The organism is Bradyrhizobium sp. JHI2711, assembly GCF_056156565.1.
Map to the genome: position 1 here is coordinate 387827 of NZ_JBPZPT010000005.1, position 55677 is coordinate 443503.

The 55677-nt window shown below is 64.8% G+C and carries 56 protein-coding genes and 1 tRNA gene (2 of these 57 only partly in view); 25 read left to right on the top strand and 32 right to left on the bottom strand.

Annotated features, from left to right (window positions below; all coding sequences use genetic code 11):
- The 4 genes from ACTEK7_RS32530 to ACTEK7_RS32545 all read right to left on the bottom strand — a co-directional run.
- Positions 1-383 carry the beginning of an ABC transporter ATP-binding protein gene (locus tag ACTEK7_RS32530; protein WP_057029706.1) on the bottom strand. It extends 1267 nt beyond the left edge of the window, so the window shows 383 of its 1650 coding nt (coding positions 1-383); the start codon lies at positions 381-383; its stop codon lies beyond the left edge, outside the window.
- 129 nt (positions 384-512) lie between these two features.
- On the bottom strand, positions 513-1400 hold the full coding sequence (locus ACTEK7_RS32535) for an ABC transporter permease (RefSeq protein WP_036029754.1): 888 nt from the start codon (positions 1398-1400) through the stop codon (positions 513-515).
- Between the two features lie 18 nt (positions 1401-1418).
- Positions 1419-2360 (bottom strand): ABC transporter permease, encoded by a 942-nt coding sequence (locus ACTEK7_RS32540; protein ID WP_036029753.1) that lies wholly within the window; start codon positions 2358-2360, stop codon positions 1419-1421.
- 221 nt (positions 2361-2581) lie between these two features.
- Positions 2582-3712: a M20/M25/M40 family metallo-hydrolase gene (locus ACTEK7_RS32545; RefSeq protein ID WP_036015323.1), complete on the bottom strand. Its 1131-nt coding sequence runs from the start codon at positions 3710-3712 to the stop codon at positions 2582-2584.
- A 267-nt stretch (positions 3713-3979) separates the two neighbouring features.
- Between ACTEK7_RS32545 and ACTEK7_RS32550 the strand changes: the two genes are divergently transcribed.
- Positions 3980-5587 carry an ABC transporter substrate-binding protein gene (locus ACTEK7_RS32550; RefSeq protein ID WP_036015319.1) on the top strand — a complete coding sequence of 536 codons (1608 nt, stop codon included), beginning with the start codon at positions 3980-3982 and terminating at the stop codon, positions 5585-5587.
- Positions 5588-5968: 381 nt separating this feature from the next.
- Here ACTEK7_RS32550 and ACTEK7_RS32555 read toward each other — a convergent pair whose 3' ends face one another.
- Complete coding sequence (locus ACTEK7_RS32555; protein WP_225147523.1) at positions 5969-7219, bottom strand: multidrug effflux MFS transporter; 1251 nt, start codon at positions 7217-7219, stop codon at positions 5969-5971.
- A 326-nt stretch (positions 7220-7545) separates the two neighbouring features.
- On the opposite strand from ACTEK7_RS32555, the gene ACTEK7_RS32560 reads away from it, so the two are divergent.
- A complete protein-coding gene (locus ACTEK7_RS32560; protein ID WP_225147522.1) occupies positions 7546-8856 on the top strand; it encodes a hypothetical protein in 1311 nt (436 codons plus the stop codon).
- A 10-nt stretch (positions 8857-8866) separates the two neighbouring features.
- Here ACTEK7_RS32560 and ACTEK7_RS32565 read toward each other — a convergent pair.
- Positions 8867-8955: transfer RNA gene (locus tag ACTEK7_RS32565), tRNA-Leu, on the bottom strand.
- Between the two features lie 173 nt (positions 8956-9128).
- On the opposite strand from ACTEK7_RS32565, the gene ACTEK7_RS32570 reads away from it, so the two are divergent.
- Entirely contained in the window at positions 9129-9551 is a 423-nt protein-coding gene (locus ACTEK7_RS32570) for a twin-arginine translocation pathway signal (protein ID WP_225139812.1), read from the top strand.
- A 25-nt stretch (positions 9552-9576) separates the two neighbouring features.
- On the opposite strand, the gene ACTEK7_RS32575 is transcribed toward ACTEK7_RS32570, so the two are convergent.
- Together ACTEK7_RS32575 and ACTEK7_RS32580 are read right to left on the bottom strand one after the other, a co-directional pair.
- A complete protein-coding gene (locus ACTEK7_RS32575; RefSeq protein ID WP_225147521.1) occupies positions 9577-10779 on the bottom strand; it encodes an FAD-dependent monooxygenase in 1203 nt (400 codons plus the stop codon).
- A gap of 20 nt (positions 10780-10799) precedes the next feature.
- A complete protein-coding gene (locus ACTEK7_RS32580; RefSeq protein ID WP_008562814.1) occupies positions 10800-11045 on the bottom strand; it encodes a zinc-finger domain-containing protein in 246 nt (81 codons plus the stop codon).
- Between the two features lie 308 nt (positions 11046-11353).
- Between ACTEK7_RS32580 and ACTEK7_RS32585 the strand changes: the two genes are divergently transcribed.
- Both ACTEK7_RS32585 and ACTEK7_RS32590 read left to right on the top strand, forming a co-directional pair.
- On the top strand, positions 11354-12490 hold the full coding sequence (locus ACTEK7_RS32585; RefSeq protein ID WP_225124824.1) for a hypothetical protein: 1137 nt from the start codon (positions 11354-11356) through the stop codon (positions 12488-12490).
- 117 nt (positions 12491-12607) lie between these two features.
- Complete coding sequence (locus ACTEK7_RS32590) at positions 12608-13363, top strand: alpha/beta fold hydrolase (RefSeq protein WP_036015305.1); 756 nt, start codon at positions 12608-12610, stop codon at positions 13361-13363.
- A 16-nt stretch (positions 13364-13379) separates the two neighbouring features.
- On the opposite strand, the gene ACTEK7_RS32595 is transcribed toward ACTEK7_RS32590, so the two are convergent.
- On the bottom strand, positions 13380-13874 hold the full coding sequence (locus tag ACTEK7_RS32595; protein ID WP_474810605.1) for a protein-tyrosine phosphatase family protein: 495 nt from the start codon (positions 13872-13874) through the stop codon (positions 13380-13382).
- Between the two features lie 126 nt (positions 13875-14000).
- Positions 14001-14936, bottom strand: a complete 936-nt coding sequence (locus tag ACTEK7_RS32600) for a LysR family transcriptional regulator (RefSeq protein ID WP_225139951.1) — start codon at positions 14934-14936, stop codon at positions 14001-14003.
- Between the two features lie 182 nt (positions 14937-15118).
- Between ACTEK7_RS32600 and ACTEK7_RS32605 the strand changes: the two genes are divergently transcribed.
- Complete coding sequence (locus ACTEK7_RS32605; protein ID WP_225142679.1) at positions 15119-15457, top strand: hypothetical protein; 339 nt, start codon at positions 15119-15121, stop codon at positions 15455-15457.
- 55 nt (positions 15458-15512) lie between these two features.
- Here ACTEK7_RS32605 and ACTEK7_RS32610 read toward each other — a convergent pair whose 3' ends face one another.
- From ACTEK7_RS32610 to ACTEK7_RS32620, 3 genes are all read right to left on the bottom strand, one after another.
- On the bottom strand, positions 15513-15740 hold the full coding sequence (locus tag ACTEK7_RS32610) for a hypothetical protein (RefSeq protein ID WP_146207712.1): 228 nt from the start codon (positions 15738-15740) through the stop codon (positions 15513-15515).
- A gap of 148 nt (positions 15741-15888) precedes the next feature.
- The gene (locus tag ACTEK7_RS32615; protein WP_156447197.1) at positions 15889-16044 is read right to left on the bottom strand and encodes a hypothetical protein; all 156 of its coding nucleotides are present in this window, start codon (positions 16042-16044) and stop codon (positions 15889-15891) included.
- A gap of 106 nt (positions 16045-16150) precedes the next feature.
- Positions 16151-17509 (bottom strand): hypothetical protein, encoded by a 1359-nt coding sequence (locus ACTEK7_RS32620; RefSeq protein WP_225147519.1) that lies wholly within the window; start codon positions 17507-17509, stop codon positions 16151-16153.
- 274 nt (positions 17510-17783) lie between these two features.
- On the opposite strand from ACTEK7_RS32620, the gene cysE reads away from it, so the two are divergent.
- The gene (gene cysE, locus ACTEK7_RS32625; protein ID WP_036029708.1) at positions 17784-18608 is read left to right on the top strand and encodes a serine O-acetyltransferase; all 825 of its coding nucleotides are present in this window, start codon (positions 17784-17786) and stop codon (positions 18606-18608) included.
- A 121-nt stretch (positions 18609-18729) separates the two neighbouring features.
- Entirely contained in the window at positions 18730-18948 is a 219-nt protein-coding gene (locus ACTEK7_RS32630) for a DUF3126 family protein (RefSeq protein WP_007602550.1), read from the top strand.
- Positions 18949-19737: 789 nt separating this feature from the next.
- Here ACTEK7_RS32630 and ACTEK7_RS32635 read toward each other — a convergent pair.
- Both ACTEK7_RS32635 and ACTEK7_RS32640 read right to left on the bottom strand, forming a co-directional pair.
- Positions 19738-21564, bottom strand: coding sequence for a caspase family protein (locus tag ACTEK7_RS32635; protein ID WP_225147518.1), 1827 nt, complete (start codon positions 21562-21564; stop codon positions 19738-19740).
- A 266-nt stretch (positions 21565-21830) separates the two neighbouring features.
- A complete protein-coding gene (locus ACTEK7_RS32640; protein ID WP_225147517.1) occupies positions 21831-22538 on the bottom strand; it encodes a hypothetical protein in 708 nt (235 codons plus the stop codon).
- A 222-nt stretch (positions 22539-22760) separates the two neighbouring features.
- Here ACTEK7_RS32640 and ACTEK7_RS32645 point away from each other — a divergent pair, with 222 nt between their 5' ends.
- From ACTEK7_RS32645 to ACTEK7_RS32660, 4 genes are all read left to right on the top strand, one after another.
- Complete coding sequence (locus ACTEK7_RS32645) at positions 22761-23090, top strand: DUF6949 family protein (RefSeq protein ID WP_109143294.1); 330 nt, start codon at positions 22761-22763, stop codon at positions 23088-23090.
- Positions 23091-23175: 85 nt separating this feature from the next.
- Entirely contained in the window at positions 23176-23706 is a 531-nt protein-coding gene (locus ACTEK7_RS32650) for a gamma carbonic anhydrase family protein (protein WP_225124829.1), read from the top strand.
- A 133-nt stretch (positions 23707-23839) separates the two neighbouring features.
- Complete coding sequence (locus ACTEK7_RS32655) at positions 23840-25534, top strand: PAS-domain containing protein (RefSeq protein WP_225147516.1); 1695 nt, start codon at positions 23840-23842, stop codon at positions 25532-25534.
- A gap of 141 nt (positions 25535-25675) precedes the next feature.
- Entirely contained in the window at positions 25676-26050 is a 375-nt protein-coding gene (locus tag ACTEK7_RS32660; RefSeq protein ID WP_225147515.1) for a hypothetical protein, read from the top strand.
- Positions 26051-26230: 180 nt separating this feature from the next.
- On the opposite strand, the gene ACTEK7_RS32665 is transcribed toward ACTEK7_RS32660, so the two are convergent.
- The 6 genes from ACTEK7_RS32665 to ACTEK7_RS32690 form a co-directional block, all read right to left on the bottom strand.
- Positions 26231-26722 (bottom strand): hypothetical protein, encoded by a 492-nt coding sequence (locus ACTEK7_RS32665; protein ID WP_036015282.1) that lies wholly within the window; start codon positions 26720-26722, stop codon positions 26231-26233.
- A gap of 180 nt (positions 26723-26902) precedes the next feature.
- On the bottom strand, positions 26903-27634 hold the full coding sequence (locus ACTEK7_RS32670) for an aspartate/glutamate racemase family protein (RefSeq protein WP_225147514.1): 732 nt from the start codon (positions 27632-27634) through the stop codon (positions 26903-26905).
- Positions 27635-27655: 21 nt separating this feature from the next.
- A complete protein-coding gene (locus tag ACTEK7_RS32675) occupies positions 27656-28534 on the bottom strand; it encodes an ABC transporter permease (RefSeq protein WP_025037151.1) in 879 nt (292 codons plus the stop codon).
- 3 nt (positions 28535-28537) lie between these two features.
- Positions 28538-29491: an ABC transporter permease gene (locus ACTEK7_RS32680; RefSeq protein ID WP_225147513.1), complete on the bottom strand. Its 954-nt coding sequence runs from the start codon at positions 29489-29491 to the stop codon at positions 28538-28540.
- A 5-nt stretch (positions 29492-29496) separates the two neighbouring features.
- Positions 29497-30786, bottom strand: a complete 1290-nt coding sequence (locus ACTEK7_RS32685) for an ABC transporter substrate-binding protein (RefSeq protein ID WP_036029687.1) — start codon at positions 30784-30786, stop codon at positions 29497-29499.
- Positions 30787-30829: 43 nt separating this feature from the next.
- Positions 30830-31816: an ABC transporter ATP-binding protein gene (locus tag ACTEK7_RS32690; RefSeq protein ID WP_225147512.1), complete on the bottom strand. Its 987-nt coding sequence runs from the start codon at positions 31814-31816 to the stop codon at positions 30830-30832.
- 255 nt (positions 31817-32071) lie between these two features.
- Here ACTEK7_RS32690 and ACTEK7_RS32695 point away from each other — a divergent pair, with 255 nt between their 5' ends.
- Positions 32072-32779, top strand: a complete 708-nt coding sequence (locus tag ACTEK7_RS32695; RefSeq protein ID WP_036029681.1) for a GntR family transcriptional regulator — start codon at positions 32072-32074, stop codon at positions 32777-32779.
- 40 nt (positions 32780-32819) lie between these two features.
- Here the strand turns inward: ACTEK7_RS32695 and ACTEK7_RS32700 are convergent, their stop codons facing one another.
- The 3 genes from ACTEK7_RS32700 to ACTEK7_RS32710 all read right to left on the bottom strand — a co-directional run bounded on the left by ACTEK7_RS32700 (position 32820) and on the right by ACTEK7_RS32710 (position 35051).
- Positions 32820-33797 (bottom strand): Bug family tripartite tricarboxylate transporter substrate binding protein, encoded by a 978-nt coding sequence (locus ACTEK7_RS32700; RefSeq protein ID WP_036029677.1) that lies wholly within the window; start codon positions 33795-33797, stop codon positions 32820-32822.
- A gap of 104 nt (positions 33798-33901) precedes the next feature.
- Entirely contained in the window at positions 33902-34717 is an 816-nt protein-coding gene (locus ACTEK7_RS32705; RefSeq protein ID WP_036015272.1) for a helix-turn-helix domain-containing protein, read from the bottom strand.
- 106 nt (positions 34718-34823) lie between these two features.
- Positions 34824-35051, bottom strand: a complete 228-nt coding sequence (locus ACTEK7_RS32710) for a hypothetical protein (RefSeq protein WP_036044010.1) — start codon at positions 35049-35051, stop codon at positions 34824-34826.
- 118 nt (positions 35052-35169) lie between these two features.
- On the opposite strand from ACTEK7_RS32710, the gene ACTEK7_RS32715 reads away from it, so the two are divergent.
- Both ACTEK7_RS32715 and ACTEK7_RS32720 read left to right on the top strand, forming a co-directional pair.
- Positions 35170-36717 (top strand): FAD-dependent oxidoreductase, encoded by a 1548-nt coding sequence (locus ACTEK7_RS32715; protein ID WP_225147511.1) that lies wholly within the window; start codon positions 35170-35172, stop codon positions 36715-36717.
- A gap of 177 nt (positions 36718-36894) precedes the next feature.
- On the top strand, positions 36895-38655 hold the full coding sequence (locus ACTEK7_RS32720) for a CYTH and CHAD domain-containing protein (RefSeq protein WP_225147510.1): 1761 nt from the start codon (positions 36895-36897) through the stop codon (positions 38653-38655).
- Between the two features lie 120 nt (positions 38656-38775).
- Here the strand turns inward: ACTEK7_RS32720 and ACTEK7_RS32725 are convergent, their stop codons facing one another.
- The 3 genes from ACTEK7_RS32725 to ACTEK7_RS32735 all read right to left on the bottom strand — a co-directional run bounded on the left by ACTEK7_RS32725 (position 38776) and on the right by ACTEK7_RS32735 (position 41716).
- Positions 38776-39399, bottom strand: a complete 624-nt coding sequence (locus tag ACTEK7_RS32725) for a transglutaminase-like cysteine peptidase (protein ID WP_036029667.1) — start codon at positions 39397-39399, stop codon at positions 38776-38778.
- Between the two features lie 330 nt (positions 39400-39729).
- Positions 39730-40341, bottom strand: coding sequence for a PilZ domain-containing protein (locus tag ACTEK7_RS32730; protein ID WP_025037137.1), 612 nt, complete (start codon positions 40339-40341; stop codon positions 39730-39732).
- 124 nt (positions 40342-40465) lie between these two features.
- The gene (locus tag ACTEK7_RS32735) at positions 40466-41716 is read right to left on the bottom strand and encodes an MFS transporter (protein WP_345944093.1); all 1251 of its coding nucleotides are present in this window, start codon (positions 41714-41716) and stop codon (positions 40466-40468) included.
- Positions 41717-41981: 265 nt separating this feature from the next.
- On the opposite strand from ACTEK7_RS32735, the gene ACTEK7_RS32740 reads away from it, so the two are divergent.
- From ACTEK7_RS32740 to ACTEK7_RS32755, 4 genes are all read left to right on the top strand, one after another.
- A complete protein-coding gene (locus tag ACTEK7_RS32740; protein WP_346347575.1) occupies positions 41982-42671 on the top strand; it encodes a class I SAM-dependent methyltransferase in 690 nt (229 codons plus the stop codon).
- Between the two features lie 183 nt (positions 42672-42854).
- Positions 42855-44006, top strand: a complete 1152-nt coding sequence (locus tag ACTEK7_RS32745; protein WP_225115092.1) for a zinc-binding dehydrogenase — start codon at positions 42855-42857, stop codon at positions 44004-44006.
- Between the two features lie 3 nt (positions 44007-44009).
- Complete coding sequence (locus ACTEK7_RS32750) at positions 44010-44492, top strand: DUF5680 domain-containing protein (RefSeq protein ID WP_225132652.1); 483 nt, start codon at positions 44010-44012, stop codon at positions 44490-44492.
- Positions 44493-44599: 107 nt separating this feature from the next.
- Positions 44600-45022 carry a VOC family protein gene (locus ACTEK7_RS32755; protein ID WP_225147507.1) on the top strand — a complete coding sequence of 141 codons (423 nt, stop codon included), beginning with the start codon at positions 44600-44602 and terminating at the stop codon, positions 45020-45022.
- Between the two features lie 6 nt (positions 45023-45028).
- Here ACTEK7_RS32755 and ACTEK7_RS32760 read toward each other — a convergent pair whose 3' ends face one another.
- Complete coding sequence (locus tag ACTEK7_RS32760) at positions 45029-45769, bottom strand: metallophosphoesterase family protein (RefSeq protein ID WP_225147506.1); 741 nt, start codon at positions 45767-45769, stop codon at positions 45029-45031.
- Between the two features lie 271 nt (positions 45770-46040).
- Between ACTEK7_RS32760 and ACTEK7_RS32765 the strand changes: the two genes are divergently transcribed.
- From ACTEK7_RS32765 to ACTEK7_RS32775, 3 genes are all read left to right on the top strand, one after another.
- Positions 46041-47966 carry a DEAD/DEAH box helicase gene (locus ACTEK7_RS32765; RefSeq protein ID WP_225147505.1) on the top strand — a complete coding sequence of 642 codons (1926 nt, stop codon included), beginning with the start codon at positions 46041-46043 and terminating at the stop codon, positions 47964-47966.
- Positions 47967-48359: 393 nt separating this feature from the next.
- Positions 48360-48845: a phasin gene (locus ACTEK7_RS32770; RefSeq protein WP_225132648.1), complete on the top strand. Its 486-nt coding sequence runs from the start codon at positions 48360-48362 to the stop codon at positions 48843-48845.
- Positions 48846-48960: 115 nt separating this feature from the next.
- Positions 48961-49188, top strand: coding sequence for a hypothetical protein (locus ACTEK7_RS32775; RefSeq protein ID WP_225115087.1), 228 nt, complete (start codon positions 48961-48963; stop codon positions 49186-49188).
- 45 nt (positions 49189-49233) lie between these two features.
- Here ACTEK7_RS32775 and ACTEK7_RS32780 read toward each other — a convergent pair whose 3' ends face one another.
- From ACTEK7_RS32780 to ACTEK7_RS32790, 3 genes are all read right to left on the bottom strand, one after another.
- Positions 49234-49740 (bottom strand): GNAT family N-acetyltransferase, encoded by a 507-nt coding sequence (locus tag ACTEK7_RS32780; protein ID WP_036015246.1) that lies wholly within the window; start codon positions 49738-49740, stop codon positions 49234-49236.
- Positions 49741-49819: 79 nt separating this feature from the next.
- On the bottom strand, positions 49820-50953 hold the full coding sequence (locus ACTEK7_RS32785) for a DJ-1/PfpI family protein (RefSeq protein WP_225147603.1): 1134 nt from the start codon (positions 50951-50953) through the stop codon (positions 49820-49822).
- A gap of 135 nt (positions 50954-51088) precedes the next feature.
- Positions 51089-51643, bottom strand: a complete 555-nt coding sequence (locus tag ACTEK7_RS32790; protein ID WP_036015243.1) for a PAS domain-containing protein — start codon at positions 51641-51643, stop codon at positions 51089-51091.
- A gap of 449 nt (positions 51644-52092) precedes the next feature.
- On the opposite strand from ACTEK7_RS32790, the gene ACTEK7_RS32795 reads away from it, so the two are divergent.
- Both ACTEK7_RS32795 and ACTEK7_RS32800 read left to right on the top strand, forming a co-directional pair.
- Positions 52093-52911: a rhomboid family intramembrane serine protease gene (locus ACTEK7_RS32795; protein WP_036015285.1), complete on the top strand. Its 819-nt coding sequence runs from the start codon at positions 52093-52095 to the stop codon at positions 52909-52911.
- Between the two features lie 188 nt (positions 52912-53099).
- Positions 53100-53528, top strand: a complete 429-nt coding sequence (locus tag ACTEK7_RS32800; protein ID WP_036015240.1) for a CBS domain-containing protein — start codon at positions 53100-53102, stop codon at positions 53526-53528.
- On the opposite strand, the gene ACTEK7_RS32805 is transcribed toward ACTEK7_RS32800, so the two are convergent.
- The gene (locus ACTEK7_RS32805; RefSeq protein ID WP_036015237.1) at positions 53529-54602 is read right to left on the bottom strand and encodes a patatin-like phospholipase family protein; all 1074 of its coding nucleotides are present in this window, start codon (positions 54600-54602) and stop codon (positions 53529-53531) included.
- Between the two features lie 247 nt (positions 54603-54849).
- Here ACTEK7_RS32805 and ACTEK7_RS32810 point away from each other — a divergent pair, with 247 nt between their 5' ends.
- Positions 54850-55677 carry the 5' portion of a hypothetical protein gene (locus ACTEK7_RS32810; protein WP_225147504.1) on the top strand. It continues 246 nt past the right edge of the window, so 828 of the gene's 1074 nt are visible here — the first part of the coding sequence; its start codon is at positions 54850-54852; its stop codon lies beyond the right edge, outside the window.

Below are 55677 nucleotides of genomic sequence, written 5' to 3' on the forward strand. Positions count from 1 at the left end.
TTGGCATCGAGTTTGGTGTGGGCGCGGAGCACCTCGTCGATCTGGCGGCCGACCGGAACCACCGGATTGAGCGCGGTCATCGGCTCCTGGAAGATCATCGCCATCTTGGTCGCGCGCAGCTGGCGCAGGCGGCGGTCGGTGGCGGTGAGCAGCTCCTCGCCGACCAGCTTCACGCTGCCGCCGGTTGGCACCAGGGTGCCCTTCGGCAACAGGCCCATCGTGGTGAGCGAGGTCACCGACTTGCCCGAGCCGCTCTCGCCGACGAGGCACAGCGTCTCGCGCTCGCGCACCTGGATCGAGATGCCGTCGATGATGTTGGCGCCTTTCGGCTGCTTGCCGATGGAGACGACGAGATTGTTGATGTCGAGGATGGTGTCGGTCACGTCAATTCTCTCCGTCATTCCGGGGCGCGACAAAGTCGCGAGCCCGGAATCCATCGGGCCGCAGCACGCGTGGTGAAATGGATTCCGGGCTCGCGCTACGCGCGCCCCGGAATGACAACGCTACTTGTTTCACTTCCCCTCCCGCTGCTTCATGCGCGGATCGAGGGCGTCGCGGGCGGCGTCGCCGATCAGGTTGATGCTGAGGATGGCGATGGAGAGCAGCAGGCCCGGCCAGAAGATCAGCGACGGCTTGATCTGGAAGTACTGGCGGCCCTCGGCCATGATGTTGCCCCAGGTCGGCGTCTCCGGCGAGATGCCGGCGCCGAGGAAGGAGAGGATCGCCTCGGTCAGGATGGCGCTGGCGCAGATATAGGTGCCCTGGACGATCAGCGGCGCGATCGTGTTCGGCATCAGGTGGCGCCACATGATCTTCGGCAGGCTCGAGCCGACCGAGATCGCGGCCTCGACGTAAGGCTCCTCGCGCGCCGACAGCACGACCGAGCGGACCAGGCGTGCAACGCGCGGAATCTCGGGGATCGTGATCGCGATCAGCACGGTCCAGAGGCTGGCGCCGGACAGCGACACCACGGCGATCGCGAGCAGGATGCTCGGCATTGCCATCAGGCCGTCCATGACGCGCATCATCACGGAATCGACCAGCTTGAAGAAGCCGGAGACGAGGCCGATCGCCAGCCCGATGGCGATCGACAGGATCGCCGCACCGATGCCGATCAGAAGCGAGATGCGGCCGCCATAGATCACGCGCGACAACACGTCGCGGCCGTAGGCGTCGGTGCCGAGCAGGAACTGTGCGGAAGATGGCTTGAGCCGCTGCGACGGGGCGAGCTGGATCGGATCATGCGGCGCGATCAGCGGCGCGAGGATCGAGACCACCACGATCAGCGCGAGCAGGCACGTCGCGGTGGCGATGATCGGGGTCGAGGTGAGGAATCCGAATCGCGGCCGCAGCGGCGACGTGATCGGAATGGAGGACTGGGGAAGGGTATCGACCGACATTTTGTTCTTGTCCTTGCCTCAGTACCGGATCCGGGGATCGAGCAGGGTGTAGGCGACGTCGATGAGAAGATTGACGACGACGTAGATCAGCGAGGTCAGCAGGATCATCGCCTGGATCACCGGATAGTCGCGCGCCAGCACCGCATCGACGGTGAGACGCCCGATGCCGGGGATGTTGAACACGCTCTCGGTGACGACGACGCCGGAGATCAAGAGCGCAAAGCCGGTGCCGATCACGGTGATCACGGGCACGGCGGCGTTGCGCAGAGCATGGCGCATCATCACCGCAACCTCGTTGATGCCCTTCGCGCGCGCCGTTCGCACGTAGTCTTCGCCGAGCACGTCGAGCATCGCCGCACGCGTCATGCGCGCGATCAGTGCGACGTAGATGAAGGACAGCGCGCAGGTCGGCAGGATCATGCGCTCGAAGAACGGACCGAAGCCGTTGAAGATGCTACGGAAGCCCTGCACCGGCACCCAGCGCAGCTCGATCGCGAAGACCTGGATGAGGACATAGCCGACCACGAAAACCGGCACCGAGAAGCCGAGCACGGACAGACCCATCACGAAACGGTCGATCCAGGTGCCGTGCTTCCACGCCGCGATCACCCCCAAGGGAACTGCGACGATGACGGCGAGGATGATGGTGCACAGCGCGATCGAGATCGACGGCTCGACGCGCTGGCCGATCATCTTCATCACCGGCAAATTGGAGATCAGCGACGTCCCGAGGTCGCCGTGCAGCAGCTTGTTCACCCAGGTGACGAACTGCACGATCAGCGGCTCGTTGAGGCCGAGCGATTCGCGGATGCGCTCCAGCCGTTCCGGGGTCGCGTTGTCGCCGGCGAGGATCGCGGCGGGATCGCCGGGGGTGAGGCGGAGCAGGAGGAAAACGAACAGCGCGACCACGCCCATCACGGGCACGGCGGCGAGAATTCGGCGAAGGAGATATCCGAGCAAGTTGGATCCGTCAGTTTAGAGTCAAATTGGGCAGGGCTCTTCGGCCAGCCTGCCATCAGCCTAACATTTCAGCAATTCCCGTGCCACGAGGGCCACAGTTTTTGCGCTGCAGCCAATCTTCGTAGGGTGGGCAAAGCGGAGCGTGCCCACCTGCTTTCGGTCGGGAAAACGGTGGGCACGGCGCTTTGCGCCTTTTGCCCACCTACGGGATCGCTTCGCGATCACTCCAGCGTCGCCAGCAGCCCCGCCATCAGCCGTCCTCGCTCAGCGAGACTCTCGACTTCGATATACTCTTCGAGCGTGTGGACATTGCCGCCGCGCACACCGAGGCCGTCGAGCGTGGGGATTCCCATCGCGCCGGTGAAGTTGCCGTCCGAGCCGCCGCCGGAGCTTGCATGCGGTAATTCCATGCCGAGAGATTTGGCAATGCCGCGGGCCTTCTCGTACAGCGCCATGGTGCCGGCATTGGGCTCCCAGACCGGCCGCGTCACGCCGCGCGTGACCTTGAAGCTGACGTCGTTGCTGGTGCCGGACAACGCCAGCATCCGCTCGACGCCGCGGTCGAGATCGGCCTGGCGCTTGGCCATGGAGAGCGCCTCGCCCGTCGCCGTGGTAGCAACGCAATTGACCCATTGGCCGCCATGCACGACGCCGACCGAGAAGGTGCAGTCCTCCGTCGTCATGGCGTCGATCGCGAGGATCTGTCGCGCCATCTCGCGGATCGCCGAGCGTCCCGAGGACAGCGTCGCGCCGGCGTGGCTCGGCCGGCCCGTCGCTTCGAGGTTGAAGCGTGCGATGGCGTAACGTCCGGTGGTGACGCCGTTGTCGGCGCGGCCGGGCTCCGGCACCAGCACGTATTTGTTGCGCGCGGCTTCCGCCTCGATGATGTCGCGCGTGGAGGGCGTGCCGACTTCCTCATCCGGCGTGAACAGCACGGTGATCGGCAATGGGGTCGTGAACGAGGCGCGTGCCAGCTGGCGGATGGCTTCCAGCGAGAGGTAGTTGCCGCCCTTCATGTCGTAGATGCCGGGGCCATAGCACTTGTTGCCCTCGCGCCGCCATTTCAGCTTCTCGATGGTGCCGACCGGGTGGACGGTATCCATGTGCCCGGCGATCAGGATGCCGGGCTCGCCCTGCTTCGGATGGGGGAAACGCGCGCGGATGACCCCGCCGAAGCCCTGGCGGCCGGCGATGCGCTCGATCGTCGCACCCATGATCGCCATATCTCGCGCTGCGATATCGAGCATGCGGTCCACGGCACCGGCATCCCAGGTGGGGCTTTCGCATTCGATCCAGCCGCGCAGGCCTTCGAGCATGGCCTCGGAATCAAAGGGAAGATTGGCAGGATTCATCTCAATGTCTCTCAAGCTTGGAAAGATGGAACGCGCATTGCATTGGCGCGGACGGGACAAGCGGAGGGTGTTGTAGAGCCAAACCGATCTTTGTGGAGCCCGTGCGCGCGCCGCAAGGGCTTGCACCGAAACCGGATTGACGCGCTTCACCCTGTCTGCAAGTCTCGAAAGACGAAGGCATTGCATGAGGTTAGTTCGCCCAACGAACGAACCTCATGCTCAACCAATAACCTGCCTTTGAACAGTTTCACGTCAGGAGAACTTTCTATGTTCCACTTCATGCGCCGGGGGCCTCGCGCGTTCGCCTCCACACTTGCGCTGTCGGTCGTCGCGCTTTCGACCGCGCTGGCCTCGCCGGTGCTCGCGGCCGGCAAGACTCTCACGGCGGTGCTGCATTCGGATTTGCGCATCATCGATCCGATCTTCACCACGGCCTACATCACGCGTGACCACGGCTACATGGTTTACGACACGCTGGTGGCCACCGACTCGAATTTCAAGGTCCAGCCGCAGATGGCGGACTGGAAGGTCTCCGACGACAAGCTCACCTACACGTTCACGCTGCGCGACGGCCTGAAGTGGCATGACGGTGCGCCGGTGACCGCGGAGGACTGCGTCGCTTCGCTGAAGCGCTGGGCTGCGGTCGACGGCATGGGACAGAAGCTCATGGACTTCACCGCCAGCATCGAGGCGACCGACCCCAAGACCATCACGCTGAAGCTGAAGGAGCCCTACGGCCTGGTGCTCGACTCCATCGGCAAGCCGTCCTCGCGCGTCGCCTTCATGATGCCGAAGCGCCTTGCGGAGACGCCGCCGGACAAGCAGATCCCCGAGCAGATCGGCTCTGGTCCGTTCAAGTTCGTGCAGGGCGAATTCCAGCCCGGCGTGAAGGCGGTCTACGTCAAGAACACTGACTACGTGCCGCGCAAGGAGCCGGCGAGCTGGACCTCCGGCGGCAAGGTGGTGAAGGTGGACCGCGTCGAGTGGATCACCATGCCGGACTCGCAGACCGCGGTGAACGCGCTGCAGTCGGGCGACATCGATTTCATGGAGAACCTGCCGTTCGACATGCTGCCGGTGCTGGAAGGCAACAAGGAGCTCACCATCGAGGTCCTGAACAAGTTCGGCTTCCAGACGCTCGGCCGGATGAACTTCCTGCATCCGCCGTTCGACAACGTGAAGGTGCGGCGTGCTGCCTTGCTGGCCCTGAACCAGAAGGACGTGCTCGACGCGCTGGTCGGCAACGCCAAATATCAGAAGATCTGCGGCGCGTTCTTCATTTGCGACACGCCGCTCGCAACCGATGCGGGCTCCGAGACCCTGGTCAAGGGGAACGGCATGGCGCAAGCCAAGAAGGCGCTCGCCGAGTCCGGCTATGACGGCACGCCGATCGTCATCATGGCCCCTGGCGACGTCACGACGCTGAAGGCGCAGCCGATCGTTTCGGCCCAGCTGCTGCGCGAGGCCGGCTTCAAGGTCGACCTTCAGGCGACCGACTGGCAGACGGTGGTGAGCCGCCGCGCCAGCCAGAAGCCGCCGAAGGAAGGTGGCTGGAACATGTTCTTCACCAACTGGGTCGCGGCCGACGTGTCCAACCCGATCGCCAATCTCTCGATCGGCGGCCAGGGCAAGAAGGGCTGGTTCGGCTGGGCGGAGGACGCCAAGATCGAGCAGCTCAAGGACGCTTTCGTCCGCGCGGCCTCGGTCGACGATCAGAAGAAGATCGCCGCCGATATCCAGAAGCAGGCCTATGAGCAGGTGATCTACATTCCGCTGGGGCAGTATCTCATCCCGAGCGGCTGGCGCAAATCGCTGACGGGCGTGCTCGACGGCCCCGCGACGCCGGTGTTCTGGAACATCGACAAGAAGGAATAAAGCATGATCCGGAAAAGTGCGAAGCGGTTTTCCGGAAAGATCATGCGCAAACAACAACCTAAAGCGCGATGACGATCATCCGAATCTCATCGCGCTTTACGCGCCGCGCGCCTTGCAGGTAAATACGAACGGCGCCGCAGTTTCCTGCGGCGCCGTTTTCTATGAGGCGGTCTGTGATCGCGCTCGTCTAGCAGTGGCTGTCGCGCAGCTGCTCGAGCCCTTCACTCACGAATGCCAAGCTCGAGTCCATTCGTTCATCGGAACGAGGCTGCGAAATCGGCTGTTCGATCTCGGACGCGGGCTGATCCGATCTGGTCTCTTGTTCCATCTCGCCAATCCTCTGAATTGCTGCAGTACAACATCGCGAGGGGCGGGAAGTTCCTAGCTGATCGGGCGATGATGCGGCCTGAACAGCCGCCCTTTCTCCACCACCAGCACGATCGCGAGCGCGGCGAGGGTGGATAGGAAAAAGCCGATCGAGAACGGCAGCAGCGTGCCGTCGAAGCTCTGCCCGATTGCCATGCCGACCACGATCCCGATCAGCGTGGTGATCGAGCCGTACAGCGAGGAGGCGGTGCCGGCGATGTGGCCCTGCGGTTCCATCGCCAGCGCGGTGAAGTTGGCGACCATCATGCCGAACGAGAACATCATCAGGGCCGAGAGCACCATGAACAAGGCGAGCGGCAGCACGCCGAGGCTTTCCGTCAGCAGCATCACGCCGGCCACGGCCGTGTAGAGCGTCAGCGCGCCGTGTGAGATCACGCGCATGCCGAGCCGTCCGACCAGCCTCGCATTGAGGAAGCCGGCGATGGCTGTGCCGGCGGCAATCGCGGCGAAAGCCAGCGGGAAATATTGGCCGAGATGATAGATGCCGGTGAAGACCTGCTGGGCGCAGAAGACATAGGCGAACAGCGCGCCGATGACGCTGCCGGCGGCGGTGGCATAGCCGACGGTCTGGCGATGGGTCAGGGTCTGCCGGAATGCCGAGAGCACGTCGGAGGGCGCCAGCGACCTGCGCTTCGACTCGGGAAGCGTCTCGGGCAGCCGCAGCACGCACCATGCGAGCGCGAGCAGGCCGTAGAGCATCAGCACGACGAAGATGCCGCGCCACGCCGTCACCAGCAGCACCGCCTGTCCGAACGAGGGCGCGACCACGGGCACCGCGATGAAGATCATCATGGCGAGCGACATCACGCTCGCCATGCGGCGGCCGACATAGCAATCGCGCACGATCGAGGTCGCGATCACGCGCGTCGCCGCGGTGCCGAGCCCCTGGAGCGCACGCGCCAGCAGCAGCGTCTCGAACGAGGGGGCAATGACCGCCAGCACGCTCGCCACCGCATAGACCGCCATGCCGCCGAGCAGCACCGGTCGGCGCCCAAAACGGTCCGACAGGGGACCCATGACGAACTGACCGGCGCCGAAGCCGATCAGGAAGGTCGACAGCACCAATTGCAGATGGTTCTCGACGGGAATCTTGAAGGCGGCGCCGATATTGGGCAGCGCCGGCAGCATCATGTCCATCGCGAGCGGATTCAGCGCCATGATGGACGCGATCACGATGACGAACTCCGGAAAACCTATTGGGCGGTGTCCCGAGGACACCCAACCGTCGGCATTGACGTCGGACAAGAAGCTTACCCCTGCAATCAAGCGAGTTATCTAGCCCCGATGCTGCGTTGCACAACCCATGTTTCGGGATGGCTGGCAGGCGGAGCAGGAGCGGTCAAAAACGGGTGAGGGCCCGTCGCCGGCCTGATGGGCCATCCGGGATCTCGTCGCCGCGCACATCGAAGCGTTTTCCAAGCCGCGTCGCCGGAGGGCTGGGCCTGCAACCAGGGATTCACCATAAGATCGGGCGCGGCACGCCGGGAAGATGAATCGGCAACCCGTCCTGTCCATTGTGGCTGGAGCGGCTGCCGCAACGGCGCCGCGAGAAGCCAAACAGGGTATCGCCCGTGTCCGACATATCAGGTGCAGCACGATGGTTGGCGCCTGCGGCCAAGGCTGCCAGGCGCAACGTCTGGCTTGCCGGCGTGGTCACGCTGACCGCGCTGCTGGTGCTCGGTAATCTCGCCAACGATGCCTCGCTCGACCTGCCGTATGGCTGGGACGTCCGGGTCAATTGCGCGGCGGTCGATGCGCATGCCGACAGGCTCGATCCCTACTTCGTCAAGAACCTGAAGGGCACCACCTATTCTTATCCCTATCTGCCGGTGACGCTGGACGTCTTCCGTCCCCTCTGCGCGGGCGGCGTTCTGCTCGATCATTACCGAAGCATCTTTCTCGTCCTCGCCGTGCTCTGCGCGCTGCTTCTGCCCGGCCTTGGCCGGACGCGTGCCAGCGCGCGCGATGCTGGCTTGAAGGTGCTCTGCGCGCTCGGCGCGTTCGTCGGTTTCGAATTCGTGGTGGCGTCGGGGAATTTTGCGCTGCTGAGCGGAGTGCTGACCGCGATCGCGCTGAAGCTCCTGCTACGCCCGCTCGCATCCGAACAGAATTCGAACTTTTCCTGGCGCATCGCCGGCGCTGCGCTGCTCGGCCTCGTGACCTCGTTCAAGCTGGTGTTCGTCCCGGTGCTGGCGGCGCTCTATTTCCTGCCGCTGCCGCGTGGCCGCAAGCTGGCCTTGATCGCGGTGGCCGCGTTCGCCTTCGCGTTGCCGCTCGCGCTGTCGCGGTTACTCTATCCAGATCTGTTCGCGAGCTGGCTGCTCGCGATCGCAGGACAAATTCCCGGCCAGCATGCCGTCGGTCTCGTGGAGACCAATCCGTCGCTGTTGCTGCTGGCGCGCGACCTCATGGCCCAGGCCGGCTTCGGTGACGGCAAGCCGGCGATGTTGGCGGCCTACGCGTTCGCGGCACTCGCGCTCGTGCTCGTGCCGTTCGCGCTGTCCGTCCTGCGCGCGGCCGCGAGCGGATCGGTGCGGGCAGGGGCATCGCTGCTGACGCAGCTCGATCGCTGGCTGATGGATCACCCGAGCACGGGCATGCGCATCACGGTGCTTGCCATGTTCGCGCTCTATCTCAGCTCGCCGCGTCTGAAGGAATATGCCTTCTTCGAGCTCGCGCTTCTTGCCGCGATCCTCATCGTCGATCTTCCGTCCCTGGCGCTCGCCGCCATCCTCGGCATCGGCCTCGCCTTCCCGGCACTGGTCTCGCTTCTGGGCGCGCCGATCGAGGGCACCTTCATCCTCCTCGTCATCGCGCTGATCTGCTTCTGGATCGTGCTGCTCGATTTCCGCGCAGAGCCCGAGCGCCTCGAGCAAGGGTGATACAAGCTAGTGGTGCGGGCAGCCGGGGTCGAACCGGCACAGCGCTTGCGCACCGAGGGATTTTAAGTCCCTTGCGTCTACCAATTCCGCCATGCCCGCTTGATCCAACGAGATCAAACACTTAAGTCCGTTCCGGCGATCTGGAATTGGCGGCGTTTCGCGCCGGAGGGACGGTTCTTCCTTAAGCGAGCCGGGGGCACAAGGCAAAGCCTCAATCCGGACATCTGTTGCTGCTTTAGGCATTCTCAATCCACGGGGGCTATTCATCCGGCATGGCTGCTTCGTTTTCCTTTTGGCTGCGCGGCTTTGGCGCGCTGTTCGCGCTGCTTGCGGCTGGCCTCGCGCTGTCCGGCTGCGCCGGCGTGAGCGAGACGATCGCACCGGCCTTTGCCGATCCCGCCAAATACGAATTGTACGATTGCAAGCAGCTCGAGACCGAGCGCAAGGACCTCGCCAAGCGCACCGCCGATCTGCAGAGGCTGATGGAGAAGGCCGAGACCGGGGCCGGCGGCGCCGTCGTGTCCGAACTCGCTTATCGCAACGATTATATCGCCGTGCGCGGGCAGGTCCAATTGGCCGAGGATGCCTGGCGCCGCAACAGATGCCGGGAGACGCCGCCCGAGGCGCCGCCGCCTCCGGCATCGCCCGCGGCCAGCGCCAAATCCGCGTCGAAATCCGGCAAAGCGGCCCACTGAGGCATGCTGCCGGCGGCGCGCCGCATCAGGGCCGCCAGCCGTAGATCCAGTCCTGTCGCGCCAGCATGCGCTCTGGGCCGAGCGCGCGGATCGCAAGATCGCGTGCGAGCGCGAGCGGCCCATTGAGATGATAGATGCGGCCCTGCTGCCGCGCGGTCCGCTGTACCCGCCGCACCCGCGCCTGGCGGGCACGGCCGTATTGCGTCAGCGCGGCGGCAACCGCTTTGCTGCTCTCGGCGGCCTCCAGGCTCAAATGCCGGGCGAGCACGGCGGCATCCTCGATCGCCATGCCGGCCCCTTGGGCTGCGAACGGCAGCATCGCGTGCACGGCATCGCCGAGCAGCGCCACCGAACCTTTGCTCCAGGGGCAGCCGTCCGGCACGCCAAACAGCGCCCATTTGCGCCAGCTGTCGACCGCCGCGAGCAGCATCCGCGCCGCTGGCGGCCAGCGTGGGCCGGCAAAGGCGTCCATCACCTCGCTGATATCGCCGGGCGTGCTCCAGCCCGGCCGGTTCCAGGTGCCCGGCAGCACCGCGACCACGTTGATCTGGCGCCCGCCCGCAATGGGATAGGCGACCAGATGGGCGTTCGGCCCCATCCAGAGCTGCACCCGGCGCGCGGTATAGTCCTTCGGCAATTGCGTGGCATCGAGCGTGCCGCGCCAGGCGATCAGGCCGGAAAAGCGCGGCTGCACCTCGGGAAACAGATGCTGGCGCACCGTGGACCAGATGCCGTCGGCGCCGATCAGCGCGCTGGCGAGATCGCTGCGGCGGATCGTGCCGCTGCGATGGACCACGGTCAGGCCCTTGGCGTGAGGGGCGACGTCCTCGAAGGTCGCGCCCAGCTTCAGGTCGATGTCGGGATGGTCGGCGACGGCGCCGGCGAGGGCCGCTTGCAGGTCGGCACGGTGCACCACCCAATAGGGCGCTCCGGCGCGAAGCGAGGCGGCTTCGCCGAGCGGCATGCGCAGCAGCTCGCCGCCGGCGCGCGCGCTCATGATCGAGAGCGCTTCCGGGGTGACGGCGCGCAGCTTGAGGCGTTCGGTGAGGCCGAGCTCGACCAGCACGCGGCTGGCATTGGGCGAGAGCTGCAGGCCGGCGCCGACCTCCTCGAGGCGTTCGGCCTTCTCCAGCACGACGATGCGGAAGCCGCGGGCGGCGAGCGCGAGCGCGGCCGTCAGGCCACCGATGCCGGCACCGGCGACGACGATCGTTCGGGAGAGCGCCACCCCTTAACCGATGGACGCGGTCAGGCCACCTTGTCCTTCAGCACACATTCCGGCGGGCGGGCTTCGCCGGGCTTCAGGTCGGCCGCGAAGCGGTACAGCGTCGAGCAATAGGGGCAGATGATCTCGTTGTCGTTGCCGAGGTCGAGGAAGACGTGCGGATGGTCGAACGGAGGATTGGCGCCCACGCACATGAACTCTTGCGAGCCGATCTCGATGACGGGGACACCGGCATCGTTATGGAAGTGCGGGACGACATGGTCGGACATCGAAGTTCATCCTGGAGTGGCAATGGCGGCAGATACAATCACGAACTTACGCGGCATCTTTGAGGCGCTGCGGACCATACTGGCGGGTACAGGTGATTGCTAGTCCAGCGCAACCGAAAAGCTTCGCAAGCGCCCCATGCTCATTTGCTCATGCAAATTCGACACAATCTTGCGGCCTGAGAGAAGCCCTTCTTTCGTCGGGGACGTTGTGTCGCAATTTTGGCATACTATCTCTGTGGTTGCGTGAAACCGGGACGAAAGACGTAGTGTTCCGCGCAAGCGATCTCAGGGCATCCGGGCTTTTCCACATGAAGTGGCTGCGAATCAGTACGGCGTTGGCGGGAATGGCCGTGTGCGGCTTCGTGCTCGCGCAGGTGGCGCCGCATGCCCGCGAGGCCGGCGCGATCCTGGCTGCCCAGGACGATCCGGTCGCGCTCTCCGAGCTGAAGCTCGATGCACTGCTCCGGCACAACGACCGCCTGGTTCAGGACAATATCGAGGCCGCGCTCGCGGCCGGCGATGCCGATCTCGCCGACAGTTTCGTCACGCTGGCGCGCGAGCGCAACATCGCGCTTCCCGACGACCTCTTGAGCCGCGTCGCTGATGCCGTGAAAGCGGAGAATTCCACCGCGCATTTCGCCAAGCGCTTCGCCACGGGTCTCGTCACCGGCAACGCGGACGATGTCGCCAGCTTGTCCGGGACCGTGGCCGGCGATCTCTTCGTGTTCGGCGACATCAGAGACGTGGTGCGCGAAGGCAAGCACCTCGCCATGGGCGAGGACACCGACCGCCTCGTGCTCTCCCTTGCGGCGGCCGGCCTTGCGGTGACGGCGGCAACCTACATCTCCGTCGGCGGTGCCGCGCCGGTGCGCGCAGGACTGACGCTGGTGAAGGATGCGCGCAAGCTCGGACGGCTCGGCGAGGGGCTCGCCGCATGGGCCGGCCGGTCCGCGCGCGAGGTCGTCGACGCGCCGATGCTGCGGAACGCGGTGGCATCGGGCTCGGTGCTGCGCCCAGGCCAGACCGTGAGCGCGATCAAGGCCGCGTTCCGGGCCGAGAAGGCCGGTGCGCTGGTCCGGCTCGGCAAGGACGTCACGCGCGTCGCCGGAAAGACCGGCACGCGCGGGGCCATGGATACGCTCCGCATCGCCGAGGGCCCCAAGGACGTCGCGCGCGCCGTGCGGCTTGCGGAAGCGCAAGGCGGCAAGACGCGCGCGATCATCAAGCTGCTCGGCCGCGGCGCGCTGCTGCTCGTCGGCGGCGCGTTCGATCTGGCGATGTGGCTGTTTGGCGCGGTCGTGACGCTGTTCGGCCTGCTCTCCTCCATCAAGGCGACGACCGAGCGCCTGACCCAGGCCTGGTGCGATCGCAGGCGGGCGCGGCGGCTGCGCCGCGCGCAGATGGCGGCCGACGCTGCTTTGGCTAACGCGGCCGCGACGGCCTGAGGCGCGATCCGCTTCGGGCTATTGTTTGAGCATGATGTTGCCGGAAAACCGCTGCACACTTTGCCGGATCGTGCTCTAAGATCGAGCTGTCCCCCACAAGATCCCACGGAACTGCTGATGCCGAGCTTTCATAACGGCGCCGTTGAAATTGCCTATCTCGACGAAGGCGAGGGCGATCCGATCATCCTGGTGCACGGCTTTGCCTCCAGCAAGAACGTGAACTGGGTCTATCCGACCTGGGTGTCGGAGCTGCGCAAGAACGGACGCCGCGTCATCGCGCTCGACAATCGCGGCCATGGCGAGAGCGCAAAGCTCTACGAACCCGCGCAATATTCTATACCCGTAATGGCCGGCGACGTGCTCGCACTGATGGATCACCTCGCCATCCCGCAGGCCGACATCATGGGCTATTCGATGGGCGGGCGGATGACGGCCTGGCTCTCTCTCAACGAGCCGCAGCGCCTGCGCTCGGCGATCCTCGGCGGCATCGGCATCGGCGGCCTGATCGAGGGCAGCGGTCCCGGCGAGAACGTCGCCAAGGCGCTGGAGGCGCCCGCGCTGGACGACGTCACCGATCCCGTCGGCCGCACGTTTCGCGCGTTCGCCGACCAGACCCGCTCCGACCGCCGTGCACTCGCCGCGTGCCTGCGCGGCACGCGCGATCTCATGACGAGGCAAGAGGCCGCGCGCATCGAGGTGCCGGTGCTGATCGCGGTCGGCAGCGCCGACGATGTCGCAGGAAGCGCCAGCGCGCTCGGCGCGATCATACCGGGTTCCGAAGTGCTCGATATTCCCAATCGCGACCACATGCGTGCAGTCGGCGACAAGGTTTACAAGACCGGCGTGCTCGACTTCCTGTCACGCCGCGGCTGAGGCGACATTGCATGGCCTATCGGGTACGTGGCGCATCGCCGCGCTCCGCCTGGCCAAAGGTCATCACCCAATCGCGCTGCTCATCCGTGTCCGGCACGATCAAGCCCCGCGAAGCTCCAATCAGCTCAAGAGCTTCCTTCGCTTGGATTCCGGAACAGATCAGTGCGCAAGCTGCAATTACCGAAGATCGGCCGATCCCCGCGCGACAATGGATCGCCATAGAACGACCATCTCGCAAGCCGCTGGCTAATAAGCGAGCGATCTGCGATGCCTCCGGTCGCGATTCTGGCAATCTCCGATCCGGAATCGGAAAAGAGATGAAGTCGATTCCGTTAGAACGACAAACCTCGTCTTCACGCTGTAACCCAAGCTCTGAAACCTCCTCGCGCTCGAGAAGGCTCACTACCAGATCGACTCGGGCGTCCTTCCACTCAATGACTTCCATCTCCAACCACTCGTCGGCGCGAGGACGCGCCATAATCGCTATTCGTCCAGCCGCTTGAATCTCGATCCAATGTAATCGGACATCTCAAACCCTTGGTTGATGCAAGACGGGATCGCATAATCCACACCTCACCGGCAGCCGCCGCCTGGAGCTCATTTTCCTGGCGACCGAATGTCGGTGACGACTGCTGCTTCACACCACCTTGTCGCTGAACGCGGTGGGAAGCGTGTTGAGGAACGACATGACGCGCTGTGTGCGCAGGGGCGGGCGGCGGCCCGAGGTGCGCAGCATCCAAAGGGGTTCCCCAGGCGCGCGCCAGGGCGCCAGCACTTCGACCAGCCGGCCGGCGCGAAGGTCTTCGCCAACCAGCCACGCCGGCCCCCAGCCGACACCGAACCCATTCACGATCAAAGCGAGCGAAGCATGCGCGTCGTCGCAAATATGCTTGGGCTTGGGGGTGATGCGAATGGGTCCTTTGCCGCGCGGGTCGGCGAAGCGCCAGGTCAGGATCTGACCGCTCGCGGGATTGCGGAAGCCGACGTGCTCGTGCGCGGAAAGCTCAAAGGGAGTGGCCGGCGCGCCGCGCGCTTTCAGATAGGCAGGCGAGGCGCAAGCGATCCAGGAGAAGGTGCAAAGCCGCCGTGCCTGATGACCGGGCGCGCGATCGAGCGGCCCTGTGCGGATCGCGATGTCGACGCCTTCCGCCGCGAGATCGAGAATCTCGTTGCGGAATTTGACCTCGATCTCGATTTCCGGCCGTTCCCGCAGGAACGCGGGCAGTCGCGGCAGGATGCAGGCGCGCGCGAACGAGGCGGGGGCGGTCACGCGCACCCGTCCGCCATCGTCGCGCGCGACTTCGCCGAGCGCGGATTGGACACGGGCGAGGCTTTCGGCCAACGCGCGTCCCGCCGACATCAGCCGGTCGCCCTCTGCGGTCAGCGCCAACGAATGGGTGGAGCGATGCAAAAGTCGCAATCCGTGAGCCTGTTCGAACCGGGCGACCGCCTTGGACATCGCCGATGTGGTCGTCCCCGCCCGCCGCGCGGCTTCGGCGAAGGAGCCTGCCTCGACGACGCGGACGAAGGCGAGGAGGCGCGAAAGGTCGGGAGGCAAAGTCGTTGTGGACATGAAGTCCACATAGCCATGGCCAGACGGTCACTACAAGACCCATTCGAGAACGGCTAATCGGGGAGTATCAGCACGCATTCTGCGGCGCTGGAAACGCGGGACGTCCGATGAACCCTATCGAAATTACGCTGCAAGCCCTCGACGCCGCCGAGCGGGCGATTCCATCCGGGCAGCCGGTTTATATGCTCAATCTGCTGCGCTACCGCGCGCAGGCGCGTTACGAGGACGGCTTTGACGCCGCGCCCTGCTCGGGCCGTGAAGCCTTTCATGAGCGCTACAGGCCGGCATTCCGGCGCCTTGCGGCCGGCAAGCCGATCGCGCCGATGTTTTCCGGGCCGATCCTCGCGAGCCTCGTCGGCTCGCCAAGCGAACGCTGGGACGAAGCGGCGCTCAATGAGTACGGTGACTTTGCCACCTTCCGCTCGATCGTCGACACCGAGACTTACAGGCGCGAAGTGGCGCCCCACCGGCACGCGGCGCTTGAGGATTTCCGGCTGTTCGCGCTCGCCAAGGCGATGTGAAACTGTGGCGACAGTGCCAGGCGCCGTCGCTCAACGGCGTCACCGATCTCGGGCCCTATTGTTTCGGTGCTCTGATTTCCCGGACGGTGATTTCGGCCAGAGCGACAGCGTCAGTCACGCCGCGCATGTGAATGTCGATCATCCTCTTGGCGAGAAGATCACAGATCGGATCGCTTCGATCCACCAGGTCGAGCTTGCGCAAGGCATGGTTGAAGGCGAGTTCAAGAACATGTTCCTGTTCGCGGGTGAGATCGACATTCGCAATCAGCCGTAGAATCGGCATGACGCTGCTCCCTGTTGGAGTAGGGCGGGAGCACAACCAGTCTCTCTGTCACCGATTGAAGCCACGGACCGGGCGGTGATGGAACACACTGTTCCTCAACGGCTTGGCAGTCAATGCCGTCAGAGTGCCAAGCAAGCGATATTGCAACTTAATCAGCAGGGCTGCGCTTTTGAGCTTCGAGGTAGTCGGCGCGCAAACGGTATTCTTCGGCGATCTCTAGCAGCGCAGCCTTGGTGCGCCCGTCAGCCGACAGTGCTGCTTGCTCGCGGGCGGCATGTTCGAGGCGGCGGAATTCTCGGTCCATGCGAACAGCCTACCTGACCGAGACGGCTGCCGCATTAAACTGTGCAAATGTGTACACATCGTCCACTCCCTCAGGAGATTGGGAGCGATGAGGCTTCACCCCGATCTCATCCTGCTTTGCCGTCCTCGCCCAGCCGCCGCGCCGCGGCCATCAGCACCACGAACGTCGCCACCCACACCATGCGCGCGCCGTAGCGGTCGTGGGGCCCTGAGATCACGCCGCAGATGAAGGCGTTGCCGAGCAGCGCCAGCGTCACCGTCCCAGCCAGCAGCGTCAGATCGTCCAGCCGGCGCCTTGCCAGCGCATGGCCGAGCAGCGCGAGCAGCGCCAGCATCGAGGCCAGCGCGACCGGGACATGCAGCCAGTTCACGACATCGAAATTGACACCCCAGTTCTGCTGCCGCGCCGCGCGCATCGGCGCGGCCTGTGCGGGGATGTAGCGCTCGATGATGCCGCGGGTGTGCGGGATCCAGCCGTTGGTGCCTTCGCCGGTCGCCACGTGCAGCAATTGCTGTCCCATCGCGCGAAGCGCCGCGCCGGCCTGCCAGGCTGGATAATCCTTCAGCGACTGCACGACGACGGTGCCCATCTCCTCATTCATGCCTGCGAAACGGCCGAGCGTGTTGAACACGCTCTTGCCCCACAGGAATTCGTCGGCGCTCGCCGGCAGCTCGTTGCGGTAGGGACAAAGCTTGTAACGTTCGCGCGGGCAACGGTCGTTGAGATATTGCGCGACGATGCCGTCCTGCATCATGCGGCCGAAGGCGACGCCGTAGCCGCCGGGCGTCCAGGCCAGCTTGCCGGACAGCGCATAATTCGCCGACACCAGCATCAAGCCGCCCGCGACGATGGTGAGGCTCGCCTGCAGTAGTCCGGCCAGCGGCAGGCGCGCGCCCAGAAACGGCCGCGCCATCCAGCCCGCGGCGCACAGTCCGAGCAGCACGCCGAGCGTGGCGCTGTGGGTCGCCGCGGCAAAGGCGGTGAAGACAAACAGCGAGATCTTCTCGATCGCCGAGGTGCGGTTTGCGCCGACCACCAGGAGGAACAGCGACAGCACCGCGAGCCCGGCAAAGATGTCGGTGAGCAGCATGCTCGCAAGCCAGGGCAGCGCGGTCGACAGCATCAGGGAGAGGCTGATTGCGACGAAGCGGAAGGTCTGCATCAAACTCAACACGCGAAGAGTGAGCTGCAGCAGCCATAGCGTCGCCAGCGACTGGGCGGCGAGGTTGATCCAGAAGCCGAAACCCTCGCCATAGTGCAAATAGAGGCCGAACACCGTGGAGCGGCTGGGGACGAGATAGCCCTCGTACCAGCGCGCGAGATAGCCGCCGGTATCCCATTGCAACAGCGGATAGCCGTTCCAGACCGCCGGCGCGATCATCAGGAGGGGCAGGGCCATTGCGGCCAGCCGCAGCCAAAAAGAGCCCGCGGCGCGCGCGCGCAGTTGATCGGTGGTGATGGTCAAATCGGCTCTGCCCCCGCTCGGATCATGCCCGCAATAACGGTTGGAGGCGAATTCACCAATAGTTTGACGCCGCCCGGCTTGAATTTGGCGAAACTCTGACCACCTTGAGCCGACCTTGCCGCTCGGGGCGTCAGAAGAAGGCCTTGTTTATCAATGCTTTGGCTTGCTATCCGAGGCAAGGCACTGTTCACTCTCAGGCAAGCCCGTCAGGACTTTGTCGCCTAGACTGTGCTATAGAGCCAACAAAATCAGCCAATTCGAAAGAGCAGATCCCATGGCAGTGCATCAGGTCAATCCGGGAGGAAAGCTCGCATCGCTCGATCCGATCTGGGACCGGATCCGCAGCGAAGCGGAGGACATCGTCCGCCGCGAGCCGGAGCTTGCGACCTTCATCTATTCGTCGGTGCTGCATCACGGCCGGCTGGAGGATTCGGTGGTCCACCGCGTCGCCGAGCGGCTCGATCATTCCGCGCTGTCGGGCGACCTGGTGCGTCAGGCCTATATGGACGCGCTGCGCGACGACCCTGATCTCGGCAACGCCTTCCGCGCCGACCTCGTTGCCGTCTACGACCGCGATCCCGCGACGTCGCGCTTCATCGATCCTTTGCTCTACTTCAAGGGCTTTCATGCCATCCAGACCCATCGCCTCGCGCACTGGCTCTATCTGAAGGGCCGCAAGGATTTCGCCTATTACCTTCAGAGCCGATCCTCGGCGGTGTTCCAGACCGACATCAATCCCGCCGCGCGCATCGGCCGCGGCATCTTCCTCGACCACGCCACCGGCTTCGTCTGCGGCGAGACGGCTGTGATCGAAGACGATGTCTCGATCCTGCACGGCGTCACGCTCGGCGGTACCGGCAAGGAGAACGAGGATCGTCACCCCAAGATCCGCCACGGCGTCCTGATCGGCGCCGGCGCAAAAATTCTCGGCAACATCGAGATCGGCCATTGCGCGCGCATCGCCGCCGGTTCGGTCGTGGTCAAGCCGGTGCCGCACAACGTCACGGTCGCAGGCGTTCCGGCCAAGATCGTCGGCGAAGCCGGCTGCGCCGAGCCGTCGCGCACCATGGATCAGATGATCAACGCGATGGGGCTCTGAGCGGGCCCTTGATGCTGCGAAGGGCCGGATTTTTCCGGCCCTTTTCCTCGCCAAATTCGTGCTGGCGGTTCGCCGCATCTCGTCCTAAAACCCGCCGACCATTTTCGATCGGAGACTTGCCGTGGACGTCAAAGAAGTCAGAAAGTTAGATGCGTATCTGAAGCGCGTATTCGGCAATCCCAAGATCCGCGTCGTGCCGCGGCCGAAGAAGGACGATTCCGCCGAAGTCTATATCGGCGAGGAATTCATCGGCGTGCTCTTCGTCGACGACGAGGACGACGATCGCTCGTTCCAATTCCAGATGGCGATACTCGAGGACGACCTGGTCGATCAGGAGTAGTTGGTCGCGAGCGAAGCGGAGTCTTCGCTCGAGCGCGGCGTTCTCCGTGTCCCGAACGCACTGCAACGCTCCTTAAGCGCGTTCACGCGCGTCTTCGACACGCTATGGCGTTGCAGTGCAGAGCCGGGACCCAGAAGCCACACGGAATATTTCTGCGACATGGGCCCCAGCTCAGCAGAGCATCGTCACTGGACGATGCTTCGCATCGGCAGGGAGACGCTGCGCTGTATCCGGGGTACGCGTCGAGGTTCGAGGCGCACTCTCTCCCCATCGTCATTGCGAGCGCAGCGAAGCAATCCAGGAATTCTTCCGCGCAGGGATTCTGGATTGCTTCGCTGCGCTCGCAATGACGCCGTTAGCTTCGCGGTCAAAGGCGAGGGTACCAAGCAGTCGATTCGGCGCAAGGCTTCGTGGTGCTGATGCCATTGGCAACAATCTGTGAGTAGGACGCGCGATCGCGCGCCTCTAGAGTGGCACGTCCCAAGATCATTGCTTCGATATGTTCGGCAAGATGCGGGTCATCATGGCGTACGAGCTGCCGCATCATTCCGATCGGGTACGATCAAGCTTTCATAGTTCTGCTTGGGGTTCTTTCGGCAACACACGCCTCGGCGGTAGCATTGCTGGAGCGGCATCCTGATCAGCTTTACGGGCTCAATTGCAGATTTCAGCGCTCCAGCACCGACGAGGCTGGTCCTCCCAATTGACCTCACCTCCACGCGACAGCCGGGCCTCACCTGCCGACAACCCGTTTGGCTGCAAGCAACCTCCCCTGTGGCCGGCGGCTTCTTAGTTGCAGACTTCAACGAGCGAAGTACCAGTTATTCCGCCTCGCCTCCCCGTATCTTCGAGCCGGCAGCCAGAACGAACTGGACGACAACCGACAGAGTTGCAATAGATCTGACCCGTCGCCTGCGGCTTCGCGGGTGTGGTTTCGACCTTCTTCTTTTCATTGTCTTGCTTGTTGGCATCCTCGCGGGTCGCGACCGGCTTCTTGTCCTGCGCCTTCTCGCATTCATTGTCGTCGTTGATGCGATAGCCGGCGCGGCAGGTGATCTTCACGCAAGTATCGCCGTCCGCCTTGAAGCCGTGATTGCACACGAGCGGGCAGACGCGCCCCGGCTTGGCCTTGATGGCATCGAGCGCTTCGAAGCTCGCGAATTTGGCGTCGAACTTCGTGCCGGCATATTTGTTGAAGAGGCTGAGCGAACGCTGCGAGGTCGCATTCCAGTCGCCGTCCGCATTGCTCGCGAGACAGCCGACGCGGCGGAGTTCTGACTGCACCAGCTTGGCTGTCTCCTGCGGCGACAGACTCGGCGGCGATTGGGTGGGGGCCACGGCCGCGACCTTCTGCTCAGCGTCACGCTGAGCCTTCTCTTTGGCGGCTAGCTCAGCCGCTGCCTTTTCGCTGGCGATTCTCTCGGCCAGCGCCTTCTCGGCAGCCTGCTTGTCGGCCAGTGCCTTGGCGGCTGCTTCTGCATCTTTCCTGCGCTGCTCGGCGGCCGCCGCCTTGGCCTCTTCGATCCGTTTGGCCTTCTCCGCGGCGATCCGAGCATCTTCGGCAGCCTTGGCCGCTGCTGCGGCTTTCTCCTGCTCGGCCTTCTTGGCCCGTTCGGCGGCAAGCTTTGCCTTCTCCTCCTCGGCCGCCCGCGCCTTCTCGGCCGCTGCAGCGCGGGCGTCTTCGGCAGAAATCCGGTTGAGTTGAGCCTTGGCGAGATCGGTATAGAAGCCGCTGGGATAACGATTGAGGAATGCAGTCCAAACGTCGCGCGTGCCGAGCTGGAGCGCCAGTTCGTAGTCGCGCCGGATGTCGCTGTCCGGGTTCGCCTGCGGTCCGGTCGCGACCGGCTTGGCCGGAACCAGGGCCACGTCGTCGCCGCCGAGCGAGCCGTACACAAATGGCTCCTGCTTGTAGCCGGTATTCTTGAGCACGTCGTCGCGCACGAAGCCGAACGCCTTGCGCAGATCGAGCCCGGGCGTCGGCAGACGTTCGACGAGAGCCGCCGCGAACGGGCTATTCTTGGAGTCGCCGTCGGACGCCGTCGAGCCCGCTTTCGCCGCGAACGCGATCATCGTATTCGGGCTGGTTGGCTCGACCTTGGCGAGGCCGCGGCCGATGGCACGCGAGGCGATGGTACGCTTCATCGTCTTGGCAAACGGGTTGTCGCGACATGCATCGAGGATGATCAGGCGCAGCTGCTTTGCAGGTTCGACCGCGAACAGCGCGCGGTCCAGCGCGATCGTTTCGTCCAGCACGTCGCTGTCGGTCTCCAGCGTCGCGTCTGTCGGGATCAGATAGTTGACGCCGTCCAGTTCAATGCCATGACCGGCGTAATAAACCACCGCGACCCCAGCATCCCGCGCCTTGCCGCCGAAGTCACGCAGCGCCCGGCGCATCTCCGAACCGTTGAGGTCGAGCTTGATGTCGACGGTATCGAACCCGGCCTTCCTGAACATGCCGCCGACCAGGGTGGCATCGTTCGCGGGGTTCGCCAGCCGCGCCACGTTCTTGTAGGCCGAGTTGCCCATCACCAGCGCGACGCGCTTCTCGGCCAGCGCCGGTCCGGCTCCCACGCAGATCGCAAATATCAACAAAACAAACAGCCGAAGCCGCATTCCAGCCCCCGAATGCAATAGCGTCAGATTATTCGCAGCATGGCCAATCGCAATCTGTGCTCAGTGATATCAGTCACACATCCATGCGCCATCCGGGCAACCCCGTGCCACGCATCACGGCCATCATGCCCTGTTTTGGCCCGATGGGTCAATCGTTATTCGAAAAAAACGAAAAGACTCGATGCTGCCAACGCTTGGCTACTGTGCATGGGGTTGTTTTCGATTTTTTGGTTTGGAGGCTCCAGCCGACAGTAAGCCGACCGCCCTTAGCCCCGCGGCCCGCGCAGCTGCGCGGTCAGCCTCTCCATCGCCTCCGCCACTTCGCGCCACTGCGACAGCCAGCTGCGTGGAAAGCGGAAGGTGAGGTCGGCGCCGCCGACGCGGCGCTCGGAGAGGCACATGCCGGGGGTGGCGGCATCGCGCGTGCAGCGCGCGGTGAGCGCGGGGCTCGCAGCCGAATAGAGGTCCTCGCTGCCGTAGGGCGTGTCGGTGCGGAACATGCGCATCGTCAGGCCGTCCGCTGGGCTTGCCGCGGCCGGGTCGAGATAGCGCGGATAGATCGTGGCCGTGCGCTGCTCGGGCGAGAGCGCATCGTGATGGGCGGCGATCGACAGGAAGATGCGGTCGATCGACTGCAGCGCCGCTTCCGCCGTGTCGGAGGTGACGTGCTTGGGCGCGCCGGGCGGCTCCAGCGAGGGATAGAGGAAGTCGAGATCGATGCGCTCCTGCGGCCCCGAGTGCCGCTGGATCTTCATCCGGATCGCGGTCACCGGCAGGTTGAACAACGTGCCGCCGACGCTCACCGGCAGCTTGTCCGGCGCGTTCGCGCCCCGGCTGCCCCAGGTCGGCCACAGCAGGTAGGCGACGAGCGCGACAGCTGCGACCGCCGCCGCGCCGCCGAGCACGATCGGCACGACATGCGCACGGGTGCGCGTGCGGGGGGACCTGAGGGGAGCTGCCGAGAACAATGCCATGAATTGTGCGAGGTCGACCGGAGGTCGGCCGATGGCCGACGAATCAGCGCGAATATGCCATGCGACGGCGCTTTCGCGCAGCGTTCCCGGCCGCTTGGATCGGGGACGGCCCCTGCACGGGACGGCCGGCCGCGTTAACCTTTCCTTAAGGATAATGTAGCGTTAACGGGCCCTGTTTGTCACAGGAAGGCACGCGCGTTGTGTAAGGGCGGAGCACTTCCGATGACACCTGAAGCTCTCAACACCTTCTTCTCGATCGGCATCGGTTTCGCGCTCGCGGGCGCGCTCGTGAACGGATACCAGGCGCTGGCACAGCGGCCAGCCGGCTTCGGCCTGCTGCAGGACGGCGTGGCCCCGAAAACCTTCGCGGCGGTTCCCTTCCTGGTGTTCGCCGCGCCCTTCATCATCATGCGCAACACGCTGCGCGGCGTGCGGGTGGAAAGCCGCCGCATGGAATTCGTGATGATGGCAACCGTCATCGCCGCCTTTTGGAGCATGATGAGCGGCACCTTCTTCCTGATGACGCTGCGCGCTGCCGGCATTCTGGTCTGATCCGAAGTGCCTCGAGCGCGGCCGGCCCTTTGCGTCGCGGCTGCCGTTTGGCTATGCCAGTCGTCAATGCGACAGGAGACAGCCAATGGCCATCTACGAGCTTGACGGGCAGGCGCCCGACCTTCCCGCCGACGGCAATTATTTCATCGCCGAGACCGCGACCGTGATCGGCCGGGTGCGCTTGAAGCCGGGCGCGAGCGTTTGGTTCGGCGCAGTGCTGCGCGGCGACAATGAGTGGATCGAGGTCGGCGAGGGCGCCAACGTGCAGGACGGCTCGACCTGCCACACCGATCTCGGCTTTCCGCTTGTCATCAGCAGGAATTGCACGGTCGGCCACAACGTCATCCTGCACGGCTGCACCATCGAGGAGGGCGCGCTGATCGGCATGGGCTCGATCGTGATGAACGGGGCAAAGATCGGCCGCAACAGCATCGTCGGTGCCGGCTCCGTCATCACCGAGGGCAAGGAGTTCCCCGAGCGCTCGCTGATCATCGGCTCGCCCGCGCGCGTGATCCGCACCCTCGACGACGCCCAGGTGCAGAAGATGGGGAGCGCGGCCCGGTTCTACGTGGCCAACGGTCCGCGCTTCAAGCAGGGCTTGAAGCGGATCGGCTGACCGGCCCGCCCGGCCGCGCTTCGCCCCAGCCGGGCCACGGCTCGATGCCGTAAGAATACAGGTTGGTGCTTTAATCCTCTGCTAGCGCGATCACGCTTATCATCCAGCGTTTTCAACCAGGAGGAGCGGCGCCATGGGAGCTGCGGCGCTGGAATCCGGCCTCGGTGCCGGAACCAAATTCTTGAAGAAATTGGTCCGTTTCGTGCGCGGCGCCGACACGCTGACCGTTGCGGAGAAGGTCTACAGCATCGCCGCCTTTCTCGCGATCGTCACCACTTTCCTGCTGGTGATGTCGGTCCAGTCGGTGCGCCTGCAGACGACGTATCGCCACCTGCATGCCACCTCCGCCGACGCGGCGGTCGGCGTCGGGCGCATCAACGCCCTGATCTACGCCGTCGTGATGGAATCGCGCGGCATCTACATGTCCGCCGATCGTGCCGCGATGAAGCAGTTCGCGGACGGGCTGGTGCGGCGCAACCGCGAGCTCGCCGAGGCCGTGAAGAGCATGGAGCGTACGGTGCGCGACGACGACGCCGAGCTGTTCTCTTCCTTCCGCCAGCGCATCCAGCAATTCATCGACTTCCGCCAGGAGCTGGTGCGCCGCGGCGTCGAGATCAGCCCGGCCGCGGCCCGCGAGTGGGGCGACAACGACGCCAATCGCACCCTGCGCAGCAAGCTCAACAGCGATCTCGAAGCGCTCGAGCGCATCTACGAACAGCGCGCCCGCGAGGCGGACGAACTCGCCGACAGCCACCGCTACGCAGCCGCCTATCTGTTCGCGCTGGGGCTCGTGGCGCTGATGCTCGCGGCGTTGAACGTCGTCGTCATGCGGAACTCGGTGGTCGGCGCGCTCGCCGATATCACGCAGGCGACCGACCGGATCGCGCAGGGCGACGTCAAGAGCGAGGTGCCGCATCTGCGCCGTCACGACGAGATCGGGCGCCTTGCGCGCGCGGTGCAGAATTTCCGTGACGCGGTGGCGCGCATCTTCGAGCTCGAGGAGCTCGAGGTCGGCACCGCGCAGGCGCGCGACGCGGCGATGACCGAGCGCGACAAGTTCAACGACAAGTACCAGGCCAAGAAGTGGCAGCTTTCGGCGGCGATCAACAGCATGCCGCAGGGGCTGATCATGCTCGACGGCAAGGCCAATGTGGTCGCGATGAACGCCAATTACCGCAGGATCTACAATCTGCCTGAGACGATCCAGACCGGGTCGAGTCTCGAGGAGATCCTCCAGCACAGGGTCGAGAGCGGATTGTTCAGCGGCGACGTCACGAAATACGTCGCGGCGGTGCTCGACCGCATCGCCAAACGCCAGCCGACGTCGTACGAGATCGCGCTGAACGACGGCCGCATCATCAAGATCTACGAGCGCCCGATGGACGGCGGCGGCTGGGTGTCGGTGCAGGAGGACGTCACGGAACAGCGCCACCGCGAACGCATTCTCGAACGGATGGAGCGCTTTCTCGCCACTATCATCGAGAACGTGGCCGAGGGCATCATCGCCAAGGACGCGCGCAATCTGCGCTACGTCTTCGTCAACAAGGCCGCCGAGAAGATGATCGGCATGTCGCGCGGCGAGATCATCGGCAAGACGGCGCGGGAATTGTTCTCCGTGGAGGCTGCCGAATTGATCGAGCGGCGCGACCAGCAGTTGCTCGCACAGCGGCAGCAGCTCGAGCCGATCATCGATACCATCGACAATCCCGTCCGCGGGCGCCGCGTCATCTGCGCCCGCCGCATCCAGGTGGGGGGCGCCGGTGAGGAGTCCCACATGTTCGTGACCATGGTCGAGGATCGGACCGAACGGCCCGCAGCGGCGGCATAGCGGCCGGCGGCAGCTCGCATCTGCCGCGGGCTGCCGATGCTCGCGCGGAAGTGAGACAGTGTGGCTGTCACGAATGACCGACTGACGGTAGCTTGGTCCTGCTTTGAAGCGTGGAGCAACCTCCACGCGGAGGATCGAGTGATGTTACGCAGGATGATGATGACGGCGCTGGCCGTGGCGGCGGTCGGGCTGTCGGCGCCACAAAAGGCCGAGGCGGGCGGCGGTTTCGGACGTGGTGGAGGCTTTCACGGCGGTGGCTTCCATGGTGGCGGCTTCCATGGCTGGGGGCACCGTCATTGGCATGGCGGCGGCTTCTGGCCAGGGATCGGGATCGGGGTGGGTCTCGCCGGCGCCGGCTACTACGGCGGTTATTACGGCTACGGCTACCCCTATTACGGCGGCCCCACCTATTATGGCGTCGGCTACAACGACGGTTATGGCGGCTGCTACGTCGTGCGCAAGCGCGTCATGACGCCCTCAGGATGGCGCTACCGCCAAGTCGACGTCTGCGAGTGAGGCGAAATAGCTGTTAAAAAACAAGGTCGTTGACGCAGTATACCGTCAACGACCTTGCCAGCCCCGGATATTGAAATCGGCTCACGCCATCCGGTAACGGCGAGCATCGCGCGGAATCATACCGGCGAATGTGATCCAGTTCACAAGTGGCGAAAATAAAGTTCCCGCACCGTGCCCGGCTCAGCCGCCCGAGCGCTTGCGTGCGCTGGCGTGGCGGTGCCGCGCCGGTTTCCTGCGGGTAACCGATGGAGTCTCGACCTCAGTCGCCCGTGCGCTGGCAAAGGACTGCCGCAAGCCGTCGATGGATTCGTTCAAGGCCGTAACCTGCTCCGACAGGCGCTTGGTGTCGGCCTGTTGCGCCGCCAGCAGCCGCTTCATCGTCTGAAGCTGGTCCTGCACCACCTGGAGCTGGTCGATCGATTCCTGCTGGGTCGCCTCCAGCCCCTTGGTCTTCTCGACCAGCTGCTCGGAGGCCTGGGCGGTGCGGGCCTGAAGCTGCCGCGAGGCCACCACCCGGTCGCTCTCGGGGGCGGCACCGGTATAGGCCCGCCAGATTGCGATCGACGTCACGCCCGCGATCAGCAGCAGGAGGGCTGCAGCAGTCAGCGCGATCGGCTGGGCGCCAAGGCGAAGGAGGGTGTTGGACGGCCTGTCCTGGGCGAGATCGATCATCGCTGACAAAACCCAAATTGAAACTTGGTGAGTGGCGAAGACCGGCAACCCAGAGGGGTCACCGGGGCGTCCCGAAAGCCTTACGTTTCGGCAAGGAATGGGACCAAAAAGAGGCTGAGCGGCAAAAAACCAGTGATCAGCGGCTCTTGCAGCCCGGGAGCGCCGCGCAGGGGGCAGGGATCAAGGCTGAAATTGCGAGAACGGCCCGGAATAGCTCTTTGCGCGCGGTGCCGCATAGGGCCCGAGCCGGGAGGTCTTCAGTCCAAGTCGCACCAGTGATTCCGCCAGCGTCACCGCGGCCGCGACGCCGTCGATCACGGGCAGGCCGTGCGCGGCGGCGAGCTCGCCTGCGAGATCGGCCATGCCGGCGCAGCCGAGCACGATCGCTTCTGCCCGGTCGTCACGGACGGCGGCGGTGATCTCCGCTGAGATCTTGCCGAGCGCATCAATGTTGCGCTCTTCCAGCGCCAGCACGGGGACCTCGGCGGCACGGACGCGGGCACAGCGTTCGGCCAGACCGTACTTCCGCAGATTGTGCTCGATCGGCACGATGGAGACGCCGAGCGTGGTCACCACGGCAAATCGAGCGGCGATCAGGCTCGCGAGGTGGAAGCCGGCCTCGCCGATGCCGATCACCGGCGCCTTGGCGGCGGCACGCGCGGCATCCAGGCCGGTGTCGTCGAAGCAGGCGATGATGTGTGCGTCCGCGCCGTCGCGATCGGCCTCGCGGATGCAGCCGAGCATGCCGGGCACCGCGAAAGCTTCGTCGTAAAACCCCTCGATCGAGACCGGGCCCATCGCCGGCTGACGCGCATCGATCACGGTGTCGGCGAGGGCAACGCTGCGCGCGGCAGCGGCGATCTTCGCCGTCATCGACGCCGTTGTGTTGGGGTTGACGACGTGAAGCCGCATTGGAACAGACGAGTCCTTATCTCAGACGAGTCCCTTGCCGGCGTCCGAGCCCTTGGCCGCCTGCCGCTTGTTGAGCACGTGAATGGTGCCGAGCGCAAGCGTGATGACCGTGAACGAGACCGCCGAGATCACGGTGCCGAGCGCGTAGATGTCGGGGTTGGTCACGGTGGTGGTGAGGCCTTGAAGATCCAGCGGCAACGTGTTCACGGCGCCGATCGCCTGGCTGGAGCGTGCGAGCTCGTCCCAGGACAGCGTGAAGCCGAACAGGCCGATGCCGATCACCGAGGGCAGGATGATCGGCAGCACGACATGACGAAAGGTCTGCCACGGTGTCGCGCCGAGATCGCGCGCGGCCTCTTCCAGCCGCGGATCGAAGCGGTTGAAGATCGCGAACATGATGAGCAGCCCGAATGGCAGCGTCCAGGTCAGGTGCGCGCCGAGCCCGGACGTCAGCAGGCCCATCGAGGTCTCGAAATTCTCGTTCCAATGCGCCTTGATCAGGTCGTCGATGATGCGGAACTCGAGCGAGATGCCGAGCGAGGTGATGATCGAGGGCACGATGAGGCTGGCGATCGCCGAGTAGAACAGGATGCTCTGCGCCTTGAACTTGCGCCGGAACGCCATGCCGGCGGCGACCGACAGCACGACGGTGACGATCATCACGACGATGCCGAGCAGCAGCGAGCGGCGGAAGGCGGCACCGAGATCGACGATGCCGGTGCCCTGGAACAATTTTGCGATCCAGAAGGTCGATACGCCGTTCATCGGGAAGGTGAGGCCGCCCTGCGGCCCCTGGAACGACAGCACGTAGATCGCGATCATCGGCCCATAGAGAAACAGCACATAGGCCGCGAAGAAGATCGCGAGCACGTAGAACGAGCGCGGGCGTCCTTCCTTCATGCTCTAGAGCTCCTTCTTGATGTCGACGATGCGCGACATCATGGTGATGATCAGGAAGGTGATTGCGAGGAGGATCACGGCATTGGCCGCGGCGGCGGGGAATTGCAGCGCGTTGACCCGCGTCTCGATGATCTTGCCGGCGGCGGCGATCTGCTGGCCGCCCATCACGCCGATGGTGATGAAGTCGCCCATCACGATGGTGATGACGAAGATCGAGCCGATCACGATGCCGGGCTTGGCCAGCGGAATGATGACGTTGACGAGGGTCTGGAAACCGCTGGCGCCGGCATCATAGGCGGCCTCGATCAGCGACTTGTCGATGCGCACCATCGAGTTGAAGATCGGCACCACCATGAAGAAGGTGAAGAGGTGCACCAGTGCCAGCACCACGGAGAATTCGGAGAACAGCAGCCATTCCACGGGATGGTTGATCAGGCCCGTCTTCATCAGGCCGGTGTTCACGAGGCCGTTGCGGCCGAGCAGCGGGATCCAGGCGATCATGCGGATCACGTTGGAGGTCCAGAACGGGATCGTGCAGAGCAGCGACAAGCCCATCTGCCAGGTCTTGGACTTGACGTGGAAGGCGAGGAAGTAGGCGACCCAGAAGCCGATGAAGAGGGTGATGGCCCAGACCAGGAAGCAGAGCTTCAGCGTCTTCAGATAGGTCTTGGCGATGGTGCAGAGCTCAGGGAGCTGCGCGATGCAGCCTTCGAACGTGTCGGTGTAGCCGCGGCCGGAGAAAGCCGGCAGCAGCTGGTATTCGTTGTAGTCCCAGAACGAGACGATGACGACGAAGGCGAGCGGAATGAGGAAGAACGCGAGAAACACCAGCATCATCGGCCCGGCCTGAAGCCAGGAGATGAAGGACGGCGACAGGCGCGTCGGCTTTGCGGCGCGCGCTGTGCCCGACCCCGGGATCAAGCCCGGGGCTGCCTGTTGCAAAACCTCTTCCGACATGTCCGTTACGCCGCGATGAACTCGTTCCACTTGCGGACCATGTAGTCGTTCTCGTCCATCACGGCGTTCCAGCACGCGACCCCGCCCATGCGATCCTCGTAGGAGCCGCCGTCACGCACCGCGCCGGCCTTTTCAAGCAGCGAGCCGTCGGGCGCCTTGATGTCCTTCTCGGCCGGTTTGCCTTCCATCCAGTAGGCCCATTCGTAGGGCTCCATGTGCGCCTTCGCAGTGGAGAGCACGGCGGAGTAATAGCCCTGGCGGTTGAGATAGGCGCCGGCAAAGCCCGACAGGAACCAGTTCACGAATTCATAGGCCCATTCGAGCTTGGCACCCGAGACGCCCTTCGACACGCAGAAGCCGGAAGCCCAGGACCGGTAGCCTTCCTTCAGCGGCTGGAAGGTGCAGGGGATGCCCATCGAGCGTACCTTGGTGACCGCCGGCGACCACATCGACTGAATCACGGTCTCGCCCGAGGCCATCAGGTTGACGCTCTCGTTGAAGTCCTTCCAGAAGGCGCGGAACTGGCCGGCCTTCTTGGCCTCGGTCATCACCTTCATGGTGAGATCGATCTCTTCCTTCGTCATGTTGCCCTTGTCGGCATATTTGTACTTGCCGGAGGCTTCCACGACCATCGCGGCATCCATGATGCCGATCGAGGGAATGTTGAGGATCGAGGCCTTGCCCTTGAACTCGGGGTTGAGCAGCTCGGCCCAGGTGGTGATCGGACGCTTGATCAGGTCGGGGCGGATGCCGAGCGTGTCGGCGTTGTAGACGGTCGGGATCAGCGTGACGAATTCCGTCGCCGACGTCGCGAACTTCTTGGAGTCCTTGCCTTCGAGATAGAGCACCTTCCAGGGCGCGGTGCCCTGGCCGCCGATCTTCTTGCCGCCGGGCGTCTCGCCCTTGGTGAAGACGGGCGTGATGTTGCCGAACTCCTTGATCTTCTTGGCGTCGAGCGCAAGGATGTTGCCCGACGGCACCAGCTTCTTCAGCGAGAAATATTCGGTATCCAGCACGTCGAAGGAATTCGGCTGGGTCATCACGCGCTTGGTGACGTCGTCCGTGGTTGCGGTGATGTATTCGATCTTGATACCGGTGTCCTTCAGGCATTGCTTGGCGATGTCGTCGCCCTCGTTCACGGCCGTGCCGAGATAGCGCAGCACCTTCGCATCGGCCGACTTCACGTAAGGAAAGCCGGTGATCGCGCCGGAGCCGGCGGCGAGGCCGGCGAGACCCGCGGTGCCCTTCAATAGCGTGCGGCGGCTGACGCCGGTCTTCCTGGTCGTCTCGGTCATTTCGCTCACTCCTCTGTGTTGCGCATTTCCGTGGTGAAGGGTGCTATTGCAGGCGTTGCGCCTTGGCGGGATCCCAGGTCGCCAGCACGCGATCGCCCGGGCGAAACGGATGCACGTCGAAGGTGGACTCGGGAACGTGGGAGAACAGGGCGGTGCCGTCGTCGAGCGTGAGCGAGACGGCGATGTAGGAGCCCTGGTACTCGGTCTGGGTCAGCAGCGCCGGCGCGCCGAAGGCGCCGTCGACGAACGGCACGATGCCGAGCTGATCGGCGCGAACGGCGATGAGATTGCCGGCGTCGCTGAGCACGTTGTGGCCGCCGATGAATCGGGCCACGAATTCGGTGCGGGGACGATGGAAGATGTCGCGCGCCGTGCCCTGCTGCTCGATCCTGCCGTGGTTCATCACCACGATGTGGTCGGCGAGGGCCATCGCCTCTTCCTGGCCGTGGGTAACCTGGATGAAGCTGATGCCAAGCTCGCGCTGCAGCCGCTTCAGCTCGCCGCGCATCTTGACGCGCAGGAACGGATCGAGCGCCGAGAGCGGCTCGTCGAGCAGGAGGATCTGCGGCTCGGTGATCAGCGCGCGCGCGAGCGCTACGCGCTGCTGCTGGCCGCCCGAGAGCTGCGCCGGAAGACGGCCTGCATATTGGCTCATCGCGACCAGCTCGAGCAATTCGCCGGCGCGCTTGTGCCGCGTCGGCTTGTCGATGCCGCGCATCTTCAGGGCGAAGGCGACGTTGTCGAGCACGGAGAGGTGCGGAAACAGAGCGTAGGACTGGAACATCATCGCGGTGCCGCGCTTGGCGGGCTCGAGGTCGGTGACGTTCTGCGCGCCGAGGATGATGTCGCCTTCGCTGACCGCCTCGTGACCTGCGATCATGCGCAGCGTCGAGGTCTTGCCGCAGCCGGAGGGGCCGAGCAGGCAGCAATAGGTGCCGGCCGGGATCTTCAGGTTGACGTTGTCAACGGCCAGCGTGGCGTCGTAGCGCTTGGTGACGGCGACCAGTTCGAGAGCGGCGGGAATGGCCATGGCGTGTCCGAGGAGGGGCGTTGCGTCCCGCCTCTCTCCGCAAGGTCCGTGCCAACAGCCCGCGACGATGCGAATTTCAGAAACTGTGCAGCGGAGTCAGATCGTTAGATCGATTCCGGCCCAATGTCGGGCCGTCACCCGTGCAGCCAGCTGCACACAAAACGGGCGAAGATTGTATAAAGTTTCGCCTGTGATTGGATACAGCTCGTCGACTAACATTGCAGGCCGAACGTTCGTCGATCGAGCCTCACAATCATGGCCGCCAAGACCCGCCAGAAACCCGATGCGCCAGACGCGAGCGATCGCGTCAGCCGTATCCGGGAGGGTGTGACTGCCGCGATCCTCGAGCATCGCCTGCTGCCCGGCACCAAGCTCGGGGAGGACGAGATCGGCGACATCTACGGCGCAAGCCGGACGCTGGTGCGCTCAGCGCTGCAGCAGCTTGCGCATGAGGGCATCGTCAATATCGAGAAGAATCGCGGCGCTTTCGTTGCGCGCCCGACGCCGGCTGATGCCCGCGAGGTGTTCGAGGCGCGGCGCCTGATCGAGCCCAGCATCGTGGACCGCGCCATTGACGCGGTTTCGCCGGCCTGGCTCGATCGCCTGCAGCACCATCTCACGGAAGAACGCGAGGCCGAGTTGCGCGGCGATGCCCGCGCCTCCGTCCGTCTGTCCGGCGAGTTTCATCGTCTCGTCGCCGAGATGAGCGGCCACAGCATCTATCTTGGCTTCCTGAAGGAGCTGATCGCGCGCTCCTCGCTCATCATCCTGCTGTACCGCCGTCACGACACGCCCGCGTGCGGCACCGATCATCACGCCGGGATCGCCGCCGCGATCCGCAAGCGCGACAAGGCGCGCGCCGGCGCCTTGATGCTGTCGCACCTGAACGAGATCGAGGCGGAGCTGTTCCTGAAGGATCCCGCCGCCGATGAATTGCGGCTGGCGGACGTGCTGGGGGCGTGAGAAGGGCGTCGCCAGCGCACGGGATCGGCGGGTCCGGACGCTATTGTGGCTCCAATCCGAGATTCTTGATCGATTCCAGCCAGACCGGCCCTTCTTTTTCGTAGAGGGCGACCGAGGATGCGCGGTCCATTGCCGGCGCATCGACCCCGAAGGCCTCCAGCAGCTTCTGGACACGCTCGGTCTTGCCGCCTTCGACCATCAGCTTGGCGAGCAGCTCGATCCGGTCGGTCGGCGTCGCAGCGGGCGCCACCAGGGTCGTGAAGCTGGTCAGCTGGAAGACCTTGCCGGTGACCCCCTGCTCGGTGAACGTCTTGGTGTCCGGCAGCTTCTTCATGCGAACCAGTGACGGAACAGCGATCGCACGGCCGACGCCGGTATCAAGGACCGGAAGCGCGGCTTGATAGCTGCCGGTCGCGGCCTGGATGACGCCGGCCGCCAGGTCCTGCCACATCGGCGCTTCGCCGCGGTAATGCACGATGGAGATGTCGAGGCCGTATTGGCGATTGAGCTCGGCGATCGCGATGTGCGCGAACGAACCGATCCCATACGACCCGGCCGTGACCTTGTTGCGGCGCGCATAGGCGACGAAATCTTCGATGGACTTTGCACCGGTAGCGGAATGGACGACCAGCGGCAGATGACCCGATGGCGTCATCGCGACGATCGTGAAATCCTTGTCCGGATCGTAGGCGAGCGACTTCAGCAGCAGCCGGTTTCCGAGCAGCGTGGACGAGATCGTGTACATCAGCGTATGGCCGTCCGCCGGCGAATCCTTGACCGATTGGGCTGCCAGCGCGCCGCTCGCTCCCGTCTTGTTTTCGACGACGACCGGCTGTCCGAGCTTCTGAGAGATGTAATCGCCATAGGCGCGGGCGAACGCATCGGTGATGCCGCCGGCGGGCGTCGACACGACGATCTTGATTGCTTTGGTCGGCCAGGCTTCGGCCGCAGCCCCGTCAGCCGTGGCCAGCACCAGGCCTGCAATTGCAGCGCCCAGCATCGCGACGAATGTCCTCACTTGCCCCTCCGGTTTTGTTGCGTCTTTGGGCGCCCTTTGGCCGCCGGGCAGAGATGTCACACGAGCAGAGTCAAATAGAAACAACATTTCATGGTGTGAAATGGCTAGCTCTTGGCGGCCGCGGACGGGCCTGCCGCAGCAAGCCTGGCGCTGAGCGTCTCGGCCAGTGCGGAGGCGACTTTCTTCATCTGAGGCACGAAGCGCCTGAGACCTTCCTCGGTGCTGACGGCCTCGCGCAGCATCATCACGTTCATGCTTGCGAACAGGCGGTTCGGAACAGCGACGGGAACGCCGATCGCCCAGACGGCGCCGCCGAAGATGCGGCGGCTGTAGCTCTCGTCCATCACTGCGAATCCGGCTTTCCGGATCGCGCGCAGCACCTTGGTGAGTTTGGCGGGATTGCGGGCGAGGTCGTTCCAGGGCTCCGGGCTGAGGGCAAGGCGCGCCGCGATGCGCTCCTGCTCGGCCGGTTCGCAAAACGCCAAATAGGCGCGCCCCATCGAGGTGCCCAGCACGGGAAAGCGAAAACCCGGCGGACGGTAGAAGAGCAGCGAACCGCCGATCCGGGTCGTATGTGCGATCACCATGGATTCCTCGTCGAGCACGGCCACGTCCGAGGGCCACTGAATCTGTTGGCGAAACTTGTTGAGCATCGGTTCGGCGATACCGCCGATCCAATTGGGTTCGTCGTAGCCGGCGCTGAGCAGGAGCGCCCGTCCGGTCGGGGCATAGCTGGGCGGCTCGGCGCGCCGCACCACATATCCTTCATGCTCCAGCGTTTCGAGCATGCGGACGATTGTTGCCTTGTTGAGGCCCGTCGCCTTATGCAGCGAGCCTACGGTCGATTGCCGTTCCTGGTTGATGACGCGCAGGACCTCGAGGCCTCTCGACAACGCGATAACGGGACGGAACGAGGGCATGGCAGCTCTTTGTGAGGACCGTGCCGCTAGTCAATGATGCAATCGCCGGATCAGTCAACAGGCTCCGGCTCCCCGGCCGGGAATTGGACGGTGCCACATCGGCTCCTCAGCGACCGAGTTCGCTTTCGGCGGCAAGCTGCCCCTCTGCCGTGATCTCGTATTCGCCGTCGTGCTTGGTCATCCATCCTGACCTGACCATTTCTCGTGCAAGCTGTATCGAGCAGATCGGATGATTGCCGCCCGGGTGATACAGCCTGTCGTTGCGGACGAGCAGGTGCCCGTACAATCGCGCCTGGCGCAGCGCCCTGCGCATCCCCGGTGATGGACTTTTCATGCCGGTTCAAGCGCGAGCACGATGAAGGTTCCTAATGAATGCTGCTATCTCATCGGCATGATAGCGCACATAGGAACCGTCATTCTGCTGCATCGTTTGTCTTCCGAGGAGTAGCGCCATGAACGTACGGGATGAGCACACGTGGTCCCTCTGGATGGACGTATCTGTCGCCGAAGCTCCGGTGCTGTCGCGTACGGTCGGCGTGGACGTTGCCGTGGTCGGCTCCGGAATAGCCGGGCTTTCGGTCGCATATGAACTTGCTTGCCATGGACGTTCGGTTGCAGTCATCGATCGCGGCCGCATCGGCAGCGGGATGACGGCGCGCACCACGGCGCATCTGGCGACCGCACTTGATGATGGTTACGATGCGCTCGCGCGAGTCCGCGGCCCTGACTGTGCGCGGCGTTACTATCAGAGCGTCGCTGCCGCGATCGATCGCGTCGAGGCGATCCAAGGCGCCGAGCACATCGATTGCGGTTTTAAGCGCGTCGATGGCTACTGGGTACTGGCATCCGGAACGTCCGCATCCGAGCTGGATAGTGAATTGGATTGCTGTCGCAAGCTGCAGATTCCTGTCGAAAATTGCATTAATCCGACACCATTCCATGACAGGGGTCAGATGCGTTCGCTGCGCTTTCCGCGCCAGGCGCGCCTGCATCCGACTAAATATCTCGCCGGTCTGGCGAGCGCACTGCAGCGCCGGGGCGCCCAGCTCTATGCTGACACCTGCGTCGAGAGCATCCAGCAACGCCAGGGTAGCATGGTCGTCACCACCGCCTCAGGCTACGAGGTTCACGCCGCCGACGTGGTGGTTGCGACCAACTCGCCCGTCAATGTTCAGGTGGCGATCCACACCAAGCAGGCGCCTTACCGCACTTATGCACTCGCCGCGAAGATTGCGGCCGGCGCCGTGGAGGATGCGCTCTATTGGGACACGCTCGATCCTTATCATTATGTCCGCCTCCACTCGTTATCTGCCGACGAGGACATCGTGATCATCGGCGGCGAAGATCACAAGTCGGGTGAGGCGAATGATGGCGCACAGCGCCTTGACGCGCTTGAGCGCTGGGCGCGCGAGCGATTGCCGGATTTGCGCGAGGTCACCCATCGGTGGTCGGGTCAGGTGCTGGAGCCGGTCGATTTCGCCGGCTTCATCGGCCGCAGCCCCGGCGAGGAGCATGTATTCGTTGTCAGCGGCGACTCCGGGCAGGGGATCACCAACGGGCTCGTGGCCGGCATGCTGATCGCGGATCTCATCACCAGCGGCGCAAGTGCCTGGGAGGACGTCTACGCTCCGTCGCGGAAGATTCAGAGGAACATCGGCGAGTTCATCAGTGAGAACATCACCCCTATCAAGAACTTCGCGGAGTATCTCACCGCAAGTGAAATCGCGAGCGCTGAACAACTGCGGCCCGGCGAGGGGCGCCTCTTCCGAAGCGGCCTGAAGAAGATCGCGGCGTGCCGGGACCGAAGCGGACATTTGCATTTGCATTCGGCGAGCTGCACCCATTTGGGCTGCGTCGTGCACTGGAACTCACTCGAACAGTGCTGGGACTGCCCATGTCACGGATCGCAGTTTGCACCCGATGGCACCGCGCTCAACGGCCCGGCGGTTTCCCCGCTCGGCGAGGCTGAAAAGCCGGCCAATCTTGAAGCGGCAGAATGAGCGGCATCTCTCGGCGTGTCGTGGTCAGGCTTTAAGGGGGCTTGGGCCGGCTGCTGCAGCTTTTACCTGGCGAGCTACATGTGAATCATGATGCGCGCCGATCTGATGTGACTATTCCTCGCAGGCTGTACAGGCTATATCCCTGTCGCCTGTCATTGAACTGTCATGTTACCGCAAATGCTAAAGTCAGATGCTGCGCCGGCTCGCAAGACTCCGGGCGCGCCGGAAGCCAATCCTTCTGTTGGGAACACCAAGAGAACGCAGCTCCTCACTGGCTTGCCGGGGCAACGCGAGGACGTCAGCGTGGAACCCGCGACGGTCGAGGAGCGCACTGCCATTGAGCAGACGCCATCGCAGGACGTGACGCCCGCGCCGAGCCCAACCCAGCCCGCATCTCCCGTTGGCGAAATCGAGCTCAAGCTGCTCGTCGGTGCCGATCGCATGGCGCATTTCGGCGCAGCGCCCGTGATCGCGGCGAACGCACGCAACAAGGGCACGCGCAAACGTCTCAAGTCTGTCTACTACGACACGCCCGAGCGGGCGCTTCGTCGTGCCGGCCTGAGCTTGCGCGTCCGCCAGAGCGGCACGCGTTTCGTGCAGACCGTGAAGACCGAGGTTGCGGACGATCCGTTGCGTCGCGGCGAATGGGAAGCAAGCGTGCCTTCGCTTGCGCCCGATCTCGCTTTGGCGATGCCGTTCATTCCGGAGAAGCTTCGCGAGCGACTCAAAGCGCAGCCGCTCGAAGCGGTGTTCACGGCCGATGTGCATCGTCACACGCGCATCATCGACCTGCCATCCGGCACGGTCGAGGTCGCCTGCGACCAGGGCGAGCTGACGGCCGGCGACCGGTCGGTTCCTGTCAGCGAGATCGAGCTGGAGCTGAAGAGCGGCAGCGCGAGCGCGATCTACGAGATCGCCCTGCGCCTTGCGGAGCACGGAACGGTGAAGCCGTCCATCCGCAGCAAGTCTGCGCGCGGCTTCGACCTTGCCGCGGACCTGCCGCCGTCGGCACGCCGGCCGCGCAAGGTTCGCCTCGATCCCTCCGTGACGCTCGACGAAGCCTTCGCGACCATCCTGCGCACCTGCTTCCTTCACCTGCTGCAATCGCTGCCGGCGGCCGAGGACGGCCGCAATCCGGAAGGCGTGCATCAGCTGCGCGTCTCGCTGCGCCGGCTGCGATCCGCGCTCGACCTGATGCGTTCGGTCGGCGCGCTCAGCAATCTCGAGGCGCTGCGTTCGGAGGCCAAATGGCTGGCGCAAGGCCTGTCCGCCGCGCGCGACTGGGACGTGTTCCAGCTCGACACCTTGCCGGCGATCGCAAGAGCCTGTCCTTCGGTCGCGGGCTTCGATGCGCTTGGGCGGGCCGCGGCTCAGCGTCAGGCGGAAGCCTATCGCAGCGCCCGCCACGCGCTCGATGATCGCCGCTGCGCGCTCTTCCTGATCGGCCTCGGCGGCTGGATCGAGGCGCGCGGCTGGCGCAACGGCGTCGCGCCCGAGGATCTCGGCCGGCTCGCCGAGCCCGCCGTCAATTTCGCGCAGCGCGTCCTGTCGGAACAGCACGCGAAGGTGCTCAAGCGCGGCCGCCGCTTCAAGTCGCTGACGGTCGACGAGCTGCACCGCGTGCGGCTCGCCACCAAGCGGCTGCGCTATCTCAGCGAGTTCCTGCTGCCGCTGTACGAGGATCGCAAGTCCGCACGAAAATTCGCACGCCGGCTCGCCGGCTTGCAGGAGGAGCTCGGCGTCTTCAATGACATGGCGGTGACGGCCTCGTTGCTCGATGGGCTCGGCGCTGACGATCGCGACAGCGCCATTGCGGCGGCCGCGATCGCCGGCTGGCAGGCGCGGGCATCGATCGGCATGCAGCAGGGCTTGCAGGATAGCTGGCGGGATTTTGCCGCCGCACGCGTACCCTGGTCGCGCCAAGGCCAGCAGAGCTGATCGCGCTTTCCCAAAAAGTTGCGGCCAGCCATTGGGGGATGGCTGGCCGCGCGCGAACCGGTCTGGGACGGGGAGGGGTGGGGATGTGACCGGGTCGCGTAACCTGTTGTCTCGTTCCTACTAATCTTTGGCGCTGGCGGTGGAGACCGCCGGCTTGGTATCGCCCAGCGAGACCCAGACGTTGGGATCGCTCTGCGACTGGCGCTTGACGAAGCGGTAGCCGGTCTCCGTCCAGGCGAGGACGTTCTCGTTCTGATTGTCGAGAATGAACTCGCCCTTGTCGGTCTTCACCGTCAGCACCGCGTGGCCTTCGCCTTTCTTGTCGCGCACCACGGTGATGAGCAGGGCCTGGCGCGGCCAGCCGGCATCCATCAGCATCTTGCGCTTCAACAGCACGTAGTCTTCACAGTCGCCGTAACCGTCTGACGGCAGCGACCACTTCTCGATCACGCCCCAGTGCTCCTGGTCGGTCAGAGGCTTGACGGTCTCGTTGACCCAGCGATTGACCTTGACGAGGTCGCGCCAAGCCGCCTGCGACATCACGATGTCGCGCGGCTGCAGCGGTGCGCCCTGGCACTGGGCAGCATTGTCCGCGCAGAACTCGACCCAGCCGATCGGCGCACGCGTGGTGTCGCCGAGGCTCGCGTAGAGCAGACGGCCTTCGCCGGCCTGCGCTGCCGCGCTGATCCCGAAGAGCATGGCGGCCAGCGCCAGTCCCTTCCCCCGTCCCCTGAAGTCAAACATTGCGGCCCCCGTTTCTTGTTGGGACCACATTTCGCACGGAGCTTTTGAGTTGCCGCTAAGTCGACCAAGTCAAGTCGAGACGAATGCAAGTAAAAGGCGCGGCGAATTCGATCTATACTTGAATAGAATTCGCGTAAAATTGGATATGACTGCAATTGATTCAAATTTTATCTATTAACGCGGAAACGCTGGGAGGAGCGTTGTTTGCGCTCATCTGCGGCCCCTCCGTTAACCGCTGGCCATTCACCGCGAGACATGAAAAAGGCGGCGTCCGCATCGCGGAAGCCGCCTTCGAGCCTGGAAATATGGAGGTTTTCGCGTCCTTGCGCTTTACCGCGCGGTAACGCTCTCTTCGAGTGTCTCCACTGGCTGCTCGTGCATGAACTCGAGCGCGAAGCCGTCCTCGAGGTTTCGAACCACGCGGCCCTGGACGCGGCCGAGCAGAACCGTCGACTTCAGCGGCGGCCGGTTCTCGGCGGCGATGGCCGCGCCCGACAGCGAGAGGTCGATGATGCGGCAGGTCATCTTGGTGCCGTCCTCGAGCGTCAGCACCGCGATCGGGTTGCGCGGCACGATACGGTCGTGGCGGCGGTCCTCCGGCAGATTGAGGATGTCGCGGTTGGCGAGCCAGGTCAGCTGCGCGGCGAGCTTGTCGCGCTTGCGCGGCGTCGCACCGATGGTCATGGCGAAGCCGTTGTCGATGATCCGGGTGATCTTGCCCTCGACGCGGCCGATATGGTCGAGATAGGCGACCACGCGGTCGCCGACATTGCCGATGCCGGGGGCGAGCAAGGCGAGGCCGCCCGGCGACATGTTGATCACCTGGCAGGGGAATTCCCGGCGGTCCGGCAGCATGTAGCGGCCGAGCAGGTGCACCTTCACCCGCTGGAAGCGCCTGCGCTCCTCGGCGGCCGGAAGAAATTTTTTGTTCGCCAACGCCATTTCCAACACCCGACCCCCCGCCCGGGCGGAGTCCTTGCGACCCTAAGGTGCACAGGGTTAATGCCGCGTTAGGATCGGGCGCGCTGGACACGGACAGACACGATGCGCTCGAAAAGCCACACCTTCAGGCGGGGCTCGGCTTCCTCGCGGCGCGCCCATAAAGCAGGCACAGCAGCGCCAGCAGCACGGCGGCCGACAAGCCGAGCGACCAGTGGATGCCGATCGCCGCGCCTGCCACCCCGACCGTGATGCCGCTGAAGGCGCGCATGCCGAGCCCGGCCATGTTGTAGAGGCCGACGACGCGGCCGCGGATGTCGTGCGGGGCGTTCAGCTGCACCAGCGCCTGCGCCATGGTGTTGAAGGAGAGCTCGAAGAAGCCCGCGAAGAACAATAGCGCGATCGCGACCGGATAGACCGGCACGAGCGCGAAGCCGAGCAGCGCCACGCTCCACAGCATCGCCAGCGTGATCGCGGTGCGCGGGGTGCCCTTCAGCCGTCCCCAGGATTCCAGCGCGATGCCGGCCAGCAATGCGCCGGCCGCGTCCGAGGCGAGCAGCACGCTGTAGGAGACGCCGGGATCGCCATGGCCGAGATCGCCGGCATAGCCCGGCATCTGGGCGTGATAGGCGTTGCCGATCATGAAGGAGGTGAGGCCGGCGAGCCACGTCATCGCCGACAGCACGGGCTGGGTGCCGATCGCGCGGATGGTGAGCACGATGTCGGCGAGGCCGCGCACCGCGAAGCGGCGCGCCGCCACGCTCTTGTCCCTGATCGGGGCCCAGAACAGCCACAGCAGCATCGGCAGATAGAACAGCGTGTTGAAGATGATGCCGTGCGAGGGACCGAGCGTCAGCATGATGAGCCCGCCCACCGCGGGGCCGACCAGGATGCCGAGATAGCGCGCCATCGCGTTCAGCCGCACCGCGCTCGGCAGGTCGGCCGGGCCGACCAGGTCGTAGAGCAAGAGCTGGTTCGGCGTCTGCCAGAGCACGCCGGCGCAGCCATGGATCACCAGAAGCAGCATCGCGTGCCACATCTGGATCGTATCGGTCAGGAAGAAGAAGCCCCAACCGGCGGAGGCGACGATGAACAGCAGCATGCCGCACTGGATGATGCGGCGCGGATCAAACCGGTCGGCGAGGCCGCCGACCGCGACGGAGAACAGCAGGAACGGCAGCCAGTGCGACAGCACGGCAAACCCGCCCAGCGTCGGCGAATGGAATTTCTGGAACACCACCCAATAGCTGATCACATGCTCGATATTGTCGGCCATCATCGCCAGCACGTAAGAGGCGAACTGGAGACGGTAGGGCACGGACCTCATCGCCGCGAACGATCCGGACGCGGCCACGGGATTTTGGGGGAGGGGGTTCACTGGAGGACCTGAGGTGAGACTCCTGGCGCCTTACACGTTCGCCAGTCGGCGCTCAAGACAATTGGGCGTGCTGGAACAGCAGCCATGCACTCCTGCCACGAGGCCTGCGTTATCTGAGGTGCGAGCCTTGCGGCTTCCGGCCTGCGCTCGTCGAGCCGCAGCAGTCGCCGCATGCAGGGCACGGAATTATTCGCTACGATCGTCTCCATGGAACAGAACAGTCTCTACGATCGGCCGGATCTCTATGACCTGATGGCGCCGCCAGATCCGATCCTCGAAGGCTTCTATGTCGACATCGCGCGAACGCGGTGGCCGCGTGCTCGATCTTGCCTGTGGGAGCGGTCGCCTCACCGTTCCATTGGCGCGGGCGGGCCTTGATGTCATTGGAGGCGATCTGTCTTGCGCGATGCTGGAGCGGGCGCGAGATTACGCCAGGGCGAACGCGGTTGAGCCCGGCTTCGTCGAGTTGGACATGCGCGATTTCGATCTCGGCGGGCGGACTTTCGACACCATCGTCGTCGCCGTGAACTCGATCCTGCATCTGCATAGTCTCGACGACTTCAGAGACTTCTTCGGATCGGTCGGCAGACATCTGTCGCCGCAGGGTCGGCTGGTGTTCGACGCCTTCCTGCCCAATATCGCCATGCTCAACGCTGATCCCAACAAGCGCGAGTTGATCGGCACGGTGGTCCACGATCGCCTTGGCGCCATCACTGTCGAGGAGACTGCGAGATACGACCCGCTCACCCAGATCAGGCACGTGGATTGGTGCTGGTCGAGCAAGACGGAGAAGGATTTTTGGCAAGCCGCCTTGCCGATGCGCAACATCTTCCCGCAGGAGATGCCGTTGCTCGTGACCTCGGGCGGCCTCCGCCTCATCGAGCGCTTCGGTGATTTCGATCGCAGCACGTTAACGGCGGAAAGCATGCGGCAGATATGCGTCTGCGGCCTTTAGTCCTGTAGCCCGGATGGAGCGAAGCGAAATCCGGGCCGTTAGCCGTGGATGGACTTCTCCCGGATTGCGCTGCGCTCCATCCGGGCTACGATCCTGTCCGCTTGGCACGAGCGCGCATCTCACATACGCTTCGCCTCAGCCCGCACGATCAAAACACAACAAGCGGGCAGCGAGGAAACAGCCATGCAACAAATCCGCGTCTGCACCCACGCAGGTCCCGGCTCGGAGCCCGTGATCCGCACCGTGCCGTGGCCGAAGGTCGGCCGCAAGGCTGCGCTGATCAAGGTCGGCGCCTGCGGGGTTTGCGGCACCGATCTCCATATCCTCAAGGGGCACTGGCCGAAGCCGCTGCCCTGGCCGTTCACGCTGGGACACGAGCTCGGCGGCGTCATCGTCGAATGCGGCGACGAGTTCACCGAAGATTTCATGAGCAAGCCGCTCAAAGTTGGATCGAAAGTGATGATCCCGCCCTTGATGCCGTGCGGCCGCTGCTACTATTGCATCCACTATCCGCAAACCGCGAACAAATGCCTGACGCCGGTCTATTACGGCCGCTATCTCGGCTTCGACAAGGCGCCGCATTTGTGGGGCGGCTGGGCCGAATATGTCTATGTCGATCTCGACATGCTGCCGGGCACCAAGATCTACAAGCTGCCGGACGACATGTCGTTGCGCCTGGGTGCGCTGTCGGAGCCGCTGACCTCCTGCATTCGGGCCTTCAATCGTGCGACCCGCGCCGGCGGATTCAGCTGGGGCGACACCGTGGTGATCCAGGGCTCCGGCCCGATCGGCATTCTGGCGGTCGCGGCCGCCAGGGAGATGGGGGCGGGGCGCATCATCTGCGTCGGCGCGCCGGAGGAGCCGCGGCTCAAGCTGGCGCGTGAGTTCGGCGCCGAGGCGACCGTGAACATCGAGGAGCTGAAATCACCGCAGGATCGCATTGCGCGCGTCCGCGAGATCGTCGGCGGCTTCGGCGCCGATCTCGTGATGGACTGCTCGGGCCACCCCTCAGCCGGCCCCGAAGGCATCGAGATGCTGCGCGACGGCGGCACCTATGTCGAGATGGGCCAGTTCACCGACGCCGGCTCGATCGACACCTCCTGGCACCGCATCTGCACCAAGGATCTCAACGTGCTGGGATCCTGGGGCTTCACCGGGAACGACCTCCCGCTCGGCGTCGACATGCTCTACCGCACCCGTGACAAATACCCGTGGCTGAAAATGCAGACGATCTACCCGTTCACGGAAGCGGGCGTCGCGCAGGCCGTGCAGGACGCAATGGCGATGAAGACGGTGAAGGCGACGATCGTGCCGTGGCCGGAGCTGGTGGAGTAGACGATGCCGTCCGCGCCTCACGATCTCGCGGCGTTCCTGGTCGAAGCCAAACGCCGCACCTATGCGGGTCTCGATGACGATGCGACCGTTGCTGCGCCGCTGCTTACCGGCTCCAAGCAGCTCGAGCATCACGCGCCGCCTTATGCCTATCGCGATATCTATTTCGGGATGGGCTTCTTCGTCGGGCAGGAGACCGTGTCGCGGGATGAACGCGTCATCTGGTCGATGAGCTACAGCGGCGGCGTTCGTGCGGAGATCACGGAGCGGGAGATCTTCCTCGCCATCTACAAATTCCTGCGCCAGGCGTTGCTGCGCGTCGGCGTCGAAGAGCCTTACCGGGGACCTCGCCTGTTCGAGCAGGACGGCATGGCGTACCGCAACGAGATCGAAGGCGGTACCGATCGCTTCCACGGTGTGGAGACGATTGCCCGGCAGGATGGTACACCGCTTTATGAGCTGCGCTATGGTGGCGGCCTGCTGCGATAGACAAAATCCGTAGCCCGGGTGGAGCCGAGCGTAATCCGGGGACGTCCGTCCCGCATTCCGCTTTGCTCCATGCGGGCCAAAAGTCGGAGCCTGGAACGAGCGACGAAATGACCGACGAAAAGACACCCGAACCAGCCCGACAATCCCCCTTCCACGCCATCCGCGCGATCGACTACACGGTCATCTTCGTGCGCGACATGGCGCCGATGCGCCGCTTCTACGAAGACGTCCTCGCCTTTCCGCTCTCGCGCGAGCTGTCGCCGAACTGGATCGAGTACGGCCTCGGCAGCAACACGTTGGTGCTGGCAAGGCCGAGCCGCACCGCCAGCGATGCACCGACGCCAGCGGGCAGCGCCTCGCTGCAGCTGGCCTTCAAGGTCTCTGCTGCAGAGGTCGACGCGTGCGCCGATGAACTCGTGCGGCAAGGCGGGGCGCTGCTGTCACCGCCGACCAACCAGCCCTTCGGCCATCGCACGCTGTTCTTCCGCGATCCCGACGGGAATCTGCTGGAGGTGTACGCCGAGATCTGAGAAATTCTATTTGACGTATCCCGACAACATGGCGTGCGCCCAGTCCGGACGGTTGTTGGCGAGCGCGCGCGCCGAGGCGGCCTCCCAGTCGTATTCGAGGGCCAGGAGCTCGACCTGCCAGCCCCTTTTGCCCTTGGTGAGGATCGCGTAGCGGGCGTGAGGCGAGCGGTGTTCCAGTTTCGCGGCAAAGGGAATGTCAGCGAAAACAGGGCATCCGACGCTGCCGGGATTGAGGACCAGACATTCGCGCGGCCCGTGAACGACGGCCGAGCGGTGGCTATGGCCACACAGCACCACGCGCGCCGCCGGCTCGCTCGCAAGGCGTGCTTCCAGCACGTCGCGGCGTGCCGGCACGAAGCGGCCGTCGTCGAGTGCGTCCTCCAGCAGGCACGCCGTATCGCTCTCGGGCGTGCCATGGCAGGCCAGGATGCCGTCGTCCAGCCGCAGCTGGGAGGGCAGGTTGTGAAGCGCGCGGCGCTGCTCTGCAGTCAGTGCGTTTCGCGCAAACAGACCTGCCGGCGAGAGCTTGTCGTCCGGAAACTCCTCGATCCAGCGATCATGATTTCCGCGCACGGTCGGCAACGACAGCGATTGGAGGAATTCGAACGTTTCCCTCGGCCACAACGGGCTGGTGACGCAGTCGCCGAGGTTGACTATCCGATCGACGCCCCGCGTCTTGATATCCGCCAGCACCGCCTCCAGCGCGGCGAGATTGCCGTGGACGTCGGAAATGACCGCCAATCGCATCTTTATTCCCCATATCGCCAGACGTGAGCGTGGCTCGGCTATAGGCCGATCCCGCCGCGCCAAGGTTAATCGAGCTGGCCGCAAAAATCCGCTGCAAGCTTCAGGCGCGGCTCGCCGTCAAGCCATGCATCACGGCTATGGTGATTTCCGGGCGCTTGGCGTAAAGAGCGCCCAGATCAAATCAGCGTGCGGTCGGGCCGTTTGCCGCGCACGCAGCTCGGGGCGCCGGTTCACCGTTTGCGCGCCTGAATCAAACAAGGTTTCCCATCTCGTGTCTCTTCCGGCCCTGACCCCGCCGCTCGCCCGCGCTTTGGCCGAGCGGAACTATGATTCACTGACGCCCGTCCAGCTCGCGGTGCTCGCCCATGAAGCCACCAGCCGCGACCTCCTGGTCTCGGCCCAGACCGGTTCCGGCAAGACCGTCGCTTACGGCTTGGCCATCGCAAAGAACATCCTCGATGACGCCGAGCAGTTCGCACCAGCGGCCGCGCCGCTCGCCTTGATCGTGGCGCCGACCCGCGAACTCGCGCTCCAGGTTCAGCGCGAGCTGGCCTGGCTCTATGGGCATGCCGGCGGGCGTGTCGTCTCTTGCGTTGGCGGCATGGATCCGCGGCGCGAGCAGCGCGAGCTCGCCGCCGGCGCGCATATCGTCGTCGGCACCCCCGGGCGTCTGTGCGATCATCTGCGGCGCGGCCGTCTCGACATTTCCGAGCTCGCCGCGGTTGTGCTCGACGAAGCCGACGAGATGCTCAATCTCGGCTTTCGCGAGGACATGGAATTCATCCTCGAGACCACGCCGCAGACGCGCCGCACCTTGCTGTTCTCGGCGACGTTTCCGCGCGGCATCGTCGCGCTGGCGCGGCAATATCAGCGCGACGCCTTCCGGATCGAGGTCGCCGGCGACGAGGGCGGCCACGCCGATATCGAATACCGCGCGATCCGCATCGCGCCCGCCGACGTCGAGCATGCCGTCGTCAACGTGCTGCGCTTCTACGAGGCGCCGAGCGCGCTGGTGTTCTGCAGCACGCGCGATGCTGTCAGGCATTTGCAAGCCGCGCTCCTGGAGCGCGGCTTCTCTGTGGTCGCGCTGTCGGGTGAATTGACGCAGAACGAACGCACCCTGGCGCTGCAGTCGCTACGCGACGGGCGCGCCCGCGTCTGCGTTGCGACCGACGTTGCCGCCCGCGGCATCGACCTGCCGAGCCTCGACCTCGTCATCCATGCCGATTTGCCCAACGACGCCGAAGTCATGCAGCATCGCTCGGGCCGTACCGGGCGCGCGGGCCGGAAGGGCACGAGTGTCCTGTTGGTGCCGCCCGCGCGGCGGCGGCGCGCCGAGCTGTTGCTCGACCTCTCTGGGATCGACGCGGCCTGGGGCACGGCGCCGCAGGCGGATGACATCCGCAAGCTCGATCACGCACGCATGAAGGACGTGCTGTTCACGGAGGAGACCACTCCCGACGATCTGGCCCTGGCGCAGGCGCTCTTGGCGGAGCGCTCGGCGGAGGACATCGCCGCCGCGCTGGCGCGGCTTTATCGCGCGCGGCTGCCGTCGCCCGAGGACCTCATCGATCCCGGCGAACGAAGCGGCAAGCCGGAGCGCGGGCGTGATAGATCCGGAGAGGGCGATGACCGCGCCAAGCCGCGATCGAAGGCTGGGAAATCCTCGAAGCACGCCATAGCGGAGGGCAGCGTCTGGTTCCGCGCCGCCATCGGGCGCCGCAAGAACGCGGAAGCGCGCTGGCTGCTGCCGATGATCTGTCGCCGCGGCGGCATCGACAAGCGCGACATCGGCGCCATCAGGATCATGGACACCACCACCGAGTTCGAGATCTCCCAGCGGGTCGCCGAATCCTTTGCGGCGAAGATCAAGCGTCCCGACAAGGAAGACAGCATCCGGATCGAGCCGATGACGGATGCGCCGCACCGGCAAGACGCTCCTCAGGAGCGCTCCCGCGCGCCGCAGCGCGAGGCCGGCGCTCATCATGAACGGCGCGAGGATCGCCCGCGCGAGGCGAGTGGATTCAAGTCGCGCAGCAAGCCTCAGGGCGAGCGCGCGTCGAAATTCGGTGATGCGCGTTCTTTCGCAAAGAAAAAGAAGCACAAGAACAAGCCCGGCCATGCAGAGCCTTCGGTCACGCCGTGGCCTGCGAAGGGCGCGCCCGAGAAAAATGCGAAGAAGAAGCGTCGGGGCTGATCTGCCGCTTTCCGGCCCCGGCCAGACTAACGCCGCCGAAGGCTCGCGCGGTGCGCTATGGCGCAATCAATCAGTAACATGGTGCCATCCGGACGCGCCTGCGAGCCCGCGCCTTCTCGAGTTGGCAGAATCCTTTTCGGCAAACTCAAAGCGGCAAGAGCGGCGCCTGCGGCGAGGCGTCGCTTGAATCGAATTTAATCAAGTCGAGAGTCTGAAAGCGAACTGAAGGTCCGATCCTGGTTGGTCATAGTTGGCATCGGCAGGGGGCGAGAGCAGCTCATCAGCAGCATCCCTCCATTTTGAGAGTAGGGGCACTGGTTTCCCGGTGCGGCCCGCACCCGGGAGCTTCTGAGAGTCTTCAATCCAACATCTGGTTTCGCGTGAAAGGATGGAATGACGATGCATGATGCCAATGTGAAAGCCGAGACGAATGCCACTCCCGCGGGAGGGAATGGTGGTGCAAGGCTCAAGTTCGACGTGCCGTTTTTCAATATCCAGGAGATCTTCGGTGATCTTGCCGAGCAGGGCGCCGCGCGGGCCAAGGCAAATCTCGAGCAGATGAAGGCGGCTTCCGAGGAGATCACCGACGCTTTCCGCGAAGCCTGTGCGACCAATGCCACGCGTGCCGCCGACTACGGCACCAAGGTCATCGAAATATCGAAAATCAATACCAGCTCCACCCTGGAATTCCTGTCCCAACTGGCCGATGCGAGGTCGTTTGCGGATGTCGTGAACCTCTCCACCACCCACACCCGCAGGACCTTTGAAATGGCTTCCGGGCATAACCGGGAGCTTTGGGACCTTGCCCAGAAGGTTGCGACCGAGACAGCCGAGCCGATCAAGAAGAGCTTCAACCGGGTTCTGCACAGGGCAGCTTGAATCGAGGCTATCGGCCGCGTGAATCGGCGGACGAGCGTCTTCGCCAGAAGAGACGCCGTCCGGCTGATGGCGGCGACGCCTTTCCGTGAAGGGATGCCGAGCTGGAGGAAATCAGATGGGTATGGTGATGATCAAGTGCCCGGAAACGGGCCGAGCCATTTCGACCGGCATCGAGATGGACCGCGAACGATTTCGGTGCAGTGCAGTGTTCTTCTCTCGCACCTATTGCGAGATGTGTGCGGCAACGCACGAGTGGTTTGCCAAGGAGGCGTGGGTCTACGAAACGGGAAGTCCGGGGGTAGGCAGTCGTTCCGCGCGGGGGCGGCGTGAAGAAGCAGCCTGACGGCGTCCTGCGAAGCAATCCGATCAATTTGCCCGGGGACGGGCATTACGTCGCGGCGAGGTCGCGCAGCATGTAGGTCGCGCCGTCGCCGTAGGATGCGAGCTTTGCGTGCAACTCGGCGTCCGCCGTCACGGTCCGAAAGCCGACGCGTTCCCATAGCGGCGGCGTGCCGTAGACCGAGACCAGCGCGAGCGTTCTGATGCGTGATGCGCGCGCCAGCTTCTCGATATCACCGACATAAGCGCGCACGCCGCCGCCGCGGAACTCCGGCAATACGGCGACGTCGTGGATGTAGAGACAGTCGGCGCGATCGGGCAATGCTTGCAGAAAGCCGTCGAGCGGCGGAATTCGGTACCGCATCCAGGGATGTGCCAGTCCGTAGCCGATGATCCCCTGGTCCGTATCGAGCACGCCGCAGCCCTCCGGGCAAAGCCTGATCTTCTCCGCCAGCACCTCTTCGCGTTCGGGCAACGCCGGATGGATGCGTGCCGCAATCGCGCTGATCGCAGGAAGGTCGGAGGCGCGCGCGGGACGCCAATGCGGCTTGCTCATGTCGATCCGTCGTTCCGTGGTGTCCTTCCAATCTATTCCGCCGCGGCGATGCGCGCAGCGGGAAAGATCCTGGCGGTCGTTATCGCGGATATTCCAGCTGCATCGCCACGAAGTCGGCCGTGCGTGCTCCGTAGCGCGTCTCGATCGCGCGCAGCGTTTCGTCCAGCGCCCGCGCCGGCGGCGAGGCGCCGGAATCCGGCACGGCCTGCTCCGCCGGCCAGCTCCCGGCAATGCGGTCCGGCAGGATGCGAAGACCGCTGCGGCTGGTCCGCGCCTCTGCCGTGGCGGCGAAGGTGAGGGCGCGCGAGCGGTAGGTGCGCGACCACGCATCGGCGATCAGGGCGAGCGAGACCTCGTCGACATCAGGCGTCAACGCGATGCCGAGTTGCTCGCGCTTCCAGAATGCGAGCGTGTTTGCGATCGCCGTCAGCGCGAAGGGGCGTGTGAAGCTGAACGCGTCGCTGCGGTGGCGTGCGTCCCATCGCGCAAGGCCGATGTCGCCGGCGACCGCCTCGGCCTTGGCGCGGCCGGCGATCGCCTCGATCAAGGTGAGGGCCGTCGGCATGGATGCGGTGATGCCAGTGGTCGTCGCGACGCCCTGGTCGACGACCAGCCTGCGGTCCGCCGCGTAGCGGATCGTCGAATGCTTCTTCAGATCGCCCACGGAATACCAATGCGTCGTGGCCCGCTTGCCGTCGAGCAGCCCGGTGTTGGCAACAACCGTGGCACCGACGCACACGCCGATCACAATCGCGCCCTTGCCGGCTTGGCTCCTGATCCAGTGCAAGACCGTTGCGTCGTCGTCGCGGCTCATCGCCGGCACGATGACGTAGTCGGCGCCATCGGGGTGCGCGGCATCGAACTCGGCGATGGTCGCATGCGGCTGCACCTTGAGGGCGGGATAGAGCGTGACGGGCCCTGGCTGCGTCGACAAGGTGAGGACGTCGGCAATGTCGGCGCGGGCGAGAATGCCGTAGGGCATCAAGTAATCGGTGGTCTCGCTCATGTCGTTGATGCCGACGATGGCGATCAAGGGGCGCTTGCGTTTCGGCGGTTTCAGCGCCGCCAGGGTCGATTCGGTTTCGTCTCTGGAAATCGCAGGCGCGGGTCCCGAGGCTGGCGCGGCTGGCAGCAGGAGCAGCCAGGTCGCGCCGATCCCTGCCAGCAATGTCATGCCGCCGAGGGCAGTCCACGCCAGATTGCGCCAGCTCATCATGATGTCACCCGCTCGTCTCACGCGGCGCGGAAGCTATCCGGTCGCATCGACGTCAGGAATGACGCAAATCCGGCAAAAACGGTCATGCCGCGCGGCGATCCATCGCAGGATCGCCGCACGTCTGCAGGGGCTCTATCGCAGCCCCTCATACACCATCAGCCCGCGCGCGATCTGCAATTTGCGGATGGCGCGCGGCAGGAGTTTCTCCGGCTGGTGCAGGTAGCGCCAGGAAGTGAGGGTGAAGGCGGACAACGTGCCGCATTCGTCGTCGAACGGCGCGAGCACGCCGGTGACGCTGACCGGCGTATGCGGGCGGGCGTTGAAGGGCAGCAGCAGGAGCTCGAGATGCGCCTTGCTGCCGTCCTCCCGCGCGGCGGTGACGCCGGCGATCGCGCCCAGTGCCTCGTCGGCGACGATCGTCGTGATCTCCTCGATCTCGCTGCGGCTTGCTTCTGTGAACAGCGCCGCAAAGCTGCGGTCCTTGAGGTCGGTTCCCGCGAGCGCGCAGACGCGCGTGCCGGCGACGCGGAACGGGAAGCCGAGGTTCGGCTCGCAGGACAGCACGAAGATGTCGCCGAGCAGGCCGCGGACCGCGGCCGGGTCGATGTCGGCCCGGTCAGGAGCCCGTGCAGTGCCGCGCTTCTTGTCCCAATACGCGAAGAACGCGCGGCTCGACGGATGTTTCATGACTGAACGCTCGCCCCGGGGTGCAACCTCGAAGGGACAGACTTGTCCCGCTTCAGTGCACCTGCGATCCCTTCTGTTGTTGTGCAGGAGGGGATTTGCAGCGTCCATGCCGCCGGCGCGTTTTCAGGCTTCTTGGGCCGGCCTTTGCGTCGTTAACGTTAAATTAACTATGCGCTTCGTGCCGGCCGCGCGCCTGCTATGGTGACCGCGGTCGCAAGCCTCGCCGCTTTTCTCCAGGTTCTCGGCGGGGCCTGTACAGGGCGTCAAACAGTTTGGTCACGGGCCGCGGGGAGGGGTGGGGATACGCCTTATCTCTCCGGCCACCGGAAGACCGACACGGACAGGCAGGGCTTCGGCCCTGCCTTTTCCTTTTGTGCACTTGCGCAGGGACGGCAAAGGCGCCTATCTCCAAGTCTGTCGCCCCGATGTCGCCCGAAAGCGAAGCTGCCTTGGATTCCCCGCAAGATTCGTCGCCGCAAGGTCCTGAGCCGGGCCCGCCGGCCGTCGTGGAGGCTCCGCGCGAGCCGATCCTGACGCTGCCTCCGGCGCTGACCGCCTATATCCTGCTGCTGGCGGTGATCCATCTGCACGTGCTGCTACCGCCCGAGCTCGAGAACTGGACCATCGACGTCTTCGGCTTCATCCCGAAGCGCTACGATTCCTCGCTGCTCAATCTGCAGATCCCGGGCGGGGCGGGGGCGAAGGTCTGGACCTTCGTCACCTATTCGCTGCTGCACGCCAATCTCACCCATCTCGGCTTCAACGTGCTGTGGCTCTTGCCGTTCGGCAGCGCGTTGGCGCGGCGTTTCGGCACCGTCAGGTTCTTCGTCTTCCTGGCCGTGACGGCGGCGGCCGGCGCGCTCGCCCATCTCATCACCCATGAGCATGCGGTGGCGCCGATGATCGGCGCCTCGGCCTCGGTGTCGGGCGCGATGGCGGCCGCAATCCGCTTTGCCTTCGTCCGCGGCAGCTTCCTGTCGTTCAGCCGATCGGATGCCGATACCGCCGCGAAAGTTCCGGCGCTGCCGCTGTCCCGCGCGCTACGCGACGGGCGGGTGGTCGGCTTCCTCGCCGTTTGGTTCGGCATCAACATCATCTTCGGCGTGGGCGCGATCGGGGTCGATGCGGAAACCACGAGCGTGGCCTGGCAGGCGCATATCGGCGGCTTCTTCGCCGGCCTGTTGTTGTTCGCGCTGTTCGATCCCGTGCCGCGCGTGCGAAGCGATGCTGCGGATGCGTCATCACGGGACGTTTCAGACCGTATCTGAAGCGGCGCTTGCGACGCGGCCCGAATTCATCCATCATTCCCGCGAAGAATGTTCCGAAGAGACACGTCCTTAGCGGCGATGCTTCGCAAAGCGCACGAGCGTGAAACCGGCGCTGTAACTGTTAGTTGAAGACTCGCGAACAAGTCCGAACCGCCAAAGGCGGACGGCTCGGATTCAGGGAGGCGACGATGACGGTACGTTCCATTCTGAACACCAAGGGCCACCAGATCATGAGCGTCGAGCCCGACGCCAAGCTGGCGGACGCGATCAAGCTGCTCGGCGAGAAGAAGATCGGCGCGGTGCTGGTGATGAGCCAGAGCCGGCTCGAGGGCATCCTGTCGGAGCGCGACATTGTACGCGTGCTCGGCGAGCGCGGCGCCGGCGTGCTGGAGGCGCCCGTCTCGGAGGTGATGACCCGCAAGGTCGTGACCTGCAAGGAGACCGACACCGTCGCCGAGCTCATGGAGATGATGACGACCGGCAAGTTCCGTCATCTGCCCGTGATTGACAACGGCAAGGTGGTCGGCCTGATCTCGATCGGCGACATCGTCAAGCGCCGCGTCCAGGAATACGAGAGCGAGCAGGAAGCCCTGCGCGACTACATCAAGACAGCCTGATCAGGCCAAGTCTCCCGCTTTCGGCTCGTCCGCTTTCGGCGCGATGCCCGCTGGCGCCGGCGCCAGCACGTGGATCGCCTCCTGGATGGACTCCAGTGCACGCTCCGCAGCGCGCGTGCCATGTGCGATCAGGTCTTCGGAGCGGTGGAAGTCGAACCAGCCGAACTGACCGACCCGCGGCGTGATCAGCATGTCGGGCGGATCGCCGGCGAGACGGGCGCGGGTGATGCGGTCCTGCATGATGTTGAAGGCGTCCACCATCACCGAGGAGATGCCGGGCCGGCCGTTACCGCCGAAGAACTCGCGCTTCATCGTCTTCTCGGGCGAGAACAGGCGCGGGAAGCGCCGCTTCGCCGTCGGCTCCTCGGCCACCGGCACGACCGGGGCGGGCACTGCGCCGTGCGAATAGATCGTCGTGGAATGGGTGAAGATGTCGCTGGAAAGATTTGCGGCGATGACGATTTCGGCGCCGAGCGCGCGGGCGGCCGAGACCGGCACCGGGTTCACCAGCGCGCCGTCGACCAGCCAGCGGTCGCCGATCAGCACGGGCGCGAAGATGCCGGGCAGGGCGTATGAGGCGCGCATGGCATCGACCACGCGGCCGCGCGTCAGCCAGATCTCGTGGCCGGTGCGAACCTCGGTCGCGACGCTCGCGAACTTGATGGGCAGGTCCTCGATCAGGATCTGCCCGATCGCCTCCTCGAGCCGGGTCGCGAGCTTCTCGCCACCGAGCAGGCCGGAGCCGTTGAGACGGATATCGAGATAGCCGAGAATGTTGCGCATCCCTTGCAGGCTGCGCCCCCATTCCTCGAACGTATCGAGCCGGCCGGCCGCGTGGAGGCCGCCGACCACGGCGCCGATTGACGTGCCGACCACGACATCGGGCACGATTCCATTGGCAATCAGGGTCCTCAGGATTCCGATATGGGCAAAGCCGCGCGCCGCGCCGCCGCCGAGGGCAAGGCCGATCACCGGCCGGCGGATGCTGCCCAGGCCAACTTTTTCGCCGACTTTTTCGCCCACTTTCTCGCCGTTCGAGCCGTTCGCGCCCCGGCCTTTCAATCTGTCCAGCACCGAAACTCTCCTACGCCGGGCCAGCCCGCATCGTCAGACTAGGCATCGCACTTGCGCTTCGCCATATCAGGCGCGAAGCATGGTTTATGCCGCTTTGGAAAGGGCACGGGGCAGGAATATGGCGAGGGCCGGTTGCCACGGGACTAATCACGCAGCCGTCAAGCCGGTTCCACCGAAGGTCCAGGGCCGTATTCCCTGGGGTTTCAGAGGCTTGAATTTGCCGCGTTTTCGGTGAAAAGCAGGAAGCATGACACGCGGGGGTGACGGCATCGGCGGATGGCGGCGCAGCAGCAGGCTGCTGCCGGCGCTGATCCTTGCCCTATGCCTGTTTACGTCCGGCCAAAATTCCGCCCAGGCGCAGCTTTTCTCGGATCGTCCGCCGCCGGTACCGCCTGCCCCGGTGCCCGACCCAGGCAACGCTGTCAGCCTGGCGCCGCCCTCCGGGCTGGGCGCGGGACCGCCAAGCCTGCCGCCGACCCTGATGCAGCCGGCGACCCCGAGCATGCCACCGCCCGCGGTCTCGACCGTGCCGCCCGCCGCCCCGCTGAATGCGGCCGTGCCCGGACAGGGCGTGCTGTCGCTGACGGCGAAATACGGCAAGGACTCGGCCCCGATCACCAGCGGCCTGGTCTGGCGCGTGTTTGCCGACCGGCCCGACGAGAACGGCACCTTCAAGCTGATCCGCGAGGACCGCAGCGGGACGCCGAACATCGTGCTGCCGCCCGGCAATTATGTCGTCCACGTCGCCTTCGGCCTCGTCAGCGCGGTGCGCACCGTCAGCCTGAAGTCCGAGACCAATCGCGAATCCTTCGTGCTGCCGGCCGGCGGCCTGCGCATCGAGGGCCGCGTCGGCACCAGCCGCATTCCGCAGAACCAGATCTCATTCGCGATCTACAAGGGCAGCCAGTTCGAATCCGGCGAGCGCGCTTCCCTGGTGCCGAACGTCGCCGCCGGCGACGTCGTGCTGATCCCGGAGGGCACCTATTACATCGTCTCCAACTACGGCGATGCCAATTCGGTGGTGCGCTCGGACATCCGCGTCCAGGCCGGCAAGCTCACCGACGTCACCATCACC

Excerpts from the sequence above, each read along its gene's own strand:
- ACTEK7_RS32535 (WP_036029754.1), bottom strand. The coding sequence starts at position 1,400 with ATGTCGGTCGATACCCTTCCCCAGTCCTCCATTCCGATCACGTCGCCG.
- ACTEK7_RS32545 (WP_036015323.1), bottom strand. The coding sequence starts at position 3,712 with ATGAATCCTGCCAATCTTCCCTTTGATTCCGAGGCCATGCTCGAAGGC.
- ACTEK7_RS32550 (WP_036015319.1), top strand. The coding sequence starts at position 3,980 with ATGTTCCACTTCATGCGCCGGGGGCCTCGCGCGTTCGCCTCCACACTT.
- ACTEK7_RS32570 (WP_225139812.1), top strand. The coding sequence starts at position 9,129 with ATGGCTGCTTCGTTTTCCTTTTGGCTGCGCGGCTTTGGCGCGCTGTTC.
- ACTEK7_RS32580 (WP_008562814.1), bottom strand. The coding sequence starts at position 11,045 with ATGTCCGACCATGTCGTCCCGCACTTCCATAACGATGCCGGTGTCCCC.
- ACTEK7_RS32585 (WP_225124824.1), top strand. The coding sequence starts at position 11,354 with ATGAAGTGGCTGCGAATCAGTACGGCGTTGGCGGGAATGGCCGTGTGC.
- ACTEK7_RS32590 (WP_036015305.1), top strand. The coding sequence starts at position 12,608 with ATGCCGAGCTTTCATAACGGCGCCGTTGAAATTGCCTATCTCGACGAA.
- ACTEK7_RS32600 (WP_225139951.1), bottom strand. The coding sequence starts at position 14,936 with ATGTCCACAACGACTTTGCCTCCCGACCTTTCGCGCCTCCTCGCCTTC.
- ACTEK7_RS32605 (WP_225142679.1), top strand. The coding sequence starts at position 15,119 with ATGCTCAATCTGCTGCGCTACCGCGCGCAGGCGCGTTACGAGGACGGC.
- ACTEK7_RS32610 (WP_146207712.1), bottom strand. The coding sequence starts at position 15,740 with ATGCCGATTCTACGGCTGATTGCGAATGTCGATCTCACCCGCGAACAG.
- ACTEK7_RS32615 (WP_156447197.1), bottom strand. The coding sequence starts at position 16,044 with ATGGACCGAGAATTCCGCCGCCTCGAACATGCCGCCCGCGAGCAAGCA.
- cysE (WP_036029708.1), top strand. The coding sequence starts at position 17,784 with ATGGCAGTGCATCAGGTCAATCCGGGAGGAAAGCTCGCATCGCTCGAT.
- ACTEK7_RS32635 (WP_225147518.1), bottom strand. The coding sequence starts at position 21,564 with ATGCGGCTTCGGCTGTTTGTTTTGTTGATATTTGCGATCTGCGTGGGA.
- ACTEK7_RS32640 (WP_225147517.1), bottom strand. The coding sequence starts at position 22,538 with ATGGCATTGTTCTCGGCAGCTCCCCTCAGGTCCCCCCGCACGCGCACC.
- ACTEK7_RS32645 (WP_109143294.1), top strand. The coding sequence starts at position 22,761 with ATGACACCTGAAGCTCTCAACACCTTCTTCTCGATCGGCATCGGTTTC.
- ACTEK7_RS32650 (WP_225124829.1), top strand. The coding sequence starts at position 23,176 with ATGGCCATCTACGAGCTTGACGGGCAGGCGCCCGACCTTCCCGCCGAC.
- ACTEK7_RS32655 (WP_225147516.1), top strand. The coding sequence starts at position 23,840 with ATGGGAGCTGCGGCGCTGGAATCCGGCCTCGGTGCCGGAACCAAATTC.
- ACTEK7_RS32660 (WP_225147515.1), top strand. The coding sequence starts at position 25,676 with ATGTTACGCAGGATGATGATGACGGCGCTGGCCGTGGCGGCGGTCGGG.
- ACTEK7_RS32665 (WP_036015282.1), bottom strand. The coding sequence starts at position 26,722 with ATGATCGATCTCGCCCAGGACAGGCCGTCCAACACCCTCCTTCGCCTT.
- ACTEK7_RS32670 (WP_225147514.1), bottom strand. The coding sequence starts at position 27,634 with ATGCGGCTTCACGTCGTCAACCCCAACACAACGGCGTCGATGACGGCG.
- ACTEK7_RS32675 (WP_025037151.1), bottom strand. The coding sequence starts at position 28,534 with ATGAAGGAAGGACGCCCGCGCTCGTTCTACGTGCTCGCGATCTTCTTC.
- ACTEK7_RS32680 (WP_225147513.1), bottom strand. The coding sequence starts at position 29,491 with ATGTCGGAAGAGGTTTTGCAACAGGCAGCCCCGGGCTTGATCCCGGGG.
- ACTEK7_RS32685 (WP_036029687.1), bottom strand. The coding sequence starts at position 30,786 with ATGACCGAGACGACCAGGAAGACCGGCGTCAGCCGCCGCACGCTATTG.
- ACTEK7_RS32690 (WP_225147512.1), bottom strand. The coding sequence starts at position 31,816 with ATGGCCATTCCCGCCGCTCTCGAACTGGTCGCCGTCACCAAGCGCTAC.
- ACTEK7_RS32695 (WP_036029681.1), top strand. The coding sequence starts at position 32,072 with ATGGCCGCCAAGACCCGCCAGAAACCCGATGCGCCAGACGCGAGCGAT.
- ACTEK7_RS32705 (WP_036015272.1), bottom strand. The coding sequence starts at position 34,717 with ATGCCCTCGTTCCGTCCCGTTATCGCGTTGTCGAGAGGCCTCGAGGTC.
- ACTEK7_RS32710 (WP_036044010.1), bottom strand. The coding sequence starts at position 35,051 with ATGAAAAGTCCATCACCGGGGATGCGCAGGGCGCTGCGCCAGGCGCGA.
- ACTEK7_RS32715 (WP_225147511.1), top strand. The coding sequence starts at position 35,170 with ATGAACGTACGGGATGAGCACACGTGGTCCCTCTGGATGGACGTATCT.
- ACTEK7_RS32720 (WP_225147510.1), top strand. The coding sequence starts at position 36,895 with ATGCTAAAGTCAGATGCTGCGCCGGCTCGCAAGACTCCGGGCGCGCCG.
- ACTEK7_RS32725 (WP_036029667.1), bottom strand. The coding sequence starts at position 39,399 with ATGTTTGACTTCAGGGGACGGGGGAAGGGACTGGCGCTGGCCGCCATG.
- ACTEK7_RS32730 (WP_025037137.1), bottom strand. The coding sequence starts at position 40,341 with ATGGCGTTGGCGAACAAAAAATTTCTTCCGGCCGCCGAGGAGCGCAGG.
- ACTEK7_RS32745 (WP_225115092.1), top strand. The coding sequence starts at position 42,855 with ATGCAACAAATCCGCGTCTGCACCCACGCAGGTCCCGGCTCGGAGCCC.
- ACTEK7_RS32750 (WP_225132652.1), top strand. The coding sequence starts at position 44,010 with ATGCCGTCCGCGCCTCACGATCTCGCGGCGTTCCTGGTCGAAGCCAAA.
- ACTEK7_RS32755 (WP_225147507.1), top strand. The coding sequence starts at position 44,600 with ATGACCGACGAAAAGACACCCGAACCAGCCCGACAATCCCCCTTCCAC.
- ACTEK7_RS32760 (WP_225147506.1), bottom strand. The coding sequence starts at position 45,769 with ATGCGATTGGCGGTCATTTCCGACGTCCACGGCAATCTCGCCGCGCTG.
- ACTEK7_RS32770 (WP_225132648.1), top strand. The coding sequence starts at position 48,360 with ATGACGATGCATGATGCCAATGTGAAAGCCGAGACGAATGCCACTCCC.
- ACTEK7_RS32775 (WP_225115087.1), top strand. The coding sequence starts at position 48,961 with ATGGGTATGGTGATGATCAAGTGCCCGGAAACGGGCCGAGCCATTTCG.
- ACTEK7_RS32780 (WP_036015246.1), bottom strand. The coding sequence starts at position 49,740 with ATGAGCAAGCCGCATTGGCGTCCCGCGCGCGCCTCCGACCTTCCTGCG.
- ACTEK7_RS32785 (WP_225147603.1), bottom strand. The coding sequence starts at position 50,953 with ATGAGCTGGCGCAATCTGGCGTGGACTGCCCTCGGCGGCATGACATTG.
- ACTEK7_RS32790 (WP_036015243.1), bottom strand. The coding sequence starts at position 51,643 with ATGAAACATCCGTCGAGCCGCGCGTTCTTCGCGTATTGGGACAAGAAG.
- ACTEK7_RS32800 (WP_036015240.1), top strand. The coding sequence starts at position 53,100 with ATGACGGTACGTTCCATTCTGAACACCAAGGGCCACCAGATCATGAGC.